Genomic DNA, 54,901 nt, shown 5'->3' with positions numbered 1-54,901 from the left:
CGATCATGACCAACAAATACGCCGAGGGTTATCCGGGCAAGCGCTATTATGGCGGCTGCCAGTTCGTCGACGTCGCCGAGGAACTCGCTATCGAGCGCGCCAAAAAGCTGTTCGGCTGCAACTTCGCCAATGTCCAGCCGAATTCCGGCAGCCAGATGAACCAGGCGGTCTTCCTGGCGCTGCTGCAGCCGGGCGATACCTTCATGGGCCTCGACCTGAACTCCGGCGGCCACCTGACGCACGGCTCGCCCGTCAATATGAGCGGCAAATGGTTCAAGGTCGTTTCCTATGGCGTGCGCAAGGACGACCATCTGCTCGACATGGACGCGATCGAAAAGACCGCGCATGAGACCAAGCCGAAGCTGATCCTGGCCGGCGGCACCGCCTATTCGCGCATCTGGGACTGGAAGCGCTTTCGCGAGATCGCCGATGCGGTCGGCGCCTATCTGATGGTCGACATGGCCCATATCGCCGGCCTGGTTGCCGGCGGCGTGCATCCGTCACCGCTGCCGCACGCCCATGTCGTGACCACGACCACGCACAAATCGTTGCGCGGCCCGCGCGGCGGCATGATCCTGTGCAATGACGAGGACATCGCCAAGAAGATGAACTCGGCGGTTTTCCCCGGCCTGCAGGGCGGGCCGCTGATGCATGTCATCGCCGCCAAGGCGGTCGCCTTCGGTGAGGCGCTGAAGCCGAGCTTCAAACTCTATGCCGAGAGTGTCGCCGCCAACGCGAAGGCGCTGGCGTCGAGCCTCAAGGAAACCGGCCTCGACATCGTCTCCGGCGGCACAGACAACCATCTGATGCTGGTCGATCTCAGGCCCAAGAACGCCACCGGCAAGCGCGCCGAGGCAGCGCTCGGGCGCGCCAACATCACCTGCAACAAGAACGGCATCCCGTTCGATCCGGAAAAGCCTTTCGTCACCTCTGGCGTGCGTCTGGGCACGCCGGCCGGCACCACGCGCGGCTTCGGCCAGGCCGAGTTCCGCGAGATCGGCAAGCTGATCGCCGAAGTGCTGGACGGGCTGAAGGTCGCCAATTCCGACGAAGGCAATGCGGCGGTCGAGGCGGCGGTGAAGGCAAAGGTCGTGGCGCTGACCGATCGTTTCCCGCTCTATCCCTATCTCGGTTGACCACCAGCGGCGCTTCGTCTTTTATCCCGCGCTCTGCGCGTCTTGCTGTCCGGGCGGCGCGGCCTGTTGGAGATCTGACGATGCGCATATTCCGTCCTGCCGTTCTGGCCTTCATCGGCTCGCTTGCCGCTTTCACCGCGTCAGGCGCGATAGCCCAGGAGCAGACGCAGCCGGGCACGGATATCCCGGCCACCAACACCTTTGGCAGGTGGACTACCATCATCGATGAGCTCGACACCGGCCAGGATTCGCACAAGACGTGTGCGGCCTCGACAGCCTTTGTCGACGGCAACGGCAATGCCGGCACGCTGACGCTTTCGATCTCGACTGGCGACGCCCTGCCGCCCGATGCCTATCCGGCGATCATGTTCACGATCGCCAACAAGGAGCTGCCGACCGGCAAGAAGATCGCCGCGACCTTTGGCGACCCCGGCGTCAAGGTTTCCGCGACCGTCTATTCCAATGATGCCGGCCGCCCGAGCTGGACCGTCGACAACCAGGCCAAGACCAGTCTCGCTTTGTTGCGTGCCATGCGCCAGGTCATCTCGCTCGATGTGACGTTCGGCAAGCAGGCTGTCGCCAGCATCCCGATGGATGGCTTCACCAAGGCCTACCGCAACCTCGGAACGTCCTGCGGCTTCCCGACCAAGGACGTCGCCCCCTGACATATCTGGCGCGGCTGGCAATTTTCCTCCCGCCTCGCTATCTCTGAGGGCGCGAGCGGCCGTTGCCGAACCTTTGCCGTCCCGGCAAAAACCTCTAAGCCTATCGTTCCGCCAGAATCGCCAACCCGAAGGCTCTCCATGCGCTGTCCCTATTGCCAGTCCGAAGATACGCAGGTGAAGGATTCGCGCCCCGCCGAGGATGGCGCCGCGATCCGCCGGCGGCGCGTTTGCCCCGATTGCGGTGGCCGTTTCACCACCTTCGAGCGCGTCCAGTTGCGCGACCTCGTGGTGGTCAAGAAGTCCGGCAGAAAGGTGCCGTTCGACCGCGACAAGCTCTTGCGTTCGGTGGAGATCGCGGTGCGCAAGCGCAATGTCGATCCCGAGCGCATCGACCGCGCCGTCACCGGCATCGTGCGCCAGCTCGAAAGCTCCGGCGAGACTGAAATCGCCTCGGGCGAGGTCGGCCGGCTCGTCATGGAAGCGCTGAAGTCGCTCGACGACGTCGCCTATGTCCGCTTCGCCTCTGTCTATCGCAATTTCCGTGAGGCCAAGGATTTCCACGATGTGCTGGGTGAGCTCAAAGGCGACGAGTTCAAGGGCGACGAGCTGAAGAGCGAAGAGGACGCCGGCTGAGCATGGCAACCCAAACGTCAGGGAAGGCCGATCAGCAGGCTCTCGATCGCGGTTTCATGGCGGCAGCGCTGAGACTCTCGCGCCGAAATGCCGGCCGCACCTCGACCAACCCTTCGGTCGGCACCATCATCGTTCGCGACGATGGCGCCGGGCCGATGATCGTCGGCACCGGCGTCACCGCTGTTGGCGGCCGGCCGCATGCCGAGACCGAGGCGCTGGCTCAAGCCGGCGAGTTGGCCCGCGGTGCCACCGCCTATGTCACGCTGGAGCCCTGCGCCCACCATGGCCGCACCCCGCCTTGCGCCAACGCGCTGGTCAATGCCGGAGTGGCGCGGGTCGTCGGCGCCGCCAGCGATCCCGATCCGCGCGTCTCCGGCAAAGGCTATGCCATCCTGCGCGCCGCCGGCATCGAAGTGGTCGAAAAGGTGCTGGCCGAGGAAGCCGCCGAGCAGATGGCCGGCTATTTGATTCGGTCCCTGAAAAAGCGCCCGGAAGTGATTCTGAAGCTTGCGCTTTCCAGCGACGGCAAGATCGGCAGGCACGGCGCCGGCCAGGTCGCGATCACCGGCGATATCGCCCGCCGCGAAGTCTATCTGATGCGCGCCGAAGCCGATGGCATACTGGTCGGCATCGGCACGGCGCTGGAGGATGATCCGGCGCTCACCGTGCGGCTGCCGGGGCTGGAGAACCGCTCGCCGGCGCGCATCGTGCTCGACCGCCAGATCAGGCTGCCGGAAGCCTCGAAGCTGGTCTCCGGCACCGACCGAGTGCCGCTCTATGTCGCCGCGAGCCTGGGGGCCGATCCGCTACGGCGGTCGGTGCTGGAGCGTGCCGGTGTGCGCTTCATCGGCACCGAAACCCATGAAGGCGGCGTGGCCTTGCCGGAACTGCTCGAGGATCTCGGCGCGCTCGGCATGGCCAGCGTTCTGGTCGAAGGCGGCGCCAAGGTGGCCAGCGCCTTCCTCGCCGAAGGACTGATCGACCGCATCGTGCTGTTCCAGGGGCCGGAAGCGATCGGCGAGGGCGGCATTGTATCGCCCGTCGACGCCAACCATATCCCGGCAGGCTTCCGCAAATTGCGCGAGATGCGCTTCGGGGAAGATGTCTATGCGGAATGGATAAGGGACCTCTAGGGATCAGCATCGATGTTTACCGGAATTGTCACCGATATCGGCACCGTCGCGGCCGTCAAGCCGCTGAGCGAAGGTGTCGGCCTGCGCATCGACACTGCCTATGATCCCGCGACCATCGCCATTGGCGCCTCGATCTCTTGCGGCGGCGTCTGCCTGACGGTCACGGCTTTGCCCGACGATGGCTCGAACGCCCGCTGGTTCGAGGTCGAAGCCTGGGAAGAGGCACTGAGGTTGACCACGGCGTCGGGCTGGAAATCAGGCACCAGGGTCAATCTGGAGCGGGCGCTGAAGATCGGCGACGAGCTCGGCGGCCACATCGTCTCCGGCCATGTCGATGGCATGGCCGAAATCGTCGAACGCAAGGACGAGGGCGATGCGGTGCGCTTTACGCTGGAGGCGCCGCGCGAACTGGCGAGATTCATCGCGCCAAAAGGCTCGGTCGCACTTGATGGCACCTCGCTTACCGTCAACAAGGTCGAAGGCACCCGTTTCGACGTGCTTTTGATCCATCATTCGCTGACCGTGACCACTTGGGGCGAGCGCAAGGTCGGCGACAAGGTCAACCTCGAGATCGACACCATGGCCCGCTACGCCGCGCGCCTAGTCGAGGCGGCGAAAGAGGGGCTTTGATGGCCGCAAGACTCACAATCGAACAGAAAAAGCGGCTTACGCGCAAAGCAATGGCCGATGTAGACGGGGGTCGTGTAGTGGATCACGAAGCTGTTCTCGTCTGGGCTGAAAGCCTCTGCAGCGAGTGCCCGCTACCGACGCCCAGCCCAAAGACGCGCTAGGCCAGGCTTCGCCTCCAGCAATCTTCCGCTTGCGATCAAACCGGCTTCGGCCTAAGTCACCGGCTACCCCCGGAGACATTTATGGCTGGCACATCCCAACACGGCAAAGCGTTCATTCGCCCGAAGAAGAAGGCCCACCTTCTGATCATCGAGGCGCGCTTTCATGACGATCTTGCCGACGCGCTGCTCGACGGCGCGACGAGCGCGCTCGACGAAGCTAGCGCGACCTATGACGTCGTCACCGTTCCCGGTTCGCTGGAAATTCCAGCCGTGATCACTTTTGCGCTCGACGGCATGGGCGAGGGCGGCAAGGACTATGATGGTTTTGTCGCGCTCGGCACCATCATCCGCGGCGACACTTATCATTTCGACATCGTCGCCAATGAATCGAGTCGCGCGCTGATGGATCTCTCGGTCCAGGAAGCGATTGCGATCGGCAACGGCATCCTGACCACCGAGAACGACGCGCAGGCCTGGACGCGCGCCAAGCGCTCGGAGGGTGACAAGGGCGGCTTTGCCGCGCGCGCGGCGCTGACCATGATCGCGCTCAAAGAGAAGCTGGGAGCGCAATCGTGAGCGAACCCGCTTCGCCCGGCCAGCCCGCGATACGCCACGCCAACAAGCGTGGCGCCGCCCGTCTGGCCGCCGTGCAGGCGCTTTACCAGATGGACGTGGCCGGCAGCGGCGTCTTCGAGATCACCGCCGAATACGAGGCGTTCCGGCTCGGCAAGGAAGTCGACGGCGCGCTTTATCGCGAGGCCGACGCGCAGTGGTTCCGCGCCATCCTGGCCGGCGTCGTCGAGAACCAGACGACCATCGATCCGATTATACGCCAGGCGCTGACGGAAGACTGGCCGCTGTCCAGACTCGATTCGACGTTGCGCGCAATCCTGCGCGCTGGCGTCTACGAACTGATGAAGCGCGACGACGTGCCGGTGGCCGTCATCGTTTCGGAATATGTCGACATCGCCAAGGCCTTCTACGAGGAAGACGAGCCGAAGCTGACCAACGCCGTGCTCGACCGTGTGTCGCGCCGGGTGCGGGGCGAGGGGCGCGGCAAGGACGCATTGTGACCGGCACCGTCCCCGGCGCAGCAAGGGAAGCGCGCCGCACGGCGATCATCCTGGCGACGTCGCAGGCGATTATCGGTTCGGCCGCGCCGATTGCCATTTCCATGGGCGGGCTGGCCGGGCAATATCTGCTTGGCCCCGATAAGTCGCTGGCAACGGCGCCAATCACCGGCTTCAACATCGGCGTGGCGCTCGGCGCGTTGCCGGCCGCGGCCATCATCCGCTGGCTCGGCCAGCGCGGCGGCTTCATGACCGGCACCATCGTGACCGCGCTTGGCGGCGTCATCTCCACGCTGGCACTGTTCCACGCCAGCTTCTGGCTGTTCGCTTTCGCGCTGCTGGTGATCGGCGTCGGCGGCGCCTTCGTCCAGCAGTTCCGCTTCGCCGCCGCCGATAATGCTCCGCCCGAATTCAAGGCGCGCGCCATTTCCTTCGTGCTGGCCGGCGGCGTCATCACCGCGATCCTCGGGCCGCAGATCGTCATCTTCACCCGCGAATTGCTGGCGCCGGTGATGTTTGCCGGCTCGTTCGTGGCCATTCCGGTTCTGGCGGCGGCCGGCGCCATCATCCTGTCATTCCTGCGCATCCCGGCCAAGGCTCCCGGCCACGCGGAAGTCGCGTCAAGCGACGCCCGGCCGCTGTCCGATATCGTCACCCGGCCGCGTTTTGTCGCGGCGCTGTTTTGCGCCGTCGGCAGCTATGCGCTGATGAGTTTCGTCATGACCGGCGCGCCGCTGGCCATGGTCGGCTGCGGCCTGTCGACAGACGACGCCACGCTCGGCATTTCCTGGCATGTGATGGCGATGTTTGCGCCGAGCTTCTTCACCGGATCGCTGATCCATCGCTTCGGCGCCGAACGCATCGTCGCCACCGGCCTGGTCCTGCTCATCGGCTGCGCCGCGGTGGCATTGTCCGGCCTGCATTTGTGGCAGTTCTGGACGGCGCTGATCCTGCTTGGCCTCGGCTGGAATTTTGCCTTCATCGGCGCCACCTCCATGGTCGCCGACAGCTACCATCCGTCCGAAAAGAGCAAGGTGCAGGGCTTCCACGACTTCGTCCTGTTCGGCTCCGTCGCCTTCGCCTCGCTAATGTCGGGCGCCATCTATAATGCCTGGGGCTGGGAGATGCTGAACTGGCTGGTTTTCCCGGTCGTCGCCCTCTGCTTCGTCGCCCTTGGCGCGCTCAAACTGACCGGATCGCGCAAAGCCCGCGCCTGATCCGGTTCTATCTTTGGCTTGGCACGACGTGTCAGCATGGCGGCGGCCGAAATCGCGGCGACCGCACAAAATTATTGCGTCTGTACCCATTGTTATGAAACCGTGTGCCCCGACGGGGCGTTGAAGCCATGCTCATATGCGGCCACCGCATTTCGGTCCAAAGCAAGGGGTTTTCACAATGTTTTCAGTCAAGATTCTGACCGGCGCGGCGTTGGCGCTCGGCATCACGGCCGCCTCCGCCAATGCCCAGGTGGTCGTCTCCTCGAAGATCGACACCGAGGGCGGCGTGCTCGGCAACATCATCCAGCTTGTGCTCAACGCCAACAACATCAAGACCACCGACCGCATCCAGCTCGGCGGCACGCCGGTGGTACGCAAGGCGATCACTGCCGGCGAGATCGACATCTATCCCGAGTACACCGGCAATGCCGCTTTCTTCTTCGAGAAGGCCGACGATCCGGTCTGGAAGGATGCCGCCAAGGCCTATGAGACCGCCAAGAAGCTCGACTATGACGCCAACAAGATCGTCTGGCTGTCGCCGTCACCGGCCAACAACACCTGGGCGATCGCGCTGCGCAAGGAGGTTGCCGAGACCAACAAGCTGGCGACCCTGACCGACTTCGGCAAATACGTCGCCGGCGGCGGCACGGTGGTTTTGGCGGCGTCGGCTGAGTTCGTCAATTCGGCGGCAGCCCTGCCGGCGTTCCAGACCACTTACGGCTTCACGCTGAAGCCCGAGCAGTTGATCACGCTTTCGGGCGGCGACACCGCCGCGACAATAGGTGCTGCCGCCAACCAGACCAACGGCGCCAACGCCGCCATGGTCTACGGCACCGACGGCGGCATCGCGCCGTCCGGCCTGGTCGTGCTCGCCGACGACAAGGGCGTGCAGCCGGTCTACCAGCCGGCGCCGATCATCCGCGAAGCGGTGCTGAAAGAGCATCCGGAGATCGAGACGCTGTTGAAGCCGGTGTTCGCCAAGCTCGACCTCGTCACGCTGCAGGAACTCAACGGCCGCGTCCAGGTCGGCGGCGAGCCGGTCAAGGGTGTCGCCGAGGACTTTTTGAAGAAGAACGGGTTTTTGAAGTAGTCAGCGCATAGCTGATCGTGACGCTGGTGCGAGACACCCCTCTCTGGAAGCTGCTGATCTCCCCCCTTGCGGGGGAGATGTCCGGCAGGACAGAGGGGGGTGCTGTCCCGCCGACCTCACAACCGGTAGCAGGTGCGTGCCTCGACAGGGTTGCTTCTGAACAGGCCGACGCTCGAAAGCTGGCGATCCTTCACACCCCCCTCTGGCCTGCCGGCCATCTCCCCCGCAAAGGGGGAGATCGGATTTCGCGTCGGCTTTCGCCGATCACCAGCGTAGTCTGCGCAACGTGGAAAATCGCTCCTCATGAGGGGCATCCATGACCCTGCGTTTCGACAAGCTCGGCATGGTTATCGCGGCGATCGTTGCCTATGCGGCGTTTCTGGCCCCGTTCGCCACCTTCCGCGCCAATCGTATCGTCCCCGGTCAGGCGCGCTCGATGCTGGAGGCTTTGCCCGCAACGATCGGGCCGCTGCTGCTGGCAGTCGTCGTCGTGGCCGCAATTGTTGCCTTGCTGAAGACCCCGCTTGTCCTGCGCCTGGCCGCAAGCGTCGTGGCGCTCGCCGCCCTTGCCATCCTGATCGGTGTCGCCGGGACCTTCCTGATGCCGGCCGGCAACACCTTCGCCCGCATCTCGCCGGCTTCCGGGTTCTGGCTGTTGATCTTTGCCTTCACATTGTTGCTCGCCGACGTGCTGACCAGGCTCAACCTGTCGCCACCGGCCCGCGTCGGCGTGCTCGTCGTCGCGGCGCTGGCCATCGGCTTGTTGCTAATATCGGGGCAGTGGGACAGCCTGTCGATCCTCAAGGAATATGCAAACCGCCCCGATAGTTTCTGGGCCGAAGGCTCCAAGCACATCACACTGGCGCTGGGGTCGCTGGCGGCGGCGGTGATCGTCGGCCTGCCGCTCGGCATCCTGTGCCACCGCGTCGAACGGTTGCGGGCCGGCGTGCTCAATGTGCTCAACATCGTCCAGACCATACCCTCGATCGCGCTGTTCGGCCTGCTGATCGCGCCGCTGGGCTGGGTCGCCGCGCATGTTCCGGGTGCCGCAGCGCTCGGTATCAGAGGCATCGGCACCGCGCCCGCCTTCGTGGCTTTGTTCCTCTATTCGCTGCTGCCGGTGGTGGCCAACACCGTGGTCGGGCTTGCCGGCGTACCCCGCGCGGCCAATGATGCAGCGCGCGGCATGGGCATGACCGATGGCCAGCGCCTGTTCGGCGTCGAGTTTCCGTTGGCCTTTCCGGTGATCCTCACCGGCATCCGCATCGTGCTGGTGCAGAACATCGGCCTGGCCACCATCGCAGCACTAATCGGCGGCGGCGGCTTTGGTGTGTTTGTGTTTCAGGGCGTCGGCCAGACCGCAATGGACCTGGTGCTGCTCGGCGCCGTGCCGACGGTGGCGCTGGCCTTCGCCGCGGCCATCATCCTCGACGCAGTGATCGAAATGACCGCCACCAGGCGCAGGGTTGAAACGGCATGATCGAGATCGAAGGCATTACCAAGCGCTATGACGCGACGACCGTGGTCGACGACGTGTCCATGGTCGTCGAGCCGCGTACGGTTTGCGTCATTGTCGGTACCTCCGGTTCCGGCAAGACGACGCTGCTGCGAATGATCAACCGGCTGGTCGAGCCGACCGCCGGCGTCATCAAGTTCGACGGCAACGACAACCGCACGCTGCCCGGCTACGAGCTGCGCCGCAGCATCGGCTACGCCATCCAGGGCCACGGCCTGTTCCCGCACCGCACCGTTGCGCAGAACGTCGCCACCGTGCCGGTCCTGCTGGGCTGGGACAAGGACCGCATCAAGGCCCGCGTCGATGAATTGATGACACTCTACCAGCTCGACCCCGAGGCCTATGGCCCGCGCTACCCGCACGAACTGTCCGGCGGGCAACAGCAGCGTGTCGGCGTCGCCCGCGCGCTCGCCGCCGAGCCCAATGTGCTTCTGATGGACGAACCGTTCGGCGCACTCGACCCGATCATCCGCACCAAGGCGCAGGAGGACCTGCTGGCAATCCAGAAGCGCTTCGGCACCACCATCATCCTCGTTACCCACGACATGGAGGAGGCCGTCCACATGGGCGACAAGATCGCCGTCATGGATGCCGGAAAGCTGGTGCAATACGCCAAGCCGGAAGAGATCCTGGCGCGGCCGGCGAACGCCTTCGTCGAAACCCTGGTCGGCGCCAGCGAAAAGCCGTTCCGGCTCTTGTCGCTCGGCCGCGTGCGCGACGCCGTGGAAAAGGGGACTGCCGAAGGCGAGGCGATCCCAGGCGACGCCAGCCAGCGCGACGCGCTGGCCGAGCTTCTGTGGTCGGGCCGGCCGGCGCTGCCGGTCAAGGGCGAAGACGGCAAGCTGCTCGGCCGCGTCACCGTCGACGGGCTGGTGAAGCGCGCGGCGAGGCCGGCATGAAAGGGGCCGGTCTAAAAGCCTGGCTGCCTTCGCTGCTCAGGCTTGCCCTGGTGGTGCTTCTCATAGCCTTCGTCACCAATCCCGGCTGGTTCGAGCCGCTGTTGAAGCCGCTGACCGAAAACAATGCGCCGGCGATCTACAATCAGGGCAGCCTGCTGACGCTGACCCTGCTGCATCTCAGGACCGTGCTGATCGCTACCGTCGCCGCAACCATCGTTGCCGTGGCGCTTGCCATCCTGGTGACCAGGCCGGCGGGCGCCGAATTCCTGCCGCTGTCGCGCAGTCTGGTCAATATCGGCCAGACCTTTCCGCCGGTGGCGGTGCTGGCGCTGGCGGTGCCCGCCATCGGTTTCGGCGAGAAGCCGACGCTGATTGCGCTGTTTCTCTACGGCCTGCTGCCGATCTTCGAGAACGCGCTGACCGGCCTCACAACGCTGCCCGGCAACATCATGGAGGCCGCGCGCGGCGCCGGCATGACGGGCTGGCAAAGACTGGTCAAGGTCGAATTGCCGCTGAGCGCGCCGATCATTCTGGGAGGAATAAGGCTGTCGGTGGTGATCAGCCTGGCCACGGCGACGATCGGCTCGACGGTTGCCGCCAAGACGCTGGGCGAGGTGATCATCGCCGGCCTGCTGTCCAACAATCTCGCCTTCGTCCTGCAAGGCGGCCTGATCGTCGCGGCGCTGGCGATGCTGATCTATGACGGACTGTCCGCCATCGAGCGCTATACGGCGCGCAAGATGGGGCAGGAGACTGGCGACTGACCTTCGCTGGACTGCGGGCAAAGCATTGACTGACGCAGCGTCATTTCAACCGATCTAATAGCAAGGCATCGGCCACGGGAATGTTCTGGCCTAAACCTTTTGGCTGAAAGCGGGGCAAAAACCGAACAATATCTTGACGTTCCGAGCCCTGTTTCGCATACACCGCTGCGAAGGACGGATTCCGCCTAGGCTTATCCGCTCCCCGCACCAACGGCCCAGGGAGGGGTTCTTTTGGGCCATCAATCGAGGAAAATTCGGCAATGACCATCATTTCTGCCGTCATCGCCTGCGGCTTGCTTTCAATCCTTTACGCCATCTGGGCGACACGATCGGTTCTTGCAGCCGATCAGGGCAACGCACGCATGCAGGAAATCTCCGCCGCCATCCGCGAAGGCGCGCAAGCCTATCTGGCGCGCCAGTACACCACCATCGCCATCGTCGGCGTGGTCGTGCTTGTGCTCGCCTGGTGGCTGCTCTCGATCACCGCCGCGGTCGGCTTCCTGATCGGCGCCGTGCTCTCTGGCGCCGCCGGTTTCATCGGCATGCACGTCTCGGTGCGCGCCAATGTGCGCACCGCGCAGGCGGCGTCCAACAGCCTCGCCGCCGGTCTCGACATCGCCTTCAAGTCGGGCGCCATCACCGGTATGCTGGTGGCTGGCCTCGCGCTGCTCGGCGTGTCGATTTACTACTATATCCTGACCGGCCCGATGGGCCTGCAGCCCAATGACCGCATCGTCATCGATGCGCTGGTTTCGCTCGGGTTCGGCGCATCGCTGATCTCGATCTTCGCCCGTCTGGGCGGCGGCATCTTCACCAAGGGCGCCGACGTCGGCGGCGATCTCGTAGGCAAGGTCGAAGCCGGTATTCCCGAAGACGATCCGCGCAACCCGGCCACCATCGCCGACAATGTCGGCGACAATGTCGGTGACTGCGCCGGCATGGCCGCCGACCTCTTCGAAACCTATGCGGTGACCGTCGTCGCCACCATGGTGCTGGCTGCCATCTTCTTCGGCGGAACCGCCGCTCTGGGTGCGGCGATGCTCTATCCGCTCGCTATCTGCGGTGCCTGCATCCTGACCTCGATCGTCGGCACCTTCTTCGTCAAGCTCGGTTCCAACGGCTCGATCATGGGCGCCCTCTACAAAGGCCTGATCGTCACCGGCCTGCTGTCGATCGTCGGTCTCGGCGTCGCTACCTCGGCAACCGTCGGCTGGGGCGAGGTCGGCGCCGTCGCCGGCATGACCATCATCGGCAAGAACCTGTTCATCTGCGGCCTGATCGGTCTCGTTGTGACCGGTCTCATCGTGGTGATCACCGAATACTATACCGGCACCAACAAGCGCCCGGTGAACTCCATCGCCCAGGCCTCGGTGACCGGTCACGGCACCAACGTCATCCAAGGACTTGCGGTGTCGCTCGAATCGACCGCACTGCCGGCAATCGTCATCGTCGGCGGCATCATCTCGACCTACCAGCTCGCCGGCCTGTTCGGCACGGCGATCGCGGTCACCACCATGCTCGGCCTTGCCGGCATGATCGTCGCCCTCGACGCCTTCGGCCCGGTCACCGACAATGCCGGCGGCATTGCCGAAATGGCCGGCCTGCCCAAGGAAGTGCGCCACTCCACCGACGCGCTCGACGCGGTCGGCAACACCACCAAGGCGGTGACCAAGGGCTATGCCATCGGTTCGGCCGGTCTTGGCGCGCTGGTGCTGTTTGCGGCCTATTCGAACGATTTGAAGTTCTTTGCCGCCAATGGCGACAAATATCCATACTTCCAGGGCATGGGCGATGTCTCCTTCGACCTCTCCAATCCCTATGTTGTCGCCGGCCTGATCTTTGGCGGCCTGATCCCGTACCTGTTCGGCGGCATCGCCATGACGGCGGTCGGCCGCGCGGCGGGCGCCATCGTCGAGGAGGTGCGCAAGCAGTTCCGCGAGGACCCGGGCATCATGGCCGGCACCTCCAAGCCGAACTATGCCCGCGCCGTCGACCTTCTGACCAAGGCGGCGATCCGCGAAATGATCATCCCCTCGCTGCTGCCGGTGCTGGCGCCGCTCGTCGTCTATTTCGGCGTGCAGCTGATCTCGGGCTCCAAGGCGTCCGCCTTTGCGGCACTCGGCGCCTCGTTGCTCGGCGTCATCGTCAACGGCCTGTTCGTCGCCATCTCGATGACTTCGGGCGGCGGCGCCTGGGACAATGCCAAGAAGTCGTTCGAGGACGGTTTTGTCGACAAGGACGGCGTCAAGCACCTCAAGGGGTCCGAAGCGCACAAGGCTTCGGTCACCGGCGACACGGTTGGCGATCCCTACAAGGACACCGCCGGCCCGGCGGTCAACCCGGCAATCAAGATCACCAACATCGTGGCGCTTCTGCTGCTGGCCGTGCTCGCGCACGGCTAAGGCAACGCCACTGCTTCAGGAACAAACCCGCGGGAGCGATCCCGCGGGTTTTTGTTTGAGATTTACGCTGGTGGCAGTCAACCCTCATCCGGCTCGGTCCCCACATCGCCGCGCTTGCTGTAGCGATCCAGCAATTCGCTCACGCCAGGTTCGCGCTCAGGCATCGGCGCCAGGCCACGCAGGCGCCGCAGCTTGGCAAGGAAGGCGCCTCGCTTATACTTGCGGCGGAAGGCGCGGGCGCGGGGATGGATGCCAAGAGCCGCCATCAGCCTGCGCCTGAGATAACTCGATGCCGCCAGGCGAATGGGTTCGCCCGCGCAGCCAAGGATTTTCACGCGCAAGGCGTCCGGCGTCTGCATGGCATCCAGAAGATCCTTCTGTTCCTGCGCATTGTCGCCGAGATAGGAACCCTTGCGTATGCCGGAATGCAACTTGATCACCGTGAGGTGCGGCATCGTCGCGATCACCGCGCCCTTTCGCCATGCCCGAAACAGCCAGTCCTGCGAGCTTTCGCAAAAGCACTGGCTGGCGGATCGCCAAGGTCCGAGCAGGCTGAACGAAGCGCGGCGAAACATGTGTGCCGAGCCAAATCCTTCCGTCGTGACGGGGTCGTAAAAACCGTCCCTGCCGATCCCGAAGATCGAATTGACAGGATTGCCGGCCGCCGACGGCGGCTGGATGACGGCGCCGCGCGCCAGCACCACGTCGGCGCCCGAGGCGTCGATCCAGCCGGTCATCGCCGCCAAATGGTCGGGAAACCACAGATCGTCGTGGTTGAGCAAGGCGACGAAGCGGCCACGCGCCCTGGCAAAGCCGATATTGTTGGGACCGGACTGTTCGCCGAAATTGACAGGAAGATCGATGTAGACGATGCGGGCATCGTCAAATTCAGCGACAACGGCCGCCGTATCCGGCCTGCAACCGTCGCCGATGACCAAGGCTTCCCAGTCTTGCAACGTCTGGCGCATGACGCTGGTCAATGCCTGCCGCAGTGCTGCCGGCCGGTTGTGCGTCGCGATCACGATCGAAACCAGCGGTTCGCCGCCGGCCTGATCGCGCTGCGCCGATGCTTCCACGCTACACCAGTCTGTAGGGAATGTGGTCGGTGTCTGGCGGCAGGCGCCAATGGTCGGGCTGATCGTAGGCATAGGCTTTGTCGACGAGGTTGAGCAGCACCGCCGTCTCCGCTCCGAGCGAAACAACACCGTGCCATATTCCGGGTGGAATGATGACGACCGCCGGGCGCAACGGGCCGATAATCTTGTGCCAGACGGCGCCGAAGGTCGGCGAGGCCTTGCGTCCGTCAAACAGCGAAATGCGAACGCTGCCGACGCAGCAGAACAGCCGGTCGGTGGTCACCGCGTGTGCATGCCAGCCAGTCACCGCGCCGGCATACAAGGTCCGTTGGAAGACCTGGCCGACCGGCTCCGAATCGAGCTCCCACTCCTCGCGAAAGATCTCGGTCAGATAGCCGGTGGAGGTTGCGACCGGCCTGATCTCCTTGACCCTCACGCCATCGATCGCCACCGGCTCGATGGGTATCCAGTCAGGCGTGACCACCTGGCCGTCAGCCGTTCCGGTCGCCATCCAGCCTGTCGGTTTTGTCCGGGTTTTTTCCGGCACGGATGCTCCTCCCAATTCAGCGTGATGCGCCATTGGCCAGCACGGTCTGATACGAATTTGACCGGTCGCTGGCAAGTACGCGTCAAGGTTTGCTGATAGGCTTCGATCTCACGGCACTTGATGTTTCCGACGCAATCGGAGGGCCGCATTGCCCAAAACATCGTTCCATCCTACCCAAGCCCGGACCGTTCGCCTGCTTTAATACCCCGGCCATTGGCCAGGACATTGCGATCGACGCGGTGTCGGGCTCGCCTCTGCGGCGATTTTGGCCAGGGAAACGACATTCGGGCAGGGAAAAGACATGGACATTTTCTTGATGGCGGCTTCGCTTGCGCTGGCTGGAATTATTGCCGGCATCTACGTCTCGGGTGTAATCCACGATTTTCGCATCGATGATCTTACCGCCGGCCAATACATGGCCATGCATCAGATGCGCGACCGGACGTTTACCCGGGTGATGCCGTTCGTCAGGCTGACGACGCTGGTGCTGATCGCGGCGATGGCGATGTTTGCGGTCGATGCCGGCCTGCCGCGCATCCTGACCATCGTCGCCGCGGCACTGGTGGTGATCGACATTGGCTTCACCGTCAGCCGTCAGGTGCCGCTCAACAAACAGGTGCAGAGCTGGACGCCGGTGACCATCCCCGATGATTGGGCGCAGACGCGCGACAGCTGGGCGGCCAACCACAATTTGCGCCTTGTGCTTGGACTGGCCGAATACGCCTGCCTGTTTGCCGCGGTCATCCTGACGCTCAGCCGGTGATTCAGTTTTTGCGGAACGCCGCGGCATGGGTCGGCACTTCTGCCGGCCGCCGCCGTTGAAAACAGGAGTATTGCCATGCTGCATCACGCTTCATTCAACGCCCGCGATCCGCAGGCCGTCGCCAGCGTCCTTGCCGAAATGCTTGTCGCCACCGCGGTTCGTGCGCCGTCGCCGCCATTTCCTGAGGGCGCATGGTTTGTCTGCCTCGGCGACGATTTCGGCTCGCTGATCGAAATCCTGCCGTGCGGCACGGTTCTGGATCAGCAAGCGCCGCTCGGCATCGGCTTCGATCCGAATATGCGCCTGCGCTCCGGCTCGCATGTGCTGCTCAGCACGCCCAATTCGACCGAAACCATCCAGGGCATTGCCGCCCGCATGGGCTGGCATAACGAGCTGATCGATGCGCGCCTGTTCAAGGTGCTCAAGGTCTGGGTCGAGGACGAAACCCTCGTCGAATTCCTGACGCCCGAGATCGCACCGCTGTACCGCGCGACATTCGGCTGGGGTGGCATGGCGACACTCGACGCCAAGCTGCGCGAGTTGGAGAGCCAGATGGCGGCAGCGCTTGCCGCCAAGGCCGCGAACCAGTCGGGCCGCAAGGATGAGCAACCAGCCGGTGCAATGAGTCCTTGAGCACCGGGGGGCGCCTTCTGCTGACCTCCCGAGGAGAGTTCCCAAACGGCCGCCGAGGTCAACCGGCGCCGGCGCTGTCGCCGGCTTCCGCCTTCAGCCAGTTGATGAACGATCTGGCAGGCTCCCAGGCGGAGATGGACGGGTGCACGACGACGTAGTGGTTCCAGTTCGTCGGTATGTCCGTCGTCAGGAGGCGGACGAGCCTGCCGGTGCGCAAATCGCTCTCGACCAGCGACTTCCTCGCGATGGCGACGCCCAGCCCGCTGGCCGCCGCTTCGACCGCCAGCAAGGTGCCGTTCAGATTCATGCCGTCGCCAACCGTATCCAGCGGCAGATTGTTTCTCTCGAACCAGTGGCGCCAATTGGCGCCGCTCTCGTCATTTTCGGCCGTCGTGTCGAGGATGCGAAACAGTCGCAGCACATCGTGCTGGTCTCTGGCCGGGCCGTTGGCGGCGAGATAGTCGGGACTGACGACAGGAAAGATCGCATCAGCCATCAGCCATTCGGTCTCGACGGCCGGATAGTGTCCGCCGCCGAAGCGCAATGCGATGTCGACTGTTCGCTGCGAAAGGTCGACGACTGCAAGATCCGCATTGATGTCGATCTCTGTTTCGGGATGCTTTTTGCGAAACCTGTGCAGACGCGGGGCCAGCCAGCGCACGGCATGCGAAGGAATGGCGGTGACCCTCAGCCTCGTGCGCTCGTTGCGCGCGACACTCGCGATCGTGCTCTGGATTTCCAGCAGTGCGCGTCTCACGCCCGCGGACAATCTTTCGCCTTCAAGCGTTAGTTCGACGCGGCGGACATGGCGGGTGAACAGAAGCACGCCGAGATCGGCTTCGAGATCGGCGATGCGGTGGCTGAGCGCGCTTGGCGTAACATTCAGCTCATCGCCGGCGCGCTTGAAGCTGCCCAGCCGGGCAATGACCTCGAAAGCCCGAATGGATTCCAGTTGTGGAAGTCGTCTTGTCATCTGCCGTTACCCTATCCTGCCCCTGGGTTTCTTAGCATGAATGAACTAAGCTCATCCATAGCTTCGTAAATAGTCTTTTGTCCAAGTGCGCAAATCATTGTAGCCATCCACTGCCCCCCGATTGCCGCCGTCGGAATGAGAGGCCGTTCATGGAACGAGCCTCGACTACGAACGACAGTGAAATGAAGACAATCGCTTGGGAGTACCCCATGACTATTCGACCCCCCGAGTTTGCGCATGCGCGCTTTTCGACCGCCATGTGGCCGCGAGCGGAATGGCGAAACGTCTATTGCGACCTGTTGCGCCGGATGGTGACCGACATGGATTTTAACGTCACGGAGGAAAAGCTCTCCGTCGACGCGACCATCCTGCGGCTGCCGGGCGTCGGCATTGCCGATTCGAGGACCACCGCCTTCCGCACCATCCGTTCCCGCGCCATGGCCAAGGGGACCGATGATTACATTTTCTTCATGTGTCTGGAGGGCGCTGCCACCTTCTCGCATCTCGGCCGCGAGGCCAGCATCGAGGCCGGCCAGGCAATCCTTCTGTCCTCCTCTGATCCGCATGTGATCGAGCGGGCGATGTCGCATCATCTCTTCATCACCATCCCCAAGGCAGCGCTCGGGCCCATGGCTGCGAATGCGGATGCCGCCCTGATGACGCCGATGTCATGCGTGGGCGAAAAGTTCTTGCTGCTGACCAGCTATGTCCGTCTGCTGATGCAGGAGCCGAACCTGGCCGCATCCGAATTGCGCTGGCTTGCCGCCAAGCACATACAGGACCTTGTCGCGGTCGTGGTTGGGGCAACGCAGGACGCCACCGAGGTCGCCGCAGGCCGCGGCATACGCGCCGCGCGGCTGCGCGCCATCAAAGCCGATATCGAAAGCAATCTGGCTTCCGGCGATGTCGGGTCCGACGCGCTGGCCGGGCGCCACCGCGTCAGCGCGCGCTATATCAGAAAGCTGTTCGAGGGTGAGGGGACCTCGCTGTCGCAGTTCGTGCTTGGCCGGCGGTTGGCGCTGGTTTGCAGCAAGCTATCCGACCTGCGCCTGGCACACCGCACCATCGGCGCCATCGCCTTCGACGCCGGCTTCGGCGATCTCTCGACCTTCAACCACGCCTTCCGCCGGCATTTCGGCATGACGCCTTCGGAAGCGCGGCAGAGTGCGGCTGTGCACCGCGCCTCGCTGGAGCCCGGCGGCCGAACAGGCCACGCGCTGCAAAGCGCGACGGGTGTTGCGGCCGCATGACCTCAAAACAAAAGCCCGCAGGATCGCTCCCGCGGGTTTTTGGTCGCCTGAGATGGTGTCGCTTCGGGGGAAGCAAAAATCTGAGGAAGGCGGTCGCTTCTTAGGCGCCGCCGCCAGGAATGGGGGGCGCCAGCTTGCTGGCGCCTTTGATGATCTGGCTGAGGAAGTTCTGGTCCTTCCCGCCGGTCGGCGTGGTGCGCGAGATGAAGTCGAAAATCTTACCGTCCTTCAGACCGTAATTGGCAATCTGGGTGACGCGCCCGTCCTCGCCAAAATAGACCGCGAGCACTTTCTGGTCGACCAGGCGCGGCTTGTCGAAAGCGACATAGCGCTTGCGCGTCTGCGAAATGTAATAGAACGCCTCATTGTCGAAGGTGGCTTTCGTCGATGGCGTGCCGAGCGCCAGAAGCACCTGTTCGCGGCTGGAGCCCACCGGCACCGAATCGACCGCCTGCTGGTCGATAACATAGCCCTGCGTCAGCGTCTCGCTAGGGTTAAGGTCGCCGAACATCTTGGACGAATTGCAGCCCGACAGCGCGGAAGCCACCAGCACCAGCGAAACCGCGGCGGTGGCCCCGGGCAGAAAAGTCGACTTGAATTTCAGCGCGCGCAACAACAACTCCATTAGCTGGCCGCAACTTGCGCTGGGCGGCAAAACCGGTAAACCAGCTTGCTTGCCGATGCAACAAGGCCCATTCAAACAATCGGTCCCCAGGAGACCACCCTCAATGTTCCAGCGCCTTTTTGGCCGCGAACGCAACGCCAACCGCGCTATCACCGAGGCGCTTTACGCACAAATCGTGGCGGCGGCGCGGCAGATCGTGTTTTATTCCCACTGGAATGTGCCGGATACGCCACTCGGCCGTTTCGAGATGCTTTCGCTGCATATGTTCCTGTTTCAGCACCGGCTGCGCGGCGAAGAGGGCGTCGCGCAAGAGGTCGCGCAGGTGCTGATCGACGAGTTCTTTCTCGATGTCGAGCATTCGCTGCGGGAACTGGGCATTGGCGATGTCGGCGTGCCCAAGCGCATGAAGAGGCTGGCCAAAATGTTCTACGGCCGTACCGCCGCCTATGACGACGCGCTGGGACGCAGCGACCCCGACGCGCTTGCTGCCGCCCTGGCGCGCAATGTCAGGCCCGATGCCGGCGCCTGGCCGCAAGCCTTGCCGCTGGCGTCCTATGTAATCGATGCAGCAAGGCAGCTTGAAGCACAGCCGTCCGAATCGATCGTTTCCGGTGCCGTGGCGTTTCCGGTCGCGAAAGCGGAGTGAGGAGGGAGACCAAGATGAAACATCTGGACACGCCTAGCCCGGTCTCATTTGCGGCCAATGTCGGCCGCCTGCCGCACAAAGGTTTGCAGGTGGTGATCGACGCCGACGCCGCGCAGCGCGCAACGCTTGCGCGCGAGCACGAGCTGCTTTCGGTCGAAAACTACCGTGCTGAGCTTTTGGTGGCGCCGTGGAAGCGCAATGGCGTCAAGGTCAGCGGCCGCGTCGAGGCTGATATCACCCAGGCCTGCATCGTCACCCTTGAGCCGGTCGCGGCCCATATCGACGAGGAGGTCGAGGCGCTGTTCCTGCCGGAGCAATCCAAGCTCGGACGGCAAGGGTTCGAAGGCGGCGGCGAGATCCTGCTCGACGCCGACGGGCCAGACGGCCCGGAAACATTCTCCGGCGACACGATCGACGTCGGCGCGCTCGCCGAACAGTTCTTCGGGCTGGCGATCGATCCCTATCCGCGCAAGGCAGGCGCCTCTCTCGATGCCGCCGGCCCGGACGAGCCCGTCGAGAATGAATTCCAGCAAAAGCTGCGATCCTTGCTTGGAAAATCCTAAAACACGAAGCGATCGGAGAAAAGCCGGTTGTGCGGCAGCCCAAAACCGCTATTTTCGCCGAACCTTCGCGAGCCCCCGAATTTCGCGAGTTTCGTATTTCTTTCGCGGGCCATGTGCCCTGGCCCAAGCTAGTGAGATAAAGACCGCGTGATCAGGATTTCCATCGATGCCATGGGTGGCGATCACGGGCCAAACGTGGTCATCCCGGCACTCATGACGGTCGCCGTCAGGCGTCCCGACATCCGCTTCGTCATCTATGGGCGCGAGGAATTGGTGCGCCCCGAACTCGCCAAATTCCCCAAACTGGCCGAGGTCAGCGAGTTCCACCACTGCGAAGTCGCGGTCAGGATGGACGACAAGCCGAGCCAGGCGCTGCGCCACGGCCGCTGGAAGTCGTCGATGTGGAAGGCTGTCGAAGCAGTCAAGAGTGGCAGCGCGCAGGCCTGCATTTCGGCCGGCAATACCGGCGCGCTGATGGCGATGTCGAAATTCTGCCTGCGCACGATGGCGACCATCGACCGTCCGGCGATCGCGGCGATCTGGCCCACGATGCGCGGCGAGAGCGTGGTGCTGGATGTCGGCGCCACCATCGGCGCCGATGCGCACCAGCTGATCGACTTTGCCATTCTCGGCACCGGCATGGCGCGCTCGGTGTTCGGCATCGACCGGCCGAAAGTCGGCCTGCTCAATGTCGGCGTCGAGGAGATCAAGGGACAGGAAGAGGTCAAGGAAGCCGGGCGCATGCTGCGCGAGGCCAACATGGCCTCGATGAATTATCATGGCTTCGTCGAGGGTGACGACATCGGCAAGGGCACGGTCGACGTGGTCGTCACCGAGGGCTTTGCCGGCAACATCGCGCTCAAGACGGCAGAAGGCACTGTGCGCCAGATCTCAGGCTATCTGCGCGCCGCGATGAACCGCACGCTGATGGCCAGGATCGGCTATGTCTTCGCCAAGGGCGCTTTTGACCGCCTGCGCGAAAAGCTCGATCCGGGCCGCTCCAATGGCGGCGTTTTCCTGGGTCTGAACGGCATCGTGGTGAAGAGCCATGGCGGCGCCGATTCGGACGGTTTCGCGGCAGCGATCGAGCTTGGCTACGATATGGTGCGCAACAATCTGATCGACCGCATCGAGGCCGATCTCGACCTGTTCCATGCGCGCAACCCGCATGCCCAGGCAAGCAGGAAATCCGACGCCACCGTCGACGAAAAGGAATAGGAAAGAGCTTTGATCAGATCAGTCGTGCGCGGCACCGGTGCTGCGCTGCCCCGCCGCATCATGAAGAATGCCGATTTCGAAGGCATGGTCGAGACCTCGGACGAGTGGATCGCCCAGCGCACCGGCATCCGCCAGCGTCATATCTCCGCCGATGACGAGACGACGGCGTCGCTGGGCGAGGCGGCGGGGCGCGCAGCGCTCGACAATGCTGGTCTTACGGCTGCCGACATCGACCTGATCGTGCTGGCGACCTCGACGCCCAACAACACCTTTCCGGCGACCGCCGTCGAGATCCAGAACCGGCTCGGCATGCATCACGGCTTTGCCTTCGACCTGCAGGCGGTGTGCTCGGGCTTCGTCTATGCGGTGACCACCGCCGACCTCTACATCAGAGGCGGCCTCGCCAAGCGCGTGCTGGTGATCGGCGCGGAGACCTTTTCCCGCATCCTCGACTGGAGCGACCGCTCGACCTGCGTCTTGTTCGGCGACGGCGCCGGCGCGCTGGTGCTGGAAGCGGATGAGGGCACTGGCGGCATTGCCGACCGTGGCGTGCTGGCGATGAGCCTGCGCTCCGACGGCGCCCACAAGGACAAGCTTTTCGTCGATGGCGGTCCCTCGACCACCGGCACCGTCGGCCATCTCAGGATGGAAGGCCGCGAGGTGTTCAAGCACGCCGTCGGCATGATCACCGATGTCATCGAGGCGACGTTTTCGCAGGCCGGCATAACCGCCGGCGACCTCGACTGGTTCGTGCCGCATCAGGCCAATAAACGCATTATTGACGCTTCGGCCAAGAAGCTCGGGATTGCAGAGCAAAAGGTGGTGGTCACCGTCGATTTGCACGGTAACACCTCGGCTGCTTCCGTGCCGCTGGCGCTTTCGGTGGCTGTCGCCGACGGTCGCATCAAGAAGGGTGATCTCGTGCTCCTGGAAGCGATGGGCGGCGGCTTCACCTGGGGCGCGGTTCTCGTTCGCTGGTAAGTGCCGAACGGTCCGGTTTCGGTCCTTGACCTTGCCGGATCAATTACTTAGGCTCTGCCTTTACCTGTATCGATTTATGTTTTTTGAACTGATGGGACGGTCGCATGGGGGGAAAGACACTTACGCGCGCCGACCTTGCCGAAGCTGTTTACCGTAAGGTCGGCTTGTCACGCACTGAATCGGCAGAACTCGTCGAAGCGGTGCTGGACGAAATCTGTGAAGCCATCGTACGCGGCGAGACGGTGAAGCTGTCGTCCTTCGCCACCTTCCACGTCCGTTCCAAGAACGAACGCATCGGCCGCAATCCCAAGACCGGCGAGGAAGTGCCGATCCTGCCGCGCCGGGTGATGACCTTCAAGTCGTCGAACGTGCTGAAAAGCCGTATCCTGCGCTCGCACCAGAACAGCAAGGCCAAGGGCGGCAAATAGGTTCTGCCGCAGGCTTCGGTTGAAAACGCCGGGCCGTTTTGACGCCGGGCTTGAATATTGTTTCATAAACCGCTGAAATGATACCCGATTCGGCAGACTGGGCCGGATCGCCGTCCAGCGTGAGGATTTCGCCCATGGACAAGAGCCCCGACGCTTTCCGCACCATCAGCGAGGTCGCGGAGGATCTCGATCTGCCGCAGCACGTGCTGCGCTTCTGGGAAACCCGTTTCAACCAGATCAAGCCGATGAAGCGCGGCGGCGGCCGCCGCTACTACCGGCCACAGGATGTCGAACTGATCAAGGGCATCCGCCACATGCTCTACGACCAGGGTTACACGATCAAGGGCGTGCAGAAACTGCTGCGCGAGAACGGCAACCATTTCCTGGTCGCCATCGGCAATGGCGACATGGCTGCCGTCGAAGCGATCTCGCAGCGCAGGCAGGCCGATCAGGTGCCGCTGACGCCAGCCGCCCAGCCGCGCGGCATGGATGACGAGATGCTGGTCGGCCAGCCCAAGGTAAAACCCAGCCGCCGCTTTTTCGGCCTGGGCAAGACCGAGGAGGAAGGTCCGGTCCAGCCCGGCGCATCGAAACTGTCGCGCGACAACCGGGCCTTGCTGCAGGAGGCGCTGTTTGACCTCCTGGAGTGCAAGCGCCTGCTCGACCAGGTGCGCTAACCTTTCCGCTGCCTCGGGCAAGCAGACCGGAACCGGTTCTGCGGCCATGCGTTTGGCCTTCTCTCAAAAAGAAGGAAAACAATCATGGCATCGCTTTCGACCCTCTCCGATCTCGATCTCGAAAAGCAGGTCGCGACCCTTTCCAAAGAGCTCGCCGCCTTGCGCAAAGTCGTGGCCAAACGCGGCGGTGCTTACTACGAGGACGGGCGCGATGCCGCTTCGGACTATTATGGGCAGCTTGCCGACCTTGTCAGCGATGCGCTGCCGGCGATCAGGAAGCAGGGCAGGGCGATCGAAAAGACGGCGCGCGATCGTCCGGCAACAGCCGCTGCTGTTGGGTTGGTCGTGGTCGGCCTTCTCGCCAGCTTGTTGCTCAGCCGGCGCTAAAACAATTCACGAAAACAAAAAGAAAATGGCGGCCGTCCGGCGGACGACCGCCATTTCCCTGATCTGCGGCCGATTACTTGGCGAGCTTGATCTTGGCCTGCGGTGAAACCTGCGCGGTCTGGCTGCACTTGCCATAGACAGTGCCATTCTTGTCCGTGGCGTCGGTATAGGTGCCTTTGCACTCGATCGAGAGCACCAGGCAATGACCGGAGCCCTTGCAAACCGCGCCGCCGTCGCCCGTGGAATGCGTGCCGTTGGCGAAAGCCGAGGTCGGAACGGAAGCCGAACCGAAGGCCGAGACGATGAGGGCCGCGGCGAGCGTGATGCGCTTGAAGTTGGTCATTTGAGCATTTCCTTCTCTGGATCGAGGATCGCCACCATGGCGTCCTTCTGTGTTGGGATCGCCTTCTCGGCGTCCATGCCGGTTAGTGCGGCCTCCAAAGCAAAGGTTCATGCGTGGTTCGAATTTTCTTCGCGTTTTTTCGCGACGTCGATTTTTAGCCTTCGCCAACGGACGGCGCCTGGCGGGGCCGGCATCGATCATGCATTTTCGCGTGAAGGCCGCTGAGGTAGCGGCGCGGCATCCCATGCGAAGGTCACACCGTGGCGTGCCCAAATGGCCGGCCAAGACCTAGTCCGCGCCCGGCTCTTGTCAGGTAGCGGCAGCAGTCATTGCCGCCACTTGGCACCGCGCTTTCTGCCACTCCCGGCTGCGACTATAACGCCAGTCCAAAGGTACCGGCGGAGGAGACGGGCGTGGTCGCAAATTACATCGACGAGTTCATCATGTTCTGCGCTGGGCTGTGGATGACAGGCGTTGGTTTTGGGCTGCTCCAAAGTCCTTTTCAGGCCCAGAAAGGTCAGCAGCCATGGTGGCTGCAGGTCGCGAAGCATTTCAAATGGATGGGACCGCTTTTGATTTTGATCGCAATAGTGCTCGCGTTCGCGGCGCCGTCCTAGCGGGTTCCGACAGCATTGAGAGACCCGTGGTGTCCTGCAACTGGCAACCGCTGTGTTGTCGGCCTTGCGCCTGATACGTTCGTTGGGGTGCGCTGTGGTTGCTCGCGTTCTGGCGCATCGGCGCCATCGAATCCTGCCTTCAGCTTTTCCACGTGTCGCCTGGCAAAAACCAACGGGAAGGCGGCCTTGGCGAGGACTCCAGGGCCAGCCTTCCCGTTGGGCAAGTCGGCCGTGTCAGGCCTTCTTGGCCTCCACCTTCTTGTGGTGGTGGTGGTGGTGGTGGTGGTGGTGATGGTGATGGCGGTGATGCTTGTTGTGATGATGATGATGGTGGTGATGCTTCTTGTGCAGCGGTGCTGCGTCGGCGCTGCTGGCGCCGATGAGCGGCAGAGAGACAGCCAGGGCAAAAGCCAGCCCGAGAGCCGACAGGAGGGACTTCTTCATGACTTCGTTTCCTTTTCTGCGCGGGCTGAATTTGGCCGTCACCGAGCAAGATCGGTGCCGGTGAACCCCGCAGTCATGACTATCGCCTCCGAACTTTTCGACAGTTTTTCCGGACTGTAGAATTTTGTTTCTGGATTGTGTCTGGCGGCTTCGTCGGCAACTTACATCGGCGGAATGACGCCGTTTGTGCCGACAACGACCCGGCCCGCGGTCAGCCTGCCGTCACTGCCGCGCTCGGCGTTGACGAACACCACAGCGCCAGGCTTGAGGTCGGCGGGCGTCGCCGGCGCGAAGGTCACCACCGGCGTCGTCTGCGGGATCGCGATCTGCTTTTTCTGGCCATTGTCGTAGGTCAGCGTCACCGTGCGACCTGCAATCTCGGTGACATCGGCGACCGTGCCGTTGGTCATCCGGCTGTTGGGCTCGAGATCCCACGGGCGGTCGCCTTCGCCGGCGCCCTTCAGCGCGGCCGGGAAGATCACCACCTCGAGCGCGCCGCTGCCGCCATCGGCCTTCGAAACAGAGGCAATGCCGAGGAAATCGCCTTGCTTGATATCCCCGGCATCCGCCTTGGCGACGCCGGAAATCTTCCACCCTTCAGCCAGCGCGATGGCGTCGGTAGCGCCTTCGCGGGTCTTCACCGTCAGCGTCGCTCCGGCAAAGGCGGTCACCGTGCCGCGAATGCGCACGGCCTCGGCGGCTTGCGCCGCGACCATGCTCGCGCCAGCGAGGCCTGAAATCGTGGCGAGCACGATGGCTGATGTCTTGAATGTCATGGATCTGATCCTCTTGGGAAAAGCTGGCCCGATGCGGCTGCCAGCAACATCAGGCTAACGCGCGAGCGGCGCAAAACCGCTGAACACTTCGGCCTGCGGCCCTTCAAAAGAACTTGATTGGGAGATCGGGGCGGAGATCCTATATGTGCCCTGGCGCCTGCGGTTTTGACGCCGGTTCACGATGCTGTGACGGTCGGTTTGGGCCTTGGCAAATCGCCGTCAAGCGGGCATTGTCCCGGCTCTCAGGCAACACCCTATCATTTGATCCAAAACTCTTTAGCCCCATGGAGTTGCCAATGGCCCAAACTGCAAAACACGAACCCTTCTCCAGGCTGGCGGCCGACGTTGCGCTCGAGCACCCCGGCCTCAAAGCCATCCGGGAGACAAAGGGATACAGTATTGAAGAGCTTTCCCTGACCTGCGGTCTGTCGACCAGCGAGATTGCCGACATAGAGAGCGGCAAGGACACCGATCCGACGAAACTTCGCCGGATCGCCGCAGCATTGCAATTGCCGGAAACGGCCCTGATCGATGCCCCGGCGCCCACGGCGCCTGTGGAAAACCGGTCCGTTTCATAAACAACGGCCAAGCGTCGTTCAACAAGCCCGCCATGGTTTGCCCTGGCGGGCTTGTTGCATTCGCCCAACGGCGAATGTCACTTCTTGCTCGGATCGTCCGTCGGGTTGACGTAGGTGATCGCGAACGGCCCCTCGCCATGAACCTGGACGATCGTAGCGCTTGTCGTCCAGGCGTAATGGTTCATTCCCTGTGGGGCTACGCCGAAGCCGCCGGCGGTCAGTTCGATGCCCTTGGTCTCGTCGAGCTTGTCGCCCATGCCGATATGAAAATTGCCGGAAATCACCGTCACATATTCCGAGGTGGGATGGTTGTGCGCGGCAATCCTGTAGCCGGCCGGCAGCTTCAACCGCAGCACGTAGATGCCATCCTTCGAGGGGTCCCCGGCGATGACAGCCATGTCCGCGCCGGCGGGCAGGACAGCAGGAGCAGGGCCCCATTTGATGGCGTCCGCGTTTATCGGCATGTCGTCGGCAAGCAGCGGCGCCGTCCCGACAAGCAGCAGCGCCAGAGCCGAGGCGAGCTTGAGCATGATGATCTCTCCGGTTGGTCGTGGGAGCACAGCATCAGCGCCGGCCCTGATCCATTGCGACCTACCAAGGCAGCAGCCCGAACACATCTCCCGCACGGGGGATGCGCCCTGCGTTGCTGACATGCGGCGCGACCCGCCTGGCCTGGTATCGCTGCAGCCGTCGAGGGGCGGGGAGGTTGCCGCCGACCGAGCGTGTAGCTATCCAGTGTGAACGCTAACCGTTTTCGAATGGGACAATGCCGAGATGAGCCTTGAATCCGTGCGCGCCTTCCTGGCTGCCCATGCGCCCGATGTCGAAGTGCTCGTCACCGAAGCGAGTTCCGCGACGGTGGCGCTGGCGGCTGAGGCGCATGGCGTGGAGCCGGCGCAGATCGCCAAGACCATCTGCCTGCGCGTCGGCGGTGAGACCATGCTGATCGTGGCCGGCGGCATGTCGAGGCTCGACAACCGCAAATTCAAGGACCGTTTCGGCGGCAAGCCGCGCATGCTTGACGCCGATGAGGTTGTCGCGATTACCAGCCATCCCGTCGGCGGCGTCTGCCCATTCGGCCTGCCGGCGCCGCTGCCGGTCTATTGCGACGTCTCGCTGCGCGCCTTCGATGAAGTCGTGCCCGCGGCCGGCGCCACCAACGCCGCTGTAAGGCTCAGCCCGCAGCGCATGGCACAGATTGTCGGCGCCGAATGGGTCGACGTCTGCCAAGGATGAATGTTGGTGATTTGAGAAGCAGGACCTTTGGGGGCAAGTCCTGTCTAAAAATGGTCGGAGTGGCCGGATTCGAACCGACGACCCCTTGACCCCCAGTCAAGTGCGCTACCGGGCTGCGCTACACTCCGGACCGCGCAAAGCCATATATTTTCAAGGGGTATGGTGCAAGCGCTAAAACGGCGCGCCGGGCCTGAAAGTCGCCAGCATTCGGCCTTGTCGCCGCAACGCCAAGGCGATATGGCTCGCGCAGTATCGATACGAAGGATTGCGCGTGGCAAATTCCTGTTTTTTTCTGGCGGCCGACGCCAATTATTTTCCGTATGCATGCTTGGCGGCGCGCAGAATTCTGGATGTTTCGGGAGAGGCAACACCGGGATTCATTCTGCATGTCGGCGCACGCGATGCCGATATGCGTGTTGCTGAACGCCTGCTGACGAACCGTCTTCGCATAATGGACGTTTCGGGGCTGTTTGCGGAGGCTGGCCATACTTTCCGGCCAAGCAATGTCGGCACTTTTGTTCGGCTTTTCGCCGACCAACTGCCTCAGTTCGCGGACTATGACCGCATCGCCCATGTCGATTGTGATGTTCTGTTCAATCGAGATATCGCCGACCTGGTGGGCCAGACACTTCATGCTCCGTTGTTGGCCGCTCACGACGATTACATGTATTTCCGCCCGGGCTATCGGAACAAACTGTCGATGCAGCCGGGGGCGCCTTATTTCAACGCCGGCATCATCGTCTTCAACATGCCGCCGGTGCGTCAACAGGGACTTTTGCACCGCGCCAGAGATGTTGCCGTTGCCGGGCAAATGAACGATCAGAACGCGCTGAACATCGTCTTCGAGGGCAAGTGGCAGACGATGCACCCGAACTGGAATTTGATGTCCAACGATACGAAGGAGTTTCGGTTCGCGCAAGCCTATGCGCGGCATTTCGCCGGCGGCAAGCCCTGGGGAAGCCAGGTCGACGTGGAGCCCGAGGCGCTTGCCGTCTGGCGCGATCTGGCAAGGGATACGCCATGGCTTGAGCCCTTCCGGCAGCGTATTCCCTTCGAGCGGGGCGTCATGAGGCGGTTCGCCCGAAGGTTCGACGGTATCATGGGGATGTTGCCGAACAAGGACCGGTATCGGCGGCGCGCACGGTACGACGGCAGCAAGGTGCATAAGATATATGCCGAGCATGCTGACGCCGGGGCGATGGCTGTGCAGTTTCCGGAAGTACTCGGTGGTTTCGCCTGAGACCCGCAACGGAGCTCTCGCGAATGGGTCAGGCAACAGGTTGTAGCATGCCGCAAAAATCGTGTTTCTTTTTCGCCACCGACCAGAGGTATTTCCCGTATGCCAGCCTGGCGGCGCGCCGCGTGCTGAATGTGTCGGACCACCTCGACGGCTTTATTTTGCACACCGGTGTCATCTCCAACGAAGACCGAGCTATCGGAGAGCGTCTGCTCGGTGGGAAGATCCGCATCCTGGATGTCACGAAATTCATGGAAGCGACAAACTTCAACCGCGGAACGCACCCAACCCTTGCGACCTACATCAGGCTGTTTGCCGATCAATTGCCGGAGTTCGAACCATATGACCGCATCGCCTATTCCGACGCCGATGTGCTTTTCAACAGATCGATAGAAGACCTCTGCAACGTCCCGCTCAACGCTCCGCTGCTGGCCGCACACGATGAGCAGACCTATTTCGACGTAAAGTATCGACAGCATTTACCGATGCAGCCAGGCGCGCCGAAGTTCAATGCCGGCGTGCTGGTGTTCAACATGCCACTGGTCAGGCAGGAGGGGCTTCTGGAGCGTACCCGGCAGTTGGCCTCCGAGCAGGTTTACGGGATGGATCAAGGTGCATTGAACGTGGCTTTCGAGGGCAGGTGGCAGACGATGCACCCGTTCTGGAACGTGATGACCAACTACACCAGCCAGATTTCTTTCAGCCGCTGCTACGCCCGCCACTTCGCCTGGGGCAAGCCCTGGGACCGTCCGCCGATCGGTGTCGAGGTCGGCGCCATGGCGATCTATCGTGATCTGGCGAAAGGCACGCCCTGGGCCGGCCGTTTCAACAGCAACTGGCCGATCAAGAGAGGCATATTGAAAAACCTCGGCCGCAAGTTCGACGCCATCAGCGGGATTTTGCTGAACGACGAGAAGCGCAAGCGACGGGCGCGGTTCGACGCCGAAAAGGTCAGCGCCATCTTTGCCAGCCATGCGGACAATTCGATGTTGGCCGTGCAATACCCCGAACGGGTAGCTGGCATAGCCAGATAGAACTTGACGCTCCGCCGGACGCGGTTCCTCCCGCCAATCTTCCTCGATAAGTCTATTGCCTCGCTGGTTGATGCCCTCCGGCTAGCACGCTCAAGGCCGAGCCGATACTTAGCTCCAATCCAGATTGATGTTGCGGATGCCTTCCTGCGCGATCCGGCCCCGCAGCTTGCCGATCCGGTCGGCCAGGTCTGGCGAGAACCGTTCATGTGTCTCGACCAGGATTTGTCCAATCGAACGGTGAATGCTGGCGTCCAGCATGGCTTCGATGCATTCCGCTTCGGCCCCTTCTATGTCCATCTTGACGATGGCGATCGGCTCATGGAGACCTTGCAGGAACTGCACCAGGTCAACCACCTCAACTTCAAAGCTTTTCCCGTTCGTGTGTTCGTGTGTCTGGATCAGGGACGACGATTCGGTCCTGCGGAGATCGCTGACGTCCGGCCTCTGATGGAATGTGGCCGCTCGCGCTGATCCACCAACAGCCTTCGGAATGATCGTCACCCGGTCGTTGTTGCCAAACCTTTTCGTCAAAATCTGGCGAGCAACAGGGTCAGGCTCGAAAGCAATCACCCGCATCCCATAGGCTAGTACATGTCCCGTGACGTCGCCAATATTGGCGCCGAGATCGATGAACAGACTATCGGCGGGAAGCTTTTTCATAAGCTGATGGAAGTCGTATTCGGCCTGCCGCACACGCCGCGGGGGCCTGTGCCATCGGCGATACGCGTACCAGCGCAGCATGAATTCGAAATAGCTTTCCCTCAGCATAACCACGCCCGTCAGATTAGTGGCGCCCACCAACCCGGAATATTATCCAGCCCGGCAAGCACGCCAACTCAATTGGAATTTTGTCAGTCGCGTTTAGCCACGTTTTCCCACCATCACAACATAAATGCGCCGCCGGCAACCGTGCTCAATTCGACCAGGGGTTGGAGCAAGCAGATCAAAGCCTGCGAGGGCCTGCACAACCCCGGTATTGGCGTGCGCGGCTGTTCCTGTCCTTTAGGATTACTCGGCTACCTCGGTTGCGCCACCGCCCGCAACCCGCGCTGATGCCTGTATTCCAGCGCGATCGCGCCCCAGATCAGGCCGAGCAGCAGGTAGACATGGCGCCAGTGGTCGATATCGATGAATGTGCCGAGCCCGATATTGCCGACGAAAGCGACGTAGGCGCAGAGCAGATAGGGCTGCCACGGCCGGTCGCGCAAAAGGATGCGGAAGCCGGCCGCGATCGTCCACAGCGTCAGCGACAGAAACGAGACGAAGCCGAGCCAGCCATAATCCATCAGCGTCTTCAGCCAGATGTCGTGCGTGTCTTCGCCGAAAATGGTGCCGAACACCAGCGGGCCGATGCCGAGCGGATGTTCGAGCGCCATCTCGAAGCCGATCGTGTAGCGGGCAAAGCGGCCAAGGCGCGCCGTGTCGTAGCTCTGTTCGAGCTGGGCGCGGCTGGAAAACATCTCGCCGACGCCGGGCAGCTGCAGGATGACGACCATGGCGACCACCAGCAGGGTGACGGCGGCAATGCTCATGATGATGACGCGCAGCCGGAACTTGCCGCTGTTGCTTTGCAGGAACAGGGCGCCGGTGAGCAGGATGGCCGAGACGGCGAACATGCCCCAGGCGCCGCGCGAGAAGGAGAAGAAAATGCCGGCGGTGATGATCAGCAGCGGCACCGCCAGAAGCGGCATGCGCGCGATCGAGCCGGTCAACAGGAGATAGAGCAGATAGATGCCGGGCAGCACCAGGAACGGCCCGAACACGTTCGGATCCTGGAAGGCGCCCTGGGCGCGGTCGTATCTGGTGAAGATTTCAGCGCCCGGGAAAGCGTGGAAATAGCCGGCAATGCCGAGCAGCGAGGTCACCAATGCGGAGACGACATAGGCGATGAAGATCAGCCGGTAGAGGCCGGGCTGCACCGCAGTCACCGACGAGAAGAACACCGCGGTGAAAGCGAGAAAAAGCGACACGGCGAGATAGAGCGGTGTGTTGGCGAGATCGGCCATCTGCGTCATGGCAATCATGCCGCCGATGTTCATCGTGATCAGCAGCACGAGCAGCGGCGCGGCGGCACGCGATATGCGCAGTCCAAACAGCCCCCACACCGCGATCAGCCCGACCATGAAAAGATCGTAAGGCGCCGGCTCGTCGATGACGAAGCCTGACAGGAAGACGCCGAAAAACACCGCGCCCGAGGATATCAGCGCGATCAGCTTGGCATTGACCGCAGCCTGCGACAAATCATGGGAAATCGCGCTCAATAGGCGTTTTCCGTGTTGAGCAGCCGCAGCGGCGTCATGACCAGGATGCGCAGATCGAACAGCATCGACCAGTTCTCGATGTAATAGAGGTCGTATTCCGTGCGCATGCGGATCTTCTCATTGGTGTCCATCTCGCCGCGCCAGCCATTGATCTGCGCCCAGCCGGTAACGCCGGGCTTGACCTTGTGGCGGGCGAAATAGCCGTCGACCACCTCATTGTAGAGAAGGTTGTGCGACTGCGCGGCAATCGCATGCGGGCGCGGGCCAACCAGTGACAGCGTGCCGAACAGCGAGTTGAAGAACTGCGGCAGCTCGTCGATCGAGCTCTTGCGGATGAAGCGGCCGACGCGGGTAACGCGCGGATCGTTCTTGGTCACCGTCTGCTTGGCGCTCGGGTCCGAGCGGTCGGTGTACATGGAGCGGAATTTGTAGACCTCGACGATCTCGTTGTTGAAGCCGTGCCGCTTCTGCTTGAACAGCACCGGACCCTTGCTGTCGAGCTTGATGGCGATGGCAGTCGCCAGCATCACCGGTGAAAACAGGATGATGCCGATCAGCGAGAAGACGATGTCGAAGGCGCGCTTGGCGACCGAATCCCAGTCGTTGATCGGCCTGTCGAAGATGTCGAGCATCGGCACCGAGCCGATGTAGGAATAGGCGCGCGGGCGAAACTGCAGCGCGTTGGAATGCGCCGAGAGCCGGATGTCGACCGGCAGCACCCAGAGCTTCTTCAGCAGTTGCAGCACGCGCGTTTCGGCAGTCAGCGGCAGCGACACGATCAGCATGTCGATGCGCGCGATGCGGGCGAATTCCATCAGCTCCGAAATGGTGCCGAGCTTGGGATAGCCGGCCACGATCGGCGGCGAGCGCTTGTCGCCGCGGTCATCGAAGATCCCGCAGATGCGGATGTCGTTGTCTGGCTGCTTCTCGACCGAGCGGATCAGCATCTCGGCCGCCTTGCCGCCGCCGACGATGACGGCGCGCCGTTCCATGCGGCCGTTGCGCGCCCAGCGCCGGATCAGCTTCGACATCACCAGCCTGAGGCCGAACAGCAGAAGCAGGCCGACGACAAACCAGGTGCCGAACAGCAGACGCGAATAATCCTCCGACATTTTCATGATGAAGGCCGTCAGCGCCATCAGCGCGAAGGTGCCGGCCCAGACCATCAGCACGCGGCCGAGATTGGAGATCGGTCGCATCAAGACGGAGATCTGGTAGCAATCGCTGACGTCGAGCAGCACCACGGCCACGAATGACGCCGCGGCAATGGTCAGCGGATATTGCCAGGCGAGATAGTTGAAGAAGCCGACAAAGTGGAAGTAGAGCGCGAGCCCCGACAGGAACAGCAAGCCGAATTCGCCGATGCGCAATACGCCGCTGACCATGACCGGCGACATCGTATCGCGCCGGTATTGCGAGGCGACCTGGCGGGCAACACTGTTCATGCCGCCGGGCGTGGGGCTCTCGGCAGGACTGTCGAATTTGCGCACCGCATCGGCCGAAAAGCGGCGCGTGGGGTCGGTCTCGTTCATCGGGTTTCCCACAAGCTTCCGCGATGACGATAGCAGAAAGAGAGCTAAAAAAACCTTGAGACAACTTGTGGTTTTGGACGGTCGTCTATCTGTTGAGCGCGGCGAAATAGGCCTTTTCGATTTCGGCGGCCATCACATCGGCGCCGAATCGCGCCTTGAGGCTGGCGGTATCGGGCATGACGCGCCGGTAGGCGTCGAGATCGCGCAGCGCTTCACCCACCTTGTCGCCGAGTTGGCGCGGATCGGGACGGATCAGGGCAGGGGATCCCTCACCGAAGATTTCGGGAATGCCGCCGACGGCCGTGGCGATCATCGGCCTGCCTGCGGCCAGCGTCTCCAGCACGATATAGGGCATGGCTTCCGCGCGCGACGGCACAACCACGAGGTCGGCCAGTGCAAAGGCCTCCCTGGCTGGCATAGGCGGCAAGAAGCGGACCTGTTTTTCGAGGCCCAGCCGTTTCACCTGCGCATGGTAGCGCGGCAGGTCGTCGCCATCGCCGACCATGACCGCGGTCAAGCGGCGCTCAAGCTGGGACCCGGCCAGCACCAGCGCGTCGATGAAAATGTCAGGCCCTTTGAGGTCGCGCATCATGCCGATGTAGAGCAGGTCGGCTGCGTCGGGCTGTGTGACCACCGGCTCGAATTCGGCGGCGCGCAGGCCGTTATAGACCAGCGTGTTCGGGATAGGCGGCTCGCCGACCTTCCTGCGATAGGTGCGCCGCTCATAGTCGGAGACGAACAGCAGGCAATCGGTGAAGCGCCCCATGAAGCGCTCCAGCGCGAAGAACAGCTTTCCGGTGGTCGTCGTTTCGTCATAGTGGAGGGAGCCGCCATGCGGCGAATAAAGGCGGGCTACGCGAGACCTTGATACCCGCAACAATGAGCCGAACAGACGGGCATAGGCGCCACCTTTGGCGCCGTGCCCGTGCAACACGTCAGGCCGCAATTCCTTGATGATTCGATAGGTACGCCAAGCGGAGGCGAGGTCGCCCGGTCCGACATGGCGCTGCATCGGCGTGCGATGGATACCGAGCGCCAGGCTGTCCTTCATCTGGTCGAACAGGCGTTCCTCGTATTGGCCGCCGGTGGTCGAATCGCAGACGATGCCGACAGCATGTCCGGCGGCGAGCTGGGCCTCCGTCAGGTCGCGCACATGCCGGAAGATCCCGCCGACGGGTGAGCGAAAGCAGTGGACGATCCTGAGCTGGTCCGCCACGTTGATGTCAGAACAGGCGTTCGCGAACGTAGACCGTGTCGCCCGGCAGCAGCGGATCGGAGGTAACCACCCGGCCTGTCATCACCTTGCCGTTGATGTCGCGGGTGATGTCGACGCTTTCCTGGTTGGCGCGCGGCGAGAAACCGCCGGCAATCGCGATGGCCTTCTGCACGGTGAGGCCCGGCACGTAGGAATACTGGCCGGCGGCGCCCACTTCGCCCATGACGAAGATCGGCCGGTAGCGATCGATTTCGACCGACACGTCGGGGTCGCGCAGATAGCCTTGGCGCAGTTTGTCGGCGAGCGCTTTTTCCAGCTGCTGGGCCGTGTGGCCACGCGCCGGCACCGCGCCGACCAGCGGGAAGGACATGTAGCCGGACTGATCGACACTGTAGGTGTTGGTCAGACCGTCCTGTTCGAACACGGTGACGCGGACACGGTCGCCGGCGCCGAGCCGATAGGGCTGGTCGAGTACCTCGTGGAAGGCCGCCGGCGTCGGCCGGTAGCTGGAGCAGCCGGCGAGCATCGACACGGCCAGCAGAGCGCGAAACAGACCAGCAGCGCTTTTCATGATCGGACACACACCTTCGTCGCTATGGCCGCCAGGACACGGCGGCAAACCTTAAGGATCTGGGTTCGTTATCATCCTGTTAGGGTTAATGGCCGGTAAAGGGACGCGGCCGATTTGGCGGCAATCGACAAAAAGCCGTATAGTTTTGCTGGCTTTGTTTACCGGATGTCAGCAAACCCTAACAGCTGCTTACCGCGATCTTAACGGCTGAGTTACCATAGTTGTTTACGCTACCATCTAGCCTCATGTCCGGAGCAGGAATGCATGTCCGACCAGTCCGCGGCCGCAGATGTCGATGTCGACCTGAGACAGCTCTTCGCCAGCCTGGCGCGGAACTGGCTGCGCATTCTTGTGATCACGGTTCTCGTCACTGGTCTCGCCTTCGCGTTCGCGTGGCTTGCCACGCCGCATTACAAGGCTACGACGCAGCTGAAAATCCAGTTGAGCGAATCGGCCTATACGCGGCCTGCCGGTACCAATGAAGACGACAAACCTGTGCTCGATGCGGAAGGTGTAGCAACCGAGGTTCAGGTCATTTCCTCGTCCGACATTCTCAATAAGGTGGCTGGCAATCTGCATCTGGGCGACAAGCCCGAGTTCAACGATGCGCTCGGCATGTCGCCGGTAGCCCGACTTCTTGTCATTGCCGGACTGAAAAGTGATCCGGCAGAGATTCCGCTCGAAGAGCGCGTGCTGACTAAAATGCGCGACAAGCTAAACGTCTATGGCGTGGAGAAGACCCGCGTCATCGCCGTCGAATTTTCCTCTGAAGATCCCCAGCTTGCCGCCGACATTCCGAACGCCATTGCCAAGGCCTACCTGGCCTACCAGGCGGATGCCAAGACCAAGTCGAACGCCGCCGCGACCGCCTTCCTCGGGCCGGAGATCGACGAGCTGCAGAAGCAGGTCAGGGATGCAGAGGCCAAGGTCGCGGCCTTCCGCTCCGCCCAGTCGGACCTGTTGATGGCTGGCAACAATTCGGTGCTGGCGACACAGCAATTGTCCGAGCTATCGACCGAACTGTCGCGTGTGCGCGCCAGCCGCGCTTCGGCCGAGGCAACGGCCGAAAGGGTGCGCCAGGCTTTGCAGAATGGCGGTTCGCTGGACGCTGTACCCGAAGTGCTGTCTTCCGATCTGATCCAGCGGCTGCGTGAGCGTCAGATCGAGCTCAGAACCAACATCGCCGATCTTTCCACCACCTTGCTCGACAACCATCCCCGCCTGCGGGCGATGAGGTCGCAGCTTGCCGATCTCGACGGCCAGATCCGCAACGAGGCGCAAAAAATCATGCGCGGGTTGCTGACGCAGGCGCAGACCGCCCAGGCGCGCGAAAACCAGCTGATATCGGACGTCAACAAGCTGAAAGCGGCGTCGTCGCGCGCCGGCGAGGAGCAGGTCCAGCTGGATGCGCTGCAGCGTGAGGCGAACGTCCGGCGCCAGCAGCTTGAATCCTATATGGCGAGCTTCCGCGAAGTGTCCTCGCGCAAGAATTACCTGCCGGTCGATGCCAGCGTGTTTTCCGAGGCGCGCGTGCCGTCGGAACCCTATTTCCCCAAACTCGTCCCGATCGTCGGCGCTGCCTTCGTCGGCTCGCTGCTGCTGATGTCGGTCATCACGCTTCTGCAGGAGCTGTTCTCGGGCCGCGCCATGCGTCCGGCTCCAGGCGTCCGCTTCGAGCGCATCGAGCAGGTTGCGATGCCGGCAATGTCGGCGCCGGTCGTCGACCCGGAACCGGCTCCTGAGGTCGTGGAAGTGGACGATCAGCCGACGACCATGGAGTCTGAACTGGCGCCAAAGCCCGAGCCGGCTCCTGCAGTGCAGGAGGACGCAGCGATCGCCGGTTCCGAACCGCAAGCCGAACCTGAACCTGTCCGCTCCAGCCTTGGCGAGATCGATGTCGAGAAGGCGGCGGAGAAGCTGATCGCCAGCGGTGCTGCGCGCGCCATCTTCGTCTCGCCCGAAGGCGATGAGGCCGCGGCCTCGGCAGTGCTGGTAGCGCGCGAAGTCTCCGACGCCGGCCTGCGCGTGCTGCTGCTCGATCTGACCGCATCGGGCGCGGCGTCGCGGCCGATGCTGGACAGCGGACTTTTCCCCGGCATCACCAATCTGCTGGCTTCGGAAGCGCAGTTCAGCGACGTCATCCACGCCGACCTCTATTCGGACTGCCACGTCGTTCCCGTCGGCACCGCCGATCCGGTGCGCGCCATGCGCGCCGCCGACCGGCTGCCGATCATCATGCAGTCGCTGACCACCGCCTATGATCTGGTCATCGTCGAATGCGGACCGGCCGATGCGCAAGGCATCAGCCGACTGGTCGGCGACAGCACCGAGGTCTTCATGTCCATGCTGCAGGCGGACGATGAGGTGGCGCAGGCCGCCGTCGAGCTGATCGAAAGCGGCTATCCCGACCTCACTCTGGTGACGCCGATCGGCCACGAGACGCCGGGTAACCCCGTGCCGGGACGACGTAGCGCCGCCTGAGACATCAGACAATTCGACTTAGGCGGCGCTACTACGGATCGGCTCGTCCATCGCCCGCCGGCTCCCGAAAAACCAAGCCTGTCAGCCGGCGCCGGGATCTACCCCAACTCCAGGGTCGTCACGCCAAATATTCGGCGCGAGTCGACCTTCGGAGGCGGGCCCTTGTACATGCGCGTGGTGGTGAAGGTCGGCCTGAAACCAATTGCTGAAAGCGCCGTGGTGAAATCGAAATTTTCGGCAGGAACGTCGATATGCAGGTCGCCACCTTCGCATGCGGCAGCCAGACTGCCCATGAGCTGCATCGCCGTCTCGGTGTCGTCGGCAAACAGCGGGCCGATCTTGTAACCCGAACGGCAGGGACGAGCCACGGCGTAGCCTATGGTGCCGAGTGAACTGATCGCGGCGAACCCGCAATGCGGCGGCTGCGCCCAGCGGTGCAGGAAGGCTCGTCGAGGCGCGGGGAAACAGCGGGCGTCATAGGCGATGATGTCGGGCACGAGTTGCGTGGTTATCATGCGCACACCTTCGCTTCGGACTGGCGGGGTCGCGATACGGCCGCTGAAGCGGATGGTTTCGTATGCCGAGTTAAAACCGGTGCGGCGATAATTCGCCAGCTGCGCGGCGACGCCGTCGAGGCCGACCGTTCGGCCGGCCAGCCTGGCCATGCCCGCATTCCAGACTGCTTTGCCATGGCCTTTGCCGCGCATGTCTGGTCGGCAGATGTAGAGACCGATGAAACCGAAGTTGCCGCCATAGGCGACAGCCGAGATGGCGGCGGTCATCTCGTTGTCGACAAAAGCGCCGATGAACCCTTCAGGATCGGTTGGCCGGAACGCGGCGGCATCATCAAGGCCAGGGTTCCAGCCTTCAGCCGCCGCCCAGTCGATGAGAACGGTCAGTTCCGGCGGAGACAATGCGCGGACGGTAGGCTTCATAGCGTTCACTCCGCGGCGATCACCCCCGGCGAGAAGGATTTCAGCACGCCGCGATAGGGCTTGGCCAGCGGACTGGCATAGGCGCCGCGCTTCGAGGTCGACAGGCCCAATGCGATCAGCGCCTCGGCCTGTTTGAGGGCGGCGCCGACGCCGTCGATGACGGGCAGGTCGAACTCTTGCTGCAACCGGTGTGCCAGGTCGGCCATGCCGGCGCAGCCGAGCACGATGGCCTCGGCGCGGTCTTCCGCTATGGCGCGGGCGATCTCGGCGCGCAGTTTCTCGACAGCGCCGGAAGCAGCGTCTTCAAGCGAGAGTACGGGAATGTCGGCGGCGCGCACGCGGGCACGCCCGGCCATGCCGTAGCGCTGCACCAGCCCCTCGACAGGGACACGCGAGCGTTCGGTGGTCGTCACCACTGTGAAGCGCTGGGCAATGTAGGAGGCGACACTGAGTGCGGCCTCGCAGATGCCGATGACCGGAATGGAGGCCATGGCGCGTGCCGCATCCAGGCCGGTATCGTCGAAGCAGGCGATGATGGCGGCCTGCGCCCCGGCGCGTTCGCCGGAGGCGATCTCCATCAAAAGGCCGGGCACGGCCAATGCCTCGTCATAATAGCCCTCGATCGAGGCCGGACCCATCGAGGAGGTGACCGCGATCACCTCGGTCCCGGCGCCGGCAACGGCGCGCGCCGCCGCCGCGATCGTCTCGGTCATGCTCGCCGTCGTGTTGGGATTCACCACCAGTATCCGCACAATCAAACCCTGGCCCGCTTGCGGCCGACATAGAGGATGGCGCCCAGTGTGGCCAGGATCACCAGGAAGGAGAACACGGTGGTCACCGTTCCCAGCGCGTAGAGCACCGGCGTCGTGACATTGGTGGTCATGCCGTAGATCTCGAGCGGCAGCGTGTTGAAGGTGCCCGACGTCATCAGCGTGCGGGCGAACTCGTCATAGGACAGCGTGAAGCCGAACAGGCCGACGCCGATCAGGCTCGGCGCGATCATCGGCAGCACGACATGGGCAAAGGTCTGCCAGGAGTTGGCGCCCAGGTCACGCGCGGCTTCCTCATAGGCGGGCGAGAAGCGGTTGAAGACGGCGAACATGATGAGCACGCCGAAGGGCAAGGTCCAGGTTAGGTGCGCGCCGAAGGCCGAGGTGTACCAGGCCGGGCGGAAGCCGACCTGCTGGAAGACGACGCCGATGCCGAGCGAAATGATGATCGAGGGTACGACGAGGCTGGCGACCGCCAGGTAGAACAAAGCGGTGGCGCCGCGAAATTTTTGCCGGAAAGCGAGCCCTGCCAGCAGCGACACGACGACGGTGACGATCATCACCATGAGGCCGAGCACGAGCGAGCGCTTGAAGCTGCCGCCGAAATCGCCGACCGCCTGGCGCTCGAACAGATTGGCGAACCAGTGCAGCGACACGCCATTGAGCGGGAAGGTGAGGCCGCCGGTCTCGCCTTGGAAAGAAAGGATCAGGATCGCCGATAGCGGGCCGTAGAGGAACAGCACGAACAGAGTGAAGAAGGCCGCAAGCACATAGAATTCGAGGGTGCGTTTTTCGTGGCTCACCTCAAAGCTCCTTGCGGATGTCGACGATGCGCAGGATGCCGGCGACCATCAAGAGCACCAACACCAGCAACACCACGGCATTCGCGGCGGCTGCGGGATACTGCAGCAGCGACATCTGGTTCTTCATCATCAGTGCGACCGACGCGCTCTGGCCGCCCGACATCACCTGCACGGTGGAGAAATCGGCCATCACCAGCGTGACGACGAAGATGGTGCCGATCGCCATGCCGGGCTTGGCCAGCGGGATGACGACGTTCCACAAGACCTGCCAGCCGGACGCGCCGGCATCGCGCGCGGCCTCGACCAGCGAGCGGTCGATGCGCATCAGCGTGTTGAAGATCGGCGTTACCATGAACAGCGTGTAGAGATGCACCATGGCCAGCACCACGGCGAATTCCGAATAGAGCAGCCATTCGATGGGTTTTGGCACCAGCCCCAATTGCACCAGCGTCGAGTTGATCAACCCGTTACGGCCAAGCACCGGGATCCACGAGATCATGCGGATGATGTTGGAGGTCAGGAACGGCACCGTGCAGACAAGGAACAGCACCATCTGCATGGCGGTGGTGCGGATATGGAAGGCGAGGAAATAGGCGACCCAGAAGCCGATGAACAAGGTCAGAGCCCAGACGATGGCAGCGAATTTGATGGTGTTGAGATAGGTCTTCCAGGTGACCCATGATCCCAGCACGTCGGAATAGTTCGTCGTCAGGAAATCCGGATACATGGCGGCGAAGTCATAATCCCAGAAGGAGACGACGACGATCATGATGATTGGCAAGAGCAGGAACGCACCGAGGATGAGCGCCAGCGGCGCCGATTGGAGGTAGGGCGTGACGGCACTGATGGAGAAGCGCCGGCGTCTGGCGGGCTTGGCTGCTGCGATGGCGGGGCGTTCGAGCGCGACTGTCATTGGGAAAATCCTCCGCGTGATCGCGATGACTTGCGATCCTTCGCGCCCCCCTCTGTCCTGCCGGACATCTCCCCCACGAGGGGGGAGATCGAACTCTCATAACGGCCTTCGCCAAACTCTAACGTTGCTAACGAAGAGCCGGCCATGACGCTGCCAATCTCCCCCCAAGTGGGGGAGATGTCCGGCAGGACAGAGGGGGGCGCGAAGGATCGCAACATCACAGTGAACGCGTCCGCTCTACGCGGCGATGAACTCGTTCCAGCGCTTCACCATGTAGCGGTCCTCGTCCATGACCGAGTTCCAGCAGGCGACTTTGCCCATACGCTCTTCGAACGAGCCGCCGTCGCGCACGGCGCCGGCCTTTTCCATGACGGTGCCGTCCGGCGCCTTGATCTCGCCCTTGGCCGGCTTGCCTTCGATCCAGTAGCCCCATTCGTCCTCGGACATGAACTTCTTGGCCGAGACCATATTGGCGGAATAGTAGCCCTGGCGGTTGAGATAGCCGCCGACCCAGCCCGACGTATACCAGTTGATGTATTCGTAGGCGGCGTCGAGCTCGGCGCCCTTGAGATGGGCGGCAAGGCCAAGGCCGCCGCCCCATGAGCGGTAGCCTTCCTTGAGCGGCTGGAAGCGGCAGGCGATGCCCTTGGAGCGGACGGCGGCGACGGCCGGCGACCACATCGACTGGATGACCACTTCGCCCGATGCCATCAGATTGACGCTCTCGTCGAACGACTTCCAGAAGGCGCGGAACTGGCCGGCCTGCTTGGCCTTGATGAGGAAGTCGATCGTCTTGTCGATCTCTTCCTTGGTCATGTTGCCCTTGTCGGCATATTTGATGCTGCCTGTGGCCTCCATGATCATGGCCGCATCCATGATGCCGATGGACGGGATGTTAAGGATCGCGGTCTTGCCCTTGAAGGCCGGGTCCATGATGTCGGCCCAGGTGGTGATGTCGCGGCCGACGAGGTCGGGCCGGATGCCTAGCGTATCGGCGTTGTAGATCGTCGGCACCATGGTGAACCACTTGGTCGGCGCCTTGGCGAAGGTCTTTGAGTCCTGCGCTTCGACATAGCCGACCGTGTGCGGCGCGGTGCCCTGGGCAATGATGCTGTCGGGCGTCAGCTTGCCGGTTTTGAACAACGGCACCAGTTCGTCGTAGTATTTCAGCTTGCTGACATCCATCGGCTGCAGCACGCCGCTCGGGAACACCTTCTTGCAGATCCAGTATTCGATGTCGGCGATGTCATAGCTGTCGGGCTGGGTCACGGCGCGCTGGGCGGCCGCGTCCGAATCGGTCGCCGTCATTTCCAGCGTGATGCCGAGGTCGGCCTTGCACTTGTCGGCGATCGCGTTCAGGTTCGACACGCCGGTGCCGAACTGGCGCAGCGTGATGTTGGACTGCGCCCAGATGGTCGGGAAGCCTGTAATGGCGCCCGAGCCTGCGGCGAGGCCGACGGCGGCCGCACCTGTCTTGAGCAACGAACGGCGCGAAATTCCGGTCTTTGTTTCTACTGTTTTTGTCATTCCTATTCCCCTGTTTTTGTTTTGCTTCGTTGAATTCATGAATGAAGGCGGCCGAGGACGATGGCGTCCTCGGAATCCCAGGCGAGCGGTACGGCGTCGCCAAGGGCGACGGGTTTGGCGAAGAAGTCGGAATCGTCGATGATAACGGTGAAATCGTCGATGCCGCCGCCGGTGACCGACAGCTTCACCGTGGCGCCGCGATATTCGATGTTGGAGACGATGCCGGTGAAGCCGAGGCCGGGAGAGGGTGCTTCGCCGATGCGCACATGGTCGGTGCGGATGGCGATGTCGATCGGCGTGCCAACCTCCTGGCCCGCCTCCCGGCCTTGCCCGCGGGCGGCGAGCGAGGCGCCACCATCGACGTCGAAGACGACCATGCCGTCGCGCGCGCCGGTGACCCGGCCGGAGATGACATTGTGGTCGCCCATGAAGCGCGCGACGAAGGCGGTGGCCGGCCTTTCGAACACATCTCGCGGCGGCGCCGCCTGTTCGATGCGGCCGTCATTCATCACCACGATCAGGTCCGCCAAGGCCATGGCTTCTTCCTGGCTGTGGGTGACGTGGACGAAAGTGATGCCAAGAGAGGTCTGCAATTTCTTCAGCTCGGCGCGCATGCGTATCTTCAGGAACGGGTCGAGTGCCGACAGCGGCTCGTCGAGCAGCAGCGCCTCGGGATCGGTGATCAGAGCGCGGGCGAGTGCAACACGCTGCTGCTGGCCGCCGGAAAGCTGCGCCGGCCGGCGCGTCGCATAGGCCTCCATCTGCATCAGCTTGAGCATGTCGAGCGCCTTGGCACGGCGCTGCTCCTTGTCGACGCCCTTCATCTTCAGGCTGAAGGCGACATTGTCGACAAGGTCGAGATGCGGAAACAGCGCATAGGACTGGAACATCATCGCCGTGCCACGCTTTGCCGGCGGCAGGTCGGTGACGACGATGTTGCCGAGGCGGACATCGCCCGACGAAATGCTTTCATGGCCGGCGATCATGCGCAGCGTCGAGGTCTTGCCGCAGCCGGAGGGGCCAAGCAGGCAGCAATAGGTGCCTGCCGGTATCTTCAGGCTGATGGCCTCGACGGCAGTCGTCGTTCCGTACACTTTCGAAACGGAGACGATGTCGATCTCGGCGGCTTTGGACATTCAGGCTTCCCCGTTTGGTCGCGTCAACCAATGCATTATGCGTGCCAATCGGCGAGATTCGGCCAAGCGTTTGAATCATCAGCAAAATCGGAATTCGTGCCCACTGCCTAGCCGGTGGGCTATCTTGTGCATTGCACAAATAATGGGCGATTGTGCGCGATCCGCGCAAGAATCGTATGCAATCTTTTTTGGCTTCGTGTCCACTTTGCCTCTCGTGTGCAGGCGACGAGTTGCGCTAGAAGAGGCTGGGAACCATCATCGCCATGAACATTGCCGATCAGATCCATTCCGCCGACAGCGCCAACCAGGATCGCGCCCAGGCGATTCGCGACAATCTGCGGGACGCCATCGTTGACCGTCGGCTGACGCCCGGCACCAAGCTGTCGGAAGGCGAGGTCGGCACGCTGTTCGACGTCTCGCGCACGGTCGCGCGCGCGGCGCTGCAGATGCTGTCCTTCGAGGGGCTGGTGCGTACCGAGCGCAACCGTGGCGCCTTCGTCGCCAACCCTTCGCCCGAGGAAGCGCGCCAGGTGTTCGCATCGCGCCGGCTGATCGAGCCGGGCATCGCCATTGCCGCCTGCGGGCGGGTCACAGCCACCGATATCGCTGCGTTCCGAGCGCAGCTCGACGAGGAAGGGCGCTTCATCGCCGAGCGCGGCCCAACCGCCCGGCGCTCCGAAATCAAGGCGTCGGGCGATTTCCATCTGCTGCTCGCCTCCGTCGCCGGCAATGCCATCCTGCAGCGCTTCATGGAGGAGCTGGTGGCGCGTTCGTCGCTGGTGATCGCCCTTTACGGACGATCCGGCGTGTCGGCCTGCGGACACAGTGAGCACACGGAAATGGTCGGCGCGCTGGAAAGCGGCGATTGCGGGTTGGTGAGCCGGCTGATGCTGCACCATATCGACCACATCGAGGCGGATCTCGACCTGCGGGTCAGGGCCGGCCCTGCGCTCCGCGAAGCGCTGAATTTCTGATGGCTAGTTTTCGTCGTCCGCGGGAGCGGGCGCTGCCTGTCCGACGGCCTTGCGGCGCAGCATCTTGGTCAGCTTCCAGACCGTCGGGTTGTTCTTGATGAAGGTTTTCGCCCGTGCGCCCTGCCGCAGTGCCGACGCCAGGGCGCGTCCCTTCAGCGTCAGGGGCGCCAGCACCTCGAAATGCCTGGTCTCGATATCGCACCAGAGCCGCTTGTAGGGCTCGTCGCCGACCGAGAAATCATAGACATCGAAGCCTGTTTGGCAGGCTTCCTCGATGATGTCGAAGAAAAGGAAATCGCCGGGGCTGGTGTGGCCGAGATCGTCCTCGGCGATGGCGCCGAATTCGCAGATCAGGCGTTTGCCCGAGCGGCTCGAGCCGGTGATTGCGCGCAGCTTGCCGGCCACTTCGAGCCCATGCAGCACAAAGGCCGGTTTCTCCTCGGCCAGCGCGCCGGCGAAGAGGGCACGGAAGAAAGCCCGCACCTCCGGCTCGCCGAAGACATTGGCGATGCCCATCTTGGCGAAGCGGAACTCCTTCATCTCGAAGAAAGCGTCGAGCAGCCGGTTCACGTCTTCCGGTGTCTGCGCCTCGATGCGGCGATGACTGCCGACCGCCTCGAACTTGCGTGTCTGCGAACGGTGCTTCTTGCGCTTGCGCTTGCCGCCCACACGCGACAGCAGCACATCGAAACCACCGTCGAGATTGACGGCGAGCGACAGGTTTGGGCTCGGAAAGTTGGAGAACGCCGCCAGCGGATTGGCAACGCCATCGAGGTCGGGGAGCAGCCTTTCCAAGGCAACGAGATCGATGTCGGGGCGCGCCTTGCCGATCGCCGTCACCAGCCTCCGGATCCCCCCGGCATCGGCCTTTGCCAGCCATGCCGGATCGGCGGCGGCGAAATTGCCGTTGGCATGGCGCCCGCCCATGAAGCGGGCGACGCGGAATGGACCAGTTCGCGTGATTTCCAGTGCCAGTGCAAAGACCGGCCTGTCCTCGATTGTCAGCGTGGCGACGACCGCATCGGGATTGGCCTGCGCCGTCCAGGCATGAACCCAGGCCGCGCTTTGCGCCGGCGCAAACAGCGCCGAACGGCAGAATTCGCCGTAAGAGGCGAGCGCGGCAGCATCTGCGATCGACACCGACAGACTGGTCTGGTCGGCAGCCGGCGCACGCGCAGACGCCTTGCTTGCGGCGAGCCGATTGCCGTCAAATGACGCGGTGGCGTCAACCATACCTCAATCCTTAAGGCGTATTCGTCGCGATCAGGAGTTCGCGTCGGCGCGTTCCGTGCTTGGATCGAGCCTAGGCGCAAAAGGTGAATGAATGATCGACGGTGGTGAGGCAGTTCGGAAACTGGCGCTTAATATCGCCCGCTTTACCGGCCTTGCACCGCTGGCCAAGCCGTTCGTCGGCGGCATTGGCGCAATCCTCATGTTGCATCGGGTCACCGCCACGCCGGAGAAGCCGGACGGCGTCAACCGCCACCTCAACATCGCCCCGCGATTCCTCGACGCTCTCGTCGCCGACATGAAGGCGAGGGGCTATGCCTTCGTCACCCTCGACGAGGCGATCGAGCGCATCAAGGCCGGCGGCAAGGACGGCCAGTTCGCCACCATCACCGCCGACGACGCCTATCGCGACAACATGACCGAAGCGCTGCCAGTGCTGGAAAAGCACGACGCGCCGATCACCATCTATGTCGCGCCGGGTCTGATCGACGGCAGCGCCGATTTATGGTGGGACGTGGTCGAGGATATCGTCAACGCGCGGGAGCGTTTGACGCTGGCGACGCCGAAGGGGCCGGTGACCATAGACTGCTCGACCCACAGCAAGAAACTCCACGCCAATGCGCGTCTGCATGCCTATCTGACGCTCGAGGTGCGCGAGGAGGATCAGCGCGCCGTGCTGCGCGATCTGGCGCGCTCGAACGGCATCGACCTCGATGGCTTGCGCCCAAGCACGCTAATGACCTGGGACGATATCCGCGCCGTGGCCGGGCACAGGCTGGTGACGATCGGCGCGCATACGGTCAACCACCGCAATCTGAAGCGGCTCGACGAAGCCGATGCGCGCCATGAAATCGTCGACGTCAGGCGCCAGCTGCAGGCGCAGCTCGGCGAAGACCCCCGTCATCTCGCTTACCCCTATGGTTACGCCAGCGCTGTCGGCTGCCGCGAAGTGGGCTTTGCCCGCGACGCCGGCTACGCCTCGGCGGTGACCACGCGCCACGGCGTGCTGCACGCCGAGCATGCCGGCTTCCTGCACGCGCTGCCGCGCATTTCGATCAACGGCCGCTACCAGAGTGTCGCCCATATCCGCACCATGTTGTCGGGCGTGACGACCCCGCTGGCCAATGCCGGCAAAATGGTCGTCACCATCTAACCTGGGTCGGGCGCTTCAGCCTTTCGGCGGCGGCTCCAGGATCAGCCATTTGATGATGCCCATCGCAGGCAGCACCCAGAACAGGCCGCTGAACAGGAAGAACAGGAAATGCACCAGCGGGCTGGATTGCGACAGCTGCGCGACCGCTATGATCGACGCGACCAGCGCATAGATGATGACCAGCGCCACCAGTAGGAAGGTTCCGATCAGCTTTTTCAGGCGGATGGGCATGAGCGTTCTCGTTGATCGCCTCCGCTTAGGCCCAACCGGGCGCGCGTGCAACCCGTGACTTGCGGCGCGACGGCGTGCCGCGCCGTCCGGTCTTGTCAGCCGGGTTGCGATGGTTCACCAATCCGCCACGTCAACCTGCCGGGACCAACCCATGGCCGCCATATCAGCCGCCGCGCCTTACATTGACCGCGATCGCGATCTGCAAAACCGGGCTCTGCTGCGCGGCTGGCTTTATGTCGTGCTTCTGGTGCTGTTTGCGCTGGTGCTGGTCGGCGGCGCCACCAGGCTCACCAATTCCGGCCTGTCGATCACCGAGTGGAAGCCGATCCACGGCGTGATACCGCCGCTCAACGACGCCGAGTGGCAGGAGGAGTTCCAGCTCTACCAGAAGATTCCGCAATATGCCGAGCTCAACAAGGGCATGAGCCTGGACGCCTTCAAATCGATCTTCTGGTGGGAGTGGGCGCACCGTATCCTGGCGCGCAGTGTCGGCCTGGTCTTCGGCCTGCCGCTGCTGGTCTTGTGGGCGACGCGCCGCATCGAGCGCGGCCTTGGGCCAAAGCTGGTCGGTATTCTGCTGCTTGGTGGCCTGCAAGGCGCCATCGGCTGGTGGATGGTGGCCTCCGGCCTGATCGACCGGGTCTCCGTCAGCCAGTACCGGCTGGCCACGCATTTGACGCTTGCCGCCCTGATCTTCACCGCCACCATGGTGGTCGCGCGCGGGCTGGCGCCGCATTCGGAGCCTGCCGCCGACCGGCCGACACAAAGGCTGGCCGGCTTCATCGTGCTGCTGGTGCTGGTCCAGATCTATCTCGGCGGCCTGGTCGCAGGGCTCGACGCCGGCCTGAGCTACAACACCTGGCCGCTGATGGACGGCAAGGTGATCCCGTCAGATTTGCTTCTGCTCGAGCCGGCCTGGCGCAATTTCTTCGAGAACCCGAAGACGGTGCAGTTCGTCCACCGGCTCGGCGCCTATACGGTCTTTGCCATCGCGCTCTGGCATATGATAGCGACGCGCCGGCGGCTGCCGGGCACGACACACGCACGCCGCGCAACGCTGCTGTTTCTGCTGGTGCTGGTGCAGGCCTCGATCGGCATCGGCACGCTGCTGATGCAGGTGCCGCTGCACATGGCGCTGACCCATCAGGCCTTCGCGCTTGTCCTGCTGGGATTTGCCGCCGCCCACTGGCGCGGCAACAAGGGCGCCTATCCACTGCCAACGCGGCCGCCCATGAACGCAGGTACATCGTCTACGGTGTCTTGGCCGTCGCAATAATCTATTTCGCGAACGAACTGCCTCGCTACGTCTAACGCGCGAGGCTGCGCCGGTCAGAAGCTGAGCCGCACCTTTCGGATCACTCCCGCAACCGACAGCTCGCGGTTCTCGTCGACCGCATTCTCGTCCTCATGATGCCATGCGGCCGACAGGCAGCCATAGGCGATGGCATGGTCGAGAATGGCAGCCGGCGTCTGGCCGAGTGTCCTGGCGAAGATCTCGGCCATATGCGCGATGCGCTCGGGATCGAGGCAGAGGTCGTCGCGCCCCAGTGGGTTGTAGAACAGATTGGCGGAGTCGAAGCCGGGATCGCCGAGCACGCCCTTCGGGTCGATCGCCAGCCAGCCGCGCGCACCGTGCAAAATGTTGTCGTGATGCAGATCGCCATGCAGCGGCTTGACCGCATGCGGGGCATCGAGCAGCCGGTCCGCGATTTCGGCGGCCTCGACATAGAGGCTGTGCTCTCCGGCGTCGCGATCGCTCCGGCCTTTTTGAACAGGCTGGCAAACCGTGTCCGCAGCGGCTGCAGGTCCGGCGGGGCAGGGTGTCTTGAGGGCGAGAACAGTCTCCCCATCAACTCGGCCGCGATTGCGGTCGCGGCGTTGTCGCCTTCTTTGGCCAGAACTTCGGAAAGCAGGGTGTCGCCGGCATATTCCAGCAGCATGCGGTGGCCGTCCCGGCCAAGCAGCCGCACCGCGCCTTCGCCGCGCCGCCATGCGAGATAGTGCTCGCCGCGCAACTCGTCGTCGACATCGTCGAATGATTTGAGCGCCTTGACGATGGCCGGCGAGCCGTCCTCACGCCGCACCTTCCAGATGCGGCTCGAAAACGTCTCGGCAATGAGCTCGGGCGCGCTGATCTTCCAGCGCTTTGGAAATGCAGGCGCGTCCATTCAGAGCGTGATGCCGAAAAGTGTTAAGCGGTTTTCGGGCAACATGCTCTCTCCAACTGAATTAAAGGCCGAGCATCAGATCCATGTTCTGAACGGCAGCACCCGAGGCGCCCTTTCCGAGATTGTCATAGACCGCAATCAGCAGCGCCTGCGCCCTGTCGTCATTGGCAAAGACATAGACCTTCATGCGGTTGGTGCCGTTATAGACCTCGGGATTGATCTCGGGCAGGCGCTCCACGTGCTCGTAAGGAGCTACCTCGACCACGCCGCCCTTGATGGCGGCAAAATGGTCGGCGATTGCCGCGTGCAGTTCGGCGCCGGCCGGCACATGGTCGAGCCCGCCGAGCTGCAGCGGCACCACTGTGATCATGCCTTGGGCGAAATTGCCGACCGCCGGCTGCATGATCGGATCGTGCGACAGCTTCGCATAGGTGCGCAGCTCCGGCACATGCTTGTGCTGCAGGGTCAGCCCATAGACCTGGAATTCAGAGGCATCCTCGCCCTTGGCGACATAGTCCTCGATCATCGGCCGGCCGCCGCCCGAATAGCCCGAAATGCCATTGACGGTGATCGGGAAATCCGGCGGCAGCAGGCCTGCGGCGACCAGCGGCCGCAGCGTCGCGATCGGCCCTTGCGGCCAGCAGCCGGGATTGGCGACGCGTTTCGCATTGGCGATGATCCTGGCCTGATCCTTGTCCAGCTCGGCAAAACCGTATTCCCAGCCCTCGGCGACGCGATGCGCCGTGGAGGCGTCGATCACCTTGGTGGTGTCGTTGGCAATCAGCGACACGCTTTCCTTGGCAGCCGCATCCGGCAGGCACAGGATGGCGACATCGGCGGCATTGAGGAACTCGGCGCGCGCCGCCGTTTCCTTGCGGCGCTCGGCCGGGATCGAGATGATCTCGAGGTCGCCGCGCTCGGCCAGCAGCGCCCGGATCTGCAGGCCGGTGGTGCCGTGTTCGCCATCGATGAAGATTTTCGGTTTCATGTGCCCGTCAATTCCCTGCTAATTCAGGCCTATATGCCCTGGCCATGGTTTGCCGCGCCATGGTTGCCGCTGTTCAGCTCTTCCGCCCGCGCTTTTCGCTCGGCCACCAGGCCGAGATAGTGCATGGCCACCATCGAGCCGGCGATCGCCGTTATATCGGCGTGATCATAGGCCGGCGCAACCTCGACGACGTCGGCGCCGACAATATCGACCTGGCCGAGCTGGCGCAGCGTCGACAGGATTTTCGCCGAGGACGGTCCGCCGGCAACCGGCGTGCCGGTGCCGGGCGCAAAGGCCGGGTCGAGGCAGTCGATGTCGAAGGTGAGATAGGTCTTCCTGCCGCCGGTGCGGTCGACGATCGCATAGGCGATGTCGGAAGCCCGCATCTCCTCGATCTCGTGACCGTAAAGGATCTTGATGCCGAACGTATCGGGGGCATGCGTGCGGATGCCGATCTGGATCGAGCGGTCGGGGTCGATGATGCCTTCATTGACGGCGCGGCCGACGAACGAACCATGGTCGATGCGCTTGCCATCGTCAGGCCAGGTGTCCTGGTGCGCATCGAACTGCACCAGCGCCAGCGGCCCGTGGATGGCGGCATGTGCCTTGAGCAGCGGCCAGGTGACGAAATGATCGCCGCCGAGCGACAACAGGAAGGCACCCGATTTCAGGATCTTCGCCGCCTCGCGCTCGATCGTGCCTGGTGTCTTCTGGTGATTGCCCGAATCGAGCAGGCAATCGCCATAGTCGATGACGGCGAGATGCTCGAACAGGTCGCGCGAGAACGGATATTGCGGGTCGTTGTCGAGGATCGCCGAGGCGCGGCGGATCGCCTGCGGCCCAAAGCGCGCGCCCGGCCGGTTGGTGACGGCGGCATCGAACGGAATGCCCCACACGACGGCGTCCGCGCCCTTTGCATCCTTGGTGTATTTGCGCCGCATGAACGACAGCGCGCCGGCATAGGTCGGCTCGAAGGAAGGCCCCGTCTTGGAGCGGGCGGTGAACGCGTTGTCGATGGTCTGGTTCGCCATTACGGGTCCTTCTTTGTTCATCGGGCTGCCACAACTACAGAACCGGCACGCAAGATGCCAGTCACAGCTTGGCGAAGGACTTGTATAGCCAAGGCGCAAGGCCCGGCGGCTTCCTCTCCGGCGGCTGCGGCGATGAACTGGCGGTGCAGGCCGGCATTTTCGGCCGAGATCACGGTTTCTGGGCCGAACGCGGCGCCACCATCATCCAGACCGACGAACCGAAGGCTGCGATTGGCTGGCTGGGGGCCAATGGGTTTCGGGTGCCCTATGTGGATGAGGCGAAGCCGGCCGAGCCGCGAATACGGCGAGTATCAATTAGAAATCGTACGTCGGCGCCATCACCCCACCCGGCGCTGCGCGCCGACCTCCCCATCGAGGGGAGGTAGGGCGTTGGCGCTTTAGATTCCGACAGTCGTAGCGATTGCGAGGCATGCAAGGCTGCCGCGACCTCCTACCTCCCCTCGATGGGGAGGTCGCGCCGAAGGCGCGGGTGGGGTGACAGCGCCGCCCGCAAAATCTTCACGCCGCTTTCGCCACCCCATCCAATTCCCTCAGCACATCAGCCGACAGCTCCAGCTCCGCCGCCGCCAGGTTCTCTCTCAAATGCCCGATCGACGACGTCCCCGGGATCAGCAGGATGTTCGGCGAGCGGCGCAGCAGCCAGGCGAGCGCAACCTGCAAGGGTGTGGCGCCGAGCCGCGCGGCCACATCCGACAAGGTCGACGACTGCAGCGGGCTGAAACCGCCGAGCGGGAAGAACGGCGTGTAGGCGATACCGGCGCGCGCCAGTTCATCGATCAACCCGTCGTCGTCGCGATGCGCCAGATTGTACTGGTTCTGCACGCAGACGATCTCGGCGATCCCACGGCCTTCCTCGACCTGCGCTGGGGTGACGTTGCTCAGGCCGATATGGCGCACCAGGCCCTTGCGCTGCAGTTCGGCAAGCGCGGTCAACTGCGCCTCGATCGAGCCCTCGGCCGGACCCATCACCCCGAACATGATGCGCAGATTGACGACATCCAGCACCTCAAGGCCGAGATTCCTGAGATTGTCGTGCACGGCCTGCTCTAGTTCCTTGGCGGAATAGGCAGGCAGCCAGGAGCCGTCGCTGCCGCGCCGCGCCCCGATCTTGGTGACGATGACGAGGTCTTGCGGATAGGGCGCCAGCGCTTCGCGGATCAGCTGGTTGGTGACATGCGGGCCATAATAGTCGCTGGTGTCGATGTGGTTGACCCCGGACGCCACCGCTTCGCGCAGCACAGCAATGGCCGCGTCCCGATCTTTCGGCGGACCGAAAACGTGCGGGCCGGCAAGTTGCATGGCGCCGTAGCCGAGCCGTTTCACGGTGTGGCTGCCGAGGGTGAATGTGCCGGATTTTTGGATGGTGGACATGGTCGATCTCCTTTGAGGAGGCGAAGATAGACGCTGCTCAACCTTGGGATAATAAGGTACAATCCGTACAGCTTGTGCGGAATGGCGAACAATGATGGATCTTGGCGATCTGAATGCTTTCGTGACGGTGGCGCGTGCCGGCGGTTTTCGCGAAGGGGCTCGCGCCGGCGGCGGCAGCGCGTCGGGCCTGAGCGAAGCGGTGCGCCGCCTGGAGACGCAGCTCGGCGTCAGGCTGTTCAACCGCACCACACGCAGCGTTGTTCCAACCGACGCAGGCCTCAGCCTCTTGGGAAGGCTTGGCCCGGCGCTGTCGGAGGTGGAGGCGGCCCTCGACGTGGTCAATGGCTTTCGCGACAGGCCGGCCGGTTCGCTGCGCCTCAACGTCCCGGTCAGCGCCGCGCGGCTGATATTGCCCGACATCGTTCCGGGCTTCCTCGCCGCCTATCCCGGCATTCGGCTGGAGGTCATCGCCGATGAGAACTTCGTCGACGTGTTGGCGGCCGGCTGCGACGCCGGCATCCGCTATGACGAGCGACTGGAGCAGGACATGATCGCGGTGCCGATCGGACCGCGCGTCCAGCGCTTCGCCACTGGCGCCAGCCCCGCCTATCTCGAGCGCCATGGGCGGCCGCAGCACCCGAGCGACCTGCTTGGCCATGCTTGTCTGCGCGGTCGTTTTGCCAGCGGTGCGATGCTGCCGTGGGAATTCGAGCGCGACGGCGAGGTGGTGCGGGTCGACACGACGGGGCCGTTGATCGTGCGGATCGGCGGGGCGAGCGATCTTGCCGTCCATGCGGCCATTGCCGGCAGCGGCATCGTCGCTCTCTTCGAGGGCTGGCTTCGCCCCCACTTCGAAAGCGGCGCCCTGGAGCCCGTGCTCGAACCGTGGTGGCAGAGCTTTCCCGGGCCATTTCTGTACTATCCCGGACGGCGTCTGGTTCCGGCGCCGCTACGGGCGTTTATCGATTACATCAAGGCCGGCAAGTTCTGAGACTTGAACCGAGGCCGGCGCCATCACCCCCCCCGCCGCTTCGCGCCGACCTCCCCATCGAGGGGAGGTAGGGTGCCGCGCTCGTATGGTCGGGTTTTGGTGTCAGCCGAACCCTCGTGATTGTTCAGGGCGGCAAAACTGCCGTGACCCCTACCTCCCCTCGATGGCATAGGCGCTAAGATAGCTTTGGCATGGACTGAAACTTGCGCTTTCGTGGTGGCTCACGCCAGCGATATCGCAAGGCATGGAG

Annotated in this window: 58 protein-coding genes, 1 tRNA gene and 2 pseudogenes (1 of these 61 cut by a window edge); 35 read left to right on the top strand and 26 right to left on the bottom strand. The window is 63.3% G+C overall.

Going from position 1 to position 54,901, the window contains the following annotated elements; all coding sequences use genetic code 11:
• The 14 genes from glyA to NKI35_RS26295 form a co-directional block, all read left to right on the top strand.
• Window positions 1-1,136, top strand: the 3' portion of a protein-coding gene (gene glyA / locus NKI35_RS26355) for a serine hydroxymethyltransferase (RefSeq protein WP_023669349.1). Its footprint begins 178 nt before the window's first position; the window shows 1,136 of its 1,314 coding nt (coding positions 179-1,314); the start codon falls outside the window, past its left edge; the stop codon is at window positions 1,134-1,136.
• An 80-nt stretch (window positions 1,137-1,216) separates the two neighbouring features.
• Window positions 1,217-1,801: an invasion associated locus B family protein gene (locus tag NKI35_RS26350; RefSeq protein ID WP_023682395.1), complete on the top strand. Its 585-nt coding sequence runs from the start codon at window positions 1,217-1,219 to the stop codon at window positions 1,799-1,801.
• A 138-nt stretch (window positions 1,802-1,939) separates the two neighbouring features.
• The gene (nrdR, locus tag NKI35_RS26345; protein WP_023682394.1) at window positions 1,940-2,434 is read left to right on the top strand and encodes a transcriptional regulator NrdR; all 495 of its coding nucleotides are present in this window, start codon (window positions 1,940-1,942) and stop codon (window positions 2,432-2,434) included.
• A 2-nt stretch (window positions 2,435-2,436) separates the two neighbouring features.
• A complete protein-coding gene (gene ribD / locus NKI35_RS26340) occupies window positions 2,437-3,567 on the top strand; it encodes a bifunctional diaminohydroxyphosphoribosylaminopyrimidine deaminase/5-amino-6-(5-phosphoribosylamino)uracil reductase RibD (protein ID WP_023682393.1) in 1,131 nt (376 codons plus the stop codon).
• Between the two features lie 12 nt (window positions 3,568-3,579).
• Entirely contained in the window at window positions 3,580-4,197 is a 618-nt protein-coding gene (locus NKI35_RS26335; protein WP_023682392.1) for a riboflavin synthase, read from the top strand.
• Window positions 4,197-4,358: a hypothetical protein gene (locus NKI35_RS31380; RefSeq protein WP_488377012.1), complete on the top strand. Its 162-nt coding sequence runs from the start codon at window positions 4,197-4,199 to the stop codon at window positions 4,356-4,358. Before NKI35_RS26335 ends, NKI35_RS31380 begins: the two co-directional genes overlap by 1 nt.
• Window positions 4,359-4,439: 81 nt before the next feature.
• A complete protein-coding gene (ribH, locus tag NKI35_RS26330) occupies window positions 4,440-4,934 on the top strand; it encodes a 6,7-dimethyl-8-ribityllumazine synthase (protein WP_023682391.1) in 495 nt (164 codons plus the stop codon).
• A complete protein-coding gene (gene nusB / locus NKI35_RS26325; protein WP_023682390.1) occupies window positions 4,931-5,431 on the top strand; it encodes a transcription antitermination factor NusB in 501 nt (166 codons plus the stop codon). The genes ribH and nusB overlap by 4 nt, the downstream gene beginning before the upstream one ends.
• A complete protein-coding gene (locus tag NKI35_RS26320; protein ID WP_023682389.1) occupies window positions 5,428-6,645 on the top strand; it encodes an MFS transporter in 1,218 nt (405 codons plus the stop codon). The genes nusB and NKI35_RS26320 overlap by 4 nt, the downstream gene beginning before the upstream one ends.
• A 178-nt stretch (window positions 6,646-6,823) precedes the next feature.
• The gene (osmF, locus tag NKI35_RS26315) at window positions 6,824-7,735 is read left to right on the top strand and encodes a glycine betaine ABC transporter substrate-binding protein OsmF (RefSeq protein ID WP_023682388.1); all 912 of its coding nucleotides are present in this window, start codon (window positions 6,824-6,826) and stop codon (window positions 7,733-7,735) included.
• 316 nt (window positions 7,736-8,051) lie between these two features.
• On the top strand, window positions 8,052-9,215 hold the full coding sequence (locus NKI35_RS26310) for an ABC transporter permease (protein ID WP_352741806.1): 1,164 nt from the start codon (window positions 8,052-8,054) through the stop codon (window positions 9,213-9,215).
• Window positions 9,212-10,150, top strand: coding sequence for an ABC transporter ATP-binding protein (locus NKI35_RS26305; protein WP_352741805.1), 939 nt, complete (start codon window positions 9,212-9,214; stop codon window positions 10,148-10,150). Before NKI35_RS26310 ends, NKI35_RS26305 begins: the two co-directional genes overlap by 4 nt.
• Window positions 10,147-10,914 carry an ABC transporter permease gene (locus tag NKI35_RS26300; RefSeq protein WP_352741804.1) on the top strand — a complete coding sequence of 256 codons (768 nt, stop codon included), beginning with the start codon at window positions 10,147-10,149 and terminating at the stop codon, window positions 10,912-10,914. Before NKI35_RS26305 ends, NKI35_RS26300 begins: the two co-directional genes overlap by 4 nt.
• 260 nt (window positions 10,915-11,174) lie before the next feature.
• The gene (locus tag NKI35_RS26295; protein ID WP_352625361.1) at window positions 11,175-13,316 is read left to right on the top strand and encodes a sodium-translocating pyrophosphatase; all 2,142 of its coding nucleotides are present in this window, start codon (window positions 11,175-11,177) and stop codon (window positions 13,314-13,316) included.
• A gap of 77 nt (window positions 13,317-13,393) precedes the next feature.
• Here NKI35_RS26295 and NKI35_RS26290 read toward each other — a convergent pair whose 3' ends face one another.
• Window positions 13,394-14,392, bottom strand: coding sequence for a glycosyltransferase family 2 protein (locus tag NKI35_RS26290; RefSeq protein ID WP_023752006.1), 999 nt, complete (start codon window positions 14,390-14,392; stop codon window positions 13,394-13,396).
• A gap of 1 nt (window position 14,393) precedes the next feature.
• Window positions 14,394-14,939 carry a dTDP-4-dehydrorhamnose 3,5-epimerase family protein gene (locus NKI35_RS26285; protein ID WP_245259899.1) on the bottom strand — a complete coding sequence of 182 codons (546 nt, stop codon included), beginning with the start codon at window positions 14,937-14,939 and terminating at the stop codon, window positions 14,394-14,396.
• Window positions 14,940-15,240: 301 nt separating this feature from the next.
• Here NKI35_RS26285 and NKI35_RS26280 point away from each other — a divergent pair, with 301 nt between their 5' ends.
• Both NKI35_RS26280 and NKI35_RS26275 read left to right on the top strand, forming a co-directional pair.
• On the top strand, window positions 15,241-15,702 hold the full coding sequence (locus NKI35_RS26280; RefSeq protein ID WP_023669364.1) for an anthrone oxygenase family protein: 462 nt from the start codon (window positions 15,241-15,243) through the stop codon (window positions 15,700-15,702).
• 75 nt (window positions 15,703-15,777) lie between these two features.
• Window positions 15,778-16,335: a hypothetical protein gene (locus tag NKI35_RS26275; protein ID WP_023715398.1), complete on the top strand. Its 558-nt coding sequence runs from the start codon at window positions 15,778-15,780 to the stop codon at window positions 16,333-16,335.
• 58 nt (window positions 16,336-16,393) lie between these two features.
• On the opposite strand, the gene NKI35_RS26270 is transcribed toward NKI35_RS26275, so the two are convergent.
• A complete protein-coding gene (locus tag NKI35_RS26270; protein WP_352521821.1) occupies window positions 16,394-17,308 on the bottom strand; it encodes a LysR substrate-binding domain-containing protein in 915 nt (304 codons plus the stop codon).
• A gap of 209 nt (window positions 17,309-17,517) precedes the next feature.
• Between NKI35_RS26270 and NKI35_RS26265 the strand changes: the two genes are divergently transcribed.
• Window positions 17,518-18,558 (top strand): helix-turn-helix domain-containing protein, encoded by a 1,041-nt coding sequence (locus NKI35_RS26265; protein ID WP_352741803.1) that lies wholly within the window; start codon window positions 17,518-17,520, stop codon window positions 18,556-18,558.
• 100 nt (window positions 18,559-18,658) lie between these two features.
• Here the strand turns inward: NKI35_RS26265 and NKI35_RS26260 are convergent, their stop codons facing one another.
• Window positions 18,659-19,171 carry an outer membrane protein assembly factor BamE gene (locus tag NKI35_RS26260; protein WP_023669368.1) on the bottom strand — a complete coding sequence of 171 codons (513 nt, stop codon included), beginning with the start codon at window positions 19,169-19,171 and terminating at the stop codon, window positions 18,659-18,661.
• 115 nt (window positions 19,172-19,286) lie between these two features.
• Here NKI35_RS26260 and NKI35_RS26255 point away from each other — a divergent pair, with 115 nt between their 5' ends.
• The 7 genes from NKI35_RS26255 to NKI35_RS26225 all read left to right on the top strand — a co-directional run bounded on the left by NKI35_RS26255 (window position 19,287) and on the right by NKI35_RS26225 (window position 24,083).
• Window positions 19,287-19,829 carry a ubiquinol-cytochrome C chaperone family protein gene (locus tag NKI35_RS26255; RefSeq protein WP_352741802.1) on the top strand — a complete coding sequence of 181 codons (543 nt, stop codon included), beginning with the start codon at window positions 19,287-19,289 and terminating at the stop codon, window positions 19,827-19,829.
• Window positions 19,830-19,843: 14 nt separating this feature from the next.
• Window positions 19,844-20,392: a YceD family protein gene (locus NKI35_RS26250; RefSeq protein WP_023734143.1), complete on the top strand. Its 549-nt coding sequence runs from the start codon at window positions 19,844-19,846 to the stop codon at window positions 20,390-20,392.
• Between the two features lie 147 nt (window positions 20,393-20,539).
• On the top strand, window positions 20,540-21,610 hold the full coding sequence (gene plsX, locus NKI35_RS26245) for a phosphate acyltransferase PlsX (RefSeq protein WP_023700539.1): 1,071 nt from the start codon (window positions 20,540-20,542) through the stop codon (window positions 21,608-21,610).
• Between the two features lie 9 nt (window positions 21,611-21,619).
• Window positions 21,620-22,591: a beta-ketoacyl-ACP synthase III gene (locus tag NKI35_RS26240; protein ID WP_352741801.1), complete on the top strand. Its 972-nt coding sequence runs from the start codon at window positions 21,620-21,622 to the stop codon at window positions 22,589-22,591.
• A 104-nt stretch (window positions 22,592-22,695) separates the two neighbouring features.
• Window positions 22,696-23,019 carry an integration host factor subunit alpha gene (locus NKI35_RS26235; protein ID WP_006201891.1) on the top strand — a complete coding sequence of 108 codons (324 nt, stop codon included), beginning with the start codon at window positions 22,696-22,698 and terminating at the stop codon, window positions 23,017-23,019.
• A gap of 134 nt (window positions 23,020-23,153) precedes the next feature.
• Window positions 23,154-23,696: a MerR family transcriptional regulator gene (locus NKI35_RS26230; protein ID WP_023669374.1), complete on the top strand. Its 543-nt coding sequence runs from the start codon at window positions 23,154-23,156 to the stop codon at window positions 23,694-23,696.
• A gap of 84 nt (window positions 23,697-23,780) precedes the next feature.
• The gene (locus NKI35_RS26225) at window positions 23,781-24,083 is read left to right on the top strand and encodes a hypothetical protein (RefSeq protein ID WP_023705060.1); all 303 of its coding nucleotides are present in this window, start codon (window positions 23,781-23,783) and stop codon (window positions 24,081-24,083) included.
• Between the two features lie 73 nt (window positions 24,084-24,156).
• On the opposite strand, the gene NKI35_RS26220 is transcribed toward NKI35_RS26225, so the two are convergent.
• A complete protein-coding gene (locus NKI35_RS26220) occupies window positions 24,157-24,426 on the bottom strand; it encodes a hypothetical protein (RefSeq protein ID WP_352741800.1) in 270 nt (89 codons plus the stop codon).
• A gap of 413 nt (window positions 24,427-24,839) precedes the next feature.
• Here NKI35_RS26220 and NKI35_RS26215 point away from each other — a divergent pair, with 413 nt between their 5' ends.
• A complete protein-coding gene (locus tag NKI35_RS26215; protein WP_023669377.1) occupies window positions 24,840-25,043 on the top strand; it encodes a hypothetical protein in 204 nt (67 codons plus the stop codon).
• Between the two features lie 234 nt (window positions 25,044-25,277).
• Here NKI35_RS26215 and NKI35_RS26210 read toward each other — a convergent pair whose 3' ends face one another.
• Both NKI35_RS26210 and NKI35_RS26205 read right to left on the bottom strand, forming a co-directional pair.
• Window positions 25,278-25,487 (bottom strand): hypothetical protein, encoded by a 210-nt coding sequence (locus NKI35_RS26210; RefSeq protein WP_352741799.1) that lies wholly within the window; start codon window positions 25,485-25,487, stop codon window positions 25,278-25,280.
• Window positions 25,488-25,648: 161 nt separating this feature from the next.
• Window positions 25,649-26,263, bottom strand: coding sequence for a hypothetical protein (locus NKI35_RS26205; RefSeq protein ID WP_023805110.1), 615 nt, complete (start codon window positions 26,261-26,263; stop codon window positions 25,649-25,651).
• 296 nt (window positions 26,264-26,559) lie between these two features.
• On the opposite strand from NKI35_RS26205, the gene NKI35_RS26200 reads away from it, so the two are divergent.
• Window positions 26,560-26,841 carry a helix-turn-helix domain-containing protein gene (locus NKI35_RS26200; RefSeq protein WP_023715403.1) on the top strand — a complete coding sequence of 94 codons (282 nt, stop codon included), beginning with the start codon at window positions 26,560-26,562 and terminating at the stop codon, window positions 26,839-26,841.
• A gap of 77 nt (window positions 26,842-26,918) precedes the next feature.
• Here the strand turns inward: NKI35_RS26200 and NKI35_RS26195 are convergent, their stop codons facing one another.
• Window positions 26,919-27,371: a cupin domain-containing protein gene (locus NKI35_RS26195; RefSeq protein WP_352741798.1), complete on the bottom strand. Its 453-nt coding sequence runs from the start codon at window positions 27,369-27,371 to the stop codon at window positions 26,919-26,921.
• Between the two features lie 244 nt (window positions 27,372-27,615).
• On the opposite strand from NKI35_RS26195, the gene NKI35_RS26190 reads away from it, so the two are divergent.
• Entirely contained in the window at window positions 27,616-28,077 is a 462-nt protein-coding gene (locus NKI35_RS26190; protein WP_023689490.1) for a YbaK/EbsC family protein, read from the top strand.
• A gap of 51 nt (window positions 28,078-28,128) precedes the next feature.
• On the opposite strand, the gene NKI35_RS26185 is transcribed toward NKI35_RS26190, so the two are convergent.
• A tRNA-Pro gene (locus tag NKI35_RS26185) sits at window positions 28,129-28,205 on the bottom strand.
• Window positions 28,206-28,348: 143 nt separating this feature from the next.
• Between NKI35_RS26185 and NKI35_RS26180 the strand changes: the two genes are divergently transcribed.
• Window positions 28,349-29,317: a glycosyltransferase family 8 protein gene (locus NKI35_RS26180; RefSeq protein ID WP_352741797.1), complete on the top strand. Its 969-nt coding sequence runs from the start codon at window positions 28,349-28,351 to the stop codon at window positions 29,315-29,317.
• 23 nt (window positions 29,318-29,340) lie between these two features.
• Window positions 29,341-30,348: a glycosyltransferase family 8 protein gene (locus NKI35_RS26175; RefSeq protein ID WP_352671424.1), complete on the top strand. Its 1,008-nt coding sequence runs from the start codon at window positions 29,341-29,343 to the stop codon at window positions 30,346-30,348.
• Between the two features lie 108 nt (window positions 30,349-30,456).
• Here NKI35_RS26175 and NKI35_RS26170 read toward each other — a convergent pair whose 3' ends face one another.
• The 5 genes from NKI35_RS26170 to NKI35_RS26150 form a co-directional block, all read right to left on the bottom strand.
• On the bottom strand, window positions 30,457-31,146 hold the full coding sequence (locus NKI35_RS26170) for an FkbM family methyltransferase (RefSeq protein WP_245260854.1): 690 nt from the start codon (window positions 31,144-31,146) through the stop codon (window positions 30,457-30,459).
• Between the two features lie 218 nt (window positions 31,147-31,364).
• Window positions 31,365-32,609 (bottom strand): O-antigen ligase family protein, encoded by a 1,245-nt coding sequence (locus NKI35_RS26165; protein ID WP_352741796.1) that lies wholly within the window; start codon window positions 32,607-32,609, stop codon window positions 31,365-31,367.
• Window positions 32,606-34,141, bottom strand: a complete 1,536-nt coding sequence (locus tag NKI35_RS26160; protein WP_352741795.1) for an undecaprenyl-phosphate glucose phosphotransferase — start codon at window positions 34,139-34,141, stop codon at window positions 32,606-32,608. The genes NKI35_RS26165 and NKI35_RS26160 overlap by 4 nt, the downstream gene beginning before the upstream one ends.
• 85 nt (window positions 34,142-34,226) lie before the next feature.
• On the bottom strand, window positions 34,227-35,357 hold the full coding sequence (locus NKI35_RS26155; RefSeq protein WP_352511350.1) for a glycosyltransferase: 1,131 nt from the start codon (window positions 35,355-35,357) through the stop codon (window positions 34,227-34,229).
• Between the two features lie 7 nt (window positions 35,358-35,364).
• A complete protein-coding gene (locus tag NKI35_RS26150) occupies window positions 35,365-35,928 on the bottom strand; it encodes a polysaccharide biosynthesis/export family protein (protein ID WP_023669390.1) in 564 nt (187 codons plus the stop codon).
• A gap of 264 nt (window positions 35,929-36,192) precedes the next feature.
• Between NKI35_RS26150 and NKI35_RS26145 the strand changes: the two genes are divergently transcribed.
• Entirely contained in the window at window positions 36,193-38,409 is a 2,217-nt protein-coding gene (locus NKI35_RS26145) for a GumC family protein (protein WP_352741794.1), read from the top strand.
• A gap of 98 nt (window positions 38,410-38,507) precedes the next feature.
• Here NKI35_RS26145 and NKI35_RS26140 read toward each other — a convergent pair whose 3' ends face one another.
• The 6 genes from NKI35_RS26140 to NKI35_RS26115 form a co-directional block, all read right to left on the bottom strand.
• A complete protein-coding gene (locus NKI35_RS26140) occupies window positions 38,508-39,344 on the bottom strand; it encodes a GNAT family N-acetyltransferase (RefSeq protein WP_023823254.1) in 837 nt (278 codons plus the stop codon).
• A gap of 5 nt (window positions 39,345-39,349) precedes the next feature.
• Window positions 39,350-40,096 (bottom strand): aspartate/glutamate racemase family protein, encoded by a 747-nt coding sequence (locus tag NKI35_RS26135; protein WP_352741793.1) that lies wholly within the window; start codon window positions 40,094-40,096, stop codon window positions 39,350-39,352.
• 2 nt (window positions 40,097-40,098) lie between these two features.
• Window positions 40,099-40,917: an ABC transporter permease gene (locus NKI35_RS26130; RefSeq protein WP_352538782.1), complete on the bottom strand. Its 819-nt coding sequence runs from the start codon at window positions 40,915-40,917 to the stop codon at window positions 40,099-40,101.
• Window position 40,918: 1 nt separating this feature from the next.
• Window positions 40,919-41,830 carry an ABC transporter permease gene (locus NKI35_RS26125; protein ID WP_023823251.1) on the bottom strand — a complete coding sequence of 304 codons (912 nt, stop codon included), beginning with the start codon at window positions 41,828-41,830 and terminating at the stop codon, window positions 40,919-40,921.
• Window positions 41,831-42,067: 237 nt separating this feature from the next.
• Entirely contained in the window at window positions 42,068-43,357 is a 1,290-nt protein-coding gene (locus NKI35_RS26120) for an ABC transporter substrate-binding protein (RefSeq protein WP_023682324.1), read from the bottom strand.
• Window positions 43,358-43,392: 35 nt separating this feature from the next.
• Window positions 43,393-44,493 carry an ABC transporter ATP-binding protein gene (locus NKI35_RS26115; RefSeq protein ID WP_352515016.1) on the bottom strand — a complete coding sequence of 367 codons (1,101 nt, stop codon included), beginning with the start codon at window positions 44,491-44,493 and terminating at the stop codon, window positions 43,393-43,395.
• A gap of 263 nt (window positions 44,494-44,756) precedes the next feature.
• Here NKI35_RS26115 and NKI35_RS26110 point away from each other — a divergent pair, with 263 nt between their 5' ends.
• Window positions 44,757-45,467, top strand: a complete 711-nt coding sequence (locus NKI35_RS26110) for a GntR family transcriptional regulator (protein WP_023669398.1) — start codon at window positions 44,757-44,759, stop codon at window positions 45,465-45,467.
• A gap of 3 nt (window positions 45,468-45,470) precedes the next feature.
• Here the strand turns inward: NKI35_RS26110 and NKI35_RS26105 are convergent, their stop codons facing one another.
• Window positions 45,471-46,700, bottom strand: coding sequence for a GNAT family N-acetyltransferase (locus NKI35_RS26105; RefSeq protein WP_352460131.1), 1,230 nt, complete (start codon window positions 46,698-46,700; stop codon window positions 45,471-45,473).
• 91 nt (window positions 46,701-46,791) lie between these two features.
• Between NKI35_RS26105 and NKI35_RS26100 the strand changes: the two genes are divergently transcribed.
• A complete protein-coding gene (locus NKI35_RS26100) occupies window positions 46,792-47,850 on the top strand; it encodes a polysaccharide deacetylase family protein (RefSeq protein WP_352741792.1) in 1,059 nt (352 codons plus the stop codon).
• Between the two features lie 15 nt (window positions 47,851-47,865).
• On the opposite strand, the gene NKI35_RS26095 is transcribed toward NKI35_RS26100, so the two are convergent.
• Window positions 47,866-48,081, bottom strand: a complete 216-nt coding sequence (locus NKI35_RS26095) for a DUF2842 domain-containing protein (RefSeq protein WP_023669401.1) — start codon at window positions 48,079-48,081, stop codon at window positions 47,866-47,868.
• A gap of 151 nt (window positions 48,082-48,232) precedes the next feature.
• On the opposite strand from NKI35_RS26095, the gene NKI35_RS26090 reads away from it, so the two are divergent.
• Window positions 48,233-49,357 carry a COX15/CtaA family protein gene (locus tag NKI35_RS26090; protein WP_352741791.1) on the top strand — a complete coding sequence of 375 codons (1,125 nt, stop codon included), beginning with the start codon at window positions 48,233-48,235 and terminating at the stop codon, window positions 49,355-49,357.
• Window positions 49,358-49,410: 53 nt separating this feature from the next.
• On the opposite strand, the pseudogene NKI35_RS26085 reads toward NKI35_RS26090, so the two are convergent.
• The 3 genes and pseudogenes from NKI35_RS26085 to speB all read right to left on the bottom strand — a co-directional run bounded on the left by NKI35_RS26085 (window position 49,411) and on the right by speB (window position 52,268).
• A pseudogene (locus NKI35_RS26085) lies at window positions 49,411-50,249 on the bottom strand (aminoglycoside phosphotransferase family protein).
• A gap of 61 nt (window positions 50,250-50,310) precedes the next feature.
• Window positions 50,311-51,237, bottom strand: coding sequence for an N-acetyl-gamma-glutamyl-phosphate reductase (argC, locus tag NKI35_RS26080; protein ID WP_352741790.1), 927 nt, complete (start codon window positions 51,235-51,237; stop codon window positions 50,311-50,313).
• A gap of 29 nt (window positions 51,238-51,266) precedes the next feature.
• A complete protein-coding gene (gene speB / locus NKI35_RS26075; protein WP_023669405.1) occupies window positions 51,267-52,268 on the bottom strand; it encodes an agmatinase in 1,002 nt (333 codons plus the stop codon).
• A gap of 98 nt (window positions 52,269-52,366) precedes the next feature.
• Here speB and NKI35_RS26070 point away from each other — a divergent pair.
• Window positions 52,367-52,587 (top strand): annotated as a pseudogene (locus tag NKI35_RS26070) (glycerophosphodiester phosphodiesterase family protein); the annotation flags it as partial.
• Window positions 52,588-52,787: 200 nt separating this feature from the next.
• Here the strand turns inward: NKI35_RS26070 and NKI35_RS26065 are convergent.
• On the bottom strand, window positions 52,788-53,660 hold the full coding sequence (locus tag NKI35_RS26065; RefSeq protein WP_352741789.1) for an aldo/keto reductase family oxidoreductase: 873 nt from the start codon (window positions 53,658-53,660) through the stop codon (window positions 52,788-52,790).
• Between the two features lie 91 nt (window positions 53,661-53,751).
• Here NKI35_RS26065 and NKI35_RS26060 point away from each other — a divergent pair, with 91 nt between their 5' ends.
• On the top strand, window positions 53,752-54,651 hold the full coding sequence (locus tag NKI35_RS26060) for a LysR family transcriptional regulator (protein ID WP_023693291.1): 900 nt from the start codon (window positions 53,752-53,754) through the stop codon (window positions 54,649-54,651).
• Window positions 54,652-54,901 lie beyond the last annotated feature (250 nt).

This window comes from Mesorhizobium sp. M0676 (assembly GCF_040320535.1).
GTDB lineage: Bacteria > Pseudomonadota > Alphaproteobacteria > Rhizobiales > Rhizobiaceae > Mesorhizobium.
The sequence above is the reverse complement of the archived record's forward strand: the minus strand, read 5'-3'. Positions and strand labels throughout refer to the sequence as shown.

What these genes read in the sequence shown, in the direction of transcription:
- NKI35_RS26110 (WP_023669398.1), top strand. Translation starts at nt 44,757, where the DNA reads ATGAACATTGCCGATCAGATCCATTCCGCCGACAGCGCCAACCAGGAT.
- NKI35_RS26125 (WP_023823251.1), bottom strand. Translation starts at nt 41,830, where the DNA reads ATGACAGTCGCGCTCGAACGCCCCGCCATCGCAGCAGCCAAGCCCGCC.
- NKI35_RS26115 (WP_352515016.1), bottom strand. Translation starts at nt 44,493, where the DNA reads ATGTCCAAAGCCGCCGAGATCGACATCGTCTCCGTTTCGAAAGTGTAC.
- ribH (WP_023682391.1), top strand. Translation starts at nt 4,440, where the DNA reads ATGGCTGGCACATCCCAACACGGCAAAGCGTTCATTCGCCCGAAGAAG.
- NKI35_RS26255 (WP_352741802.1), top strand. Translation starts at nt 19,287, where the DNA reads ATGTTCCAGCGCCTTTTTGGCCGCGAACGCAACGCCAACCGCGCTATC.
- NKI35_RS26210 (WP_352741799.1), bottom strand. Translation starts at nt 25,487, where the DNA reads ATGAAGAAGTCCCTCCTGTCGGCTCTCGGGCTGGCTTTTGCCCTGGCT.
- ribD (WP_023682393.1), top strand. Translation starts at nt 2,437, where the DNA reads ATGGCAACCCAAACGTCAGGGAAGGCCGATCAGCAGGCTCTCGATCGC.
- NKI35_RS26120 (WP_023682324.1), bottom strand. Translation starts at nt 43,357, where the DNA reads ATGACAAAAACAGTAGAAACAAAGACCGGAATTTCGCGCCGTTCGTTG.
- NKI35_RS26235 (WP_006201891.1), top strand. Translation starts at nt 22,696, where the DNA reads ATGGGGGGAAAGACACTTACGCGCGCCGACCTTGCCGAAGCTGTTTAC.
- NKI35_RS31380 (WP_488377012.1), top strand. Translation starts at nt 4,197, where the DNA reads ATGGCCGCAAGACTCACAATCGAACAGAAAAAGCGGCTTACGCGCAAA.
- NKI35_RS26105 (WP_352460131.1), bottom strand. Translation starts at nt 46,700, where the DNA reads ATGGTTGACGCCACCGCGTCATTTGACGGCAATCGGCTCGCCGCAAGC.
- NKI35_RS26190 (WP_023689490.1), top strand. Translation starts at nt 27,616, where the DNA reads ATGAGCCTTGAATCCGTGCGCGCCTTCCTGGCTGCCCATGCGCCCGAT.
- NKI35_RS26220 (WP_352741800.1), bottom strand. Translation starts at nt 24,426, where the DNA reads ATGACCAACTTCAAGCGCATCACGCTCGCCGCGGCCCTCATCGTCTCG.
- osmF (WP_023682388.1), top strand. Translation starts at nt 6,824, where the DNA reads ATGTTTTCAGTCAAGATTCTGACCGGCGCGGCGTTGGCGCTCGGCATC.
- NKI35_RS26175 (WP_352671424.1), top strand. Translation starts at nt 29,341, where the DNA reads ATGGGTCAGGCAACAGGTTGTAGCATGCCGCAAAAATCGTGTTTCTTT.
- NKI35_RS26270 (WP_352521821.1), bottom strand. Translation starts at nt 17,308, where the DNA reads ATGACAAGACGACTTCCACAACTGGAATCCATTCGGGCTTTCGAGGTC.
- NKI35_RS26350 (WP_023682395.1), top strand. Translation starts at nt 1,217, where the DNA reads ATGCGCATATTCCGTCCTGCCGTTCTGGCCTTCATCGGCTCGCTTGCC.
- NKI35_RS26140 (WP_023823254.1), bottom strand. Translation starts at nt 39,344, where the DNA reads ATGAAGCCTACCGTCCGCGCATTGTCTCCGCCGGAACTGACCGTTCTC.
- NKI35_RS26100 (WP_352741792.1), top strand. Translation starts at nt 46,792, where the DNA reads ATGATCGACGGTGGTGAGGCAGTTCGGAAACTGGCGCTTAATATCGCC.
- NKI35_RS26160 (WP_352741795.1), bottom strand. Translation starts at nt 34,141, where the DNA reads ATGAACGAGACCGACCCCACGCGCCGCTTTTCGGCCGATGCGGTGCGC.
- speB (WP_023669405.1), bottom strand. Translation starts at nt 52,268, where the DNA reads ATGGCGAACCAGACCATCGACAACGCGTTCACCGCCCGCTCCAAGACG.
- NKI35_RS26060 (WP_023693291.1), top strand. Translation starts at nt 53,752, where the DNA reads ATGATGGATCTTGGCGATCTGAATGCTTTCGTGACGGTGGCGCGTGCC.
- NKI35_RS26090 (WP_352741791.1), top strand. Translation starts at nt 48,233, where the DNA reads ATGGCCGCCATATCAGCCGCCGCGCCTTACATTGACCGCGATCGCGAT.
- nrdR (WP_023682394.1), top strand. Translation starts at nt 1,940, where the DNA reads ATGCGCTGTCCCTATTGCCAGTCCGAAGATACGCAGGTGAAGGATTCG.
- NKI35_RS26265 (WP_352741803.1), top strand. Translation starts at nt 17,518, where the DNA reads ATGACTATTCGACCCCCCGAGTTTGCGCATGCGCGCTTTTCGACCGCC.
- NKI35_RS26230 (WP_023669374.1), top strand. Translation starts at nt 23,154, where the DNA reads ATGGACAAGAGCCCCGACGCTTTCCGCACCATCAGCGAGGTCGCGGAG.
- NKI35_RS26095 (WP_023669401.1), bottom strand. Translation starts at nt 48,081, where the DNA reads ATGCCCATCCGCCTGAAAAAGCTGATCGGAACCTTCCTACTGGTGGCG.
- NKI35_RS26145 (WP_352741794.1), top strand. Translation starts at nt 36,193, where the DNA reads ATGTCCGACCAGTCCGCGGCCGCAGATGTCGATGTCGACCTGAGACAG.
- NKI35_RS26205 (WP_023805110.1), bottom strand. Translation starts at nt 26,263, where the DNA reads ATGACATTCAAGACATCAGCCATCGTGCTCGCCACGATTTCAGGCCTC.
- NKI35_RS26065 (WP_352741789.1), bottom strand. Translation starts at nt 53,660, where the DNA reads ATGTCCACCATCCAAAAATCCGGCACATTCACCCTCGGCAGCCACACC.
- NKI35_RS26335 (WP_023682392.1), top strand. Translation starts at nt 3,580, where the DNA reads ATGTTTACCGGAATTGTCACCGATATCGGCACCGTCGCGGCCGTCAAG.
- NKI35_RS26295 (WP_352625361.1), top strand. Translation starts at nt 11,175, where the DNA reads ATGACCATCATTTCTGCCGTCATCGCCTGCGGCTTGCTTTCAATCCTT.
- NKI35_RS26225 (WP_023705060.1), top strand. Translation starts at nt 23,781, where the DNA reads ATGGCATCGCTTTCGACCCTCTCCGATCTCGATCTCGAAAAGCAGGTC.
- NKI35_RS26305 (WP_352741805.1), top strand. Translation starts at nt 9,212, where the DNA reads ATGATCGAGATCGAAGGCATTACCAAGCGCTATGACGCGACGACCGTG.
- NKI35_RS26150 (WP_023669390.1), bottom strand. Translation starts at nt 35,928, where the DNA reads ATGAAAAGCGCTGCTGGTCTGTTTCGCGCTCTGCTGGCCGTGTCGATG.
- NKI35_RS26300 (WP_352741804.1), top strand. Translation starts at nt 10,147, where the DNA reads ATGAAAGGGGCCGGTCTAAAAGCCTGGCTGCCTTCGCTGCTCAGGCTT.
- NKI35_RS26195 (WP_352741798.1), bottom strand. Translation starts at nt 27,371, where the DNA reads ATGCTCAAGCTCGCCTCGGCTCTGGCGCTGCTGCTTGTCGGGACGGCG.
- NKI35_RS26275 (WP_023715398.1), top strand. Translation starts at nt 15,778, where the DNA reads ATGCTGCATCACGCTTCATTCAACGCCCGCGATCCGCAGGCCGTCGCC.
- NKI35_RS26200 (WP_023715403.1), top strand. Translation starts at nt 26,560, where the DNA reads ATGGCCCAAACTGCAAAACACGAACCCTTCTCCAGGCTGGCGGCCGAC.
- NKI35_RS26280 (WP_023669364.1), top strand. Translation starts at nt 15,241, where the DNA reads ATGGACATTTTCTTGATGGCGGCTTCGCTTGCGCTGGCTGGAATTATT.
- NKI35_RS26310 (WP_352741806.1), top strand. Translation starts at nt 8,052, where the DNA reads ATGACCCTGCGTTTCGACAAGCTCGGCATGGTTATCGCGGCGATCGTT.
- argC (WP_352741790.1), bottom strand. Translation starts at nt 51,237, where the DNA reads ATGAAACCGAAAATCTTCATCGATGGCGAACACGGCACCACCGGCCTG.
- NKI35_RS26250 (WP_023734143.1), top strand. Translation starts at nt 19,844, where the DNA reads ATGAAACATCTGGACACGCCTAGCCCGGTCTCATTTGCGGCCAATGTC.